We start from the raw sequence: 41,755 nt of genomic DNA on the forward strand, positions 1-41,755 counted from the left end.
TCGGTGAGCTGCCGCCGGAGGTCACGGTCGAGGTGGCCGAGGACGTCTCCCGGCTCCCCTCGGAGACTGCCGGCGTCCGGTTCTGGGTGCCGCCCGCCCCGCCGGCGCGGGTGGTGGCGGCGGGACCTCACCGCCACCCGCCGTGGGCGGTCAGTGCCGCGGGATGTGGGCCACCCCGATGCGCTTGCGGAACACCCAGTACGTCCAGCCCTGGTAGGCCAGCACGATCGGGGTGAACACCACCGCCACCCAGGTCATGATCTTCAGGGTGTAGGGGGTGGAGGCGGCGTTGGTGGCGGTCAGCGTCCCGGCCGCGTCGAGCGTGGAGGGCAGCACGTTCGGGAAGAGCGCCGCGAAGAGCGTCGCCACGGCCAGGGCGATGGCCACGGCGGTGCCGGTGAACGCCCAGCCCTCCCGGCGGGCGCGGGCGGCGGTGAGGCCGCCGAGCAGGGCGAGGGCCGCGCCGACGGCGAACACGACGGCGGCGGTGCTGGAGCGGATGTTCAGCGTCCAGGTCAGGAACGCCACCGCGAGCACGGCGGCGGCCACGCCCACGCGTACCGCGAGGGCGGCGGCGCGCTCGCGGACCTCGCCGACGGTCTTCAGGGCGATGAACACGGCGCCGTGGGTGAGGAACAGCGCCGCGGTGGTCGCGCCGCCGAGCAGGGCGTACGGGTTGAGCAGGTCGAGCAGGCCGCCGACGTACTCGTGGTCGGCGTCGAGCGGCACGCCGCGCAGGATGTTGGCGAACGCCACGCCCCACAGGATCGCCGGCACCACCGAGCCGACGAAGATGGCGGTGTCCCAGCGGCGTTTCCAGGACGCCTCGGGGCGCTTGTGGCGGTACTCGAAGGCGACGCCGCGGATGATCAGGGCGAGCAGGATCAGCAGCAGCGGCAGGTAGAAGCCGGAGAACAGGGTGGCGTACCACTCGGGGAACGCGGCGAACATGGCGCCGCCGGCGGTGATGAGCCAGACCTCGTTGCCGTCCCAGACGGGGCCGATGGTGTTGATCAGGACGCGGCGTTCCCGGTCGTCGCGACCGAGTACGGGCAGCAGCATGCCGACGCCGAAGTCGAAGCCCTCGAGGATGAAGTACCCGGTGAACAGGACCGCGACGAGCAGGAACCAGATGGTGGTGAGTTCCACGGTTGTCTCCGGTGATCAGTAGGCGAACGCGAGCGGGCGCTCGGCGTCGTCGTGGGTGTCGTCGATGTCGGGGTCGGGGGTGAGGTCGGGTACGCCGGCCTTGGCGTAGCGCAGCAGCAGTTTGACCTCGACGACGGCGAGGATGGCGTAGATGAGGGTGAAGGCGGTGAAGGAGGTGAGCACCTCGGTGAGCGAGACGCTGCGGGAGACGCCGTCGCGGGTGAGCATCTCGCCGAAGACGATCCACGGCTGGCGGCCCATCTCGGTGAAGATCCAGCCGAAGGAGTTCGCCGCGAGGGGCAGCAGGGGCATGACCAGGCCGGCGCGCAGCAGCCACTTGCTGGTGGGGGTGCGGCCCTTGCGTTGGCTCCAGAGCACCAGCAGGGCGATGGCGGCGGCGGCCATCCCGAAGCCGATCATGAAGCGGAAGCTCCAGTAGGTGACCGGGATGATCGGGGTGTAGCTGCCGGCGCCGTACTGGGCGGCGTACTGGGCCTGCAGGTCGTTGATGCCCTGCACGGTGCCGTTGGGGTCGCCGGTGCCCAGCCAGGACAGCAGGTGCGGGATCTTGAGGGCGAACAGTTCGCGGCTGCCGTCGAGGCTGCCGACGGTGAGTACGGAGAACGAGGCGGGGCTCTCGGTGGTGTAGAGGCCCTCGGCGGCGGCCATCTTCATCGGCTGCACCTGGGTCATGATCTTGCCTTGGATGTCGCCGGTGATGGCGACGGCGGCGGCGGAGACCAGGGTGACCCAGGAGCCGAACTTCGCGGCGAAGCGGTAGGCGGGGGTGTCGGCGGAGTCGCGGTTGCGCACCAGGTGCCACATGGCGACGGCGACCAGCAGCGAGCCGGCCACCAGGAACGCGCCGGCGATGGTGTGCGGGAAGGTGATCATGGCGACCTTGTTGGTCAGCACGGCGACGAAGTCGGTGAGTTCGGCGCGGCCGGTGTCGGGGTTGATCCGGTAGCCGACCGGGTTCTGCATGAACGAGTTCGCCGCGAGGATGAAGTACGCGCTGAGGTTGCTGCCGATCGCGGCGGCCCAGATGCTGGCCAGGTGCAGCCGCCTGGGCAGCCGGTCCCAGCCGAAGATCCACAGGCCGATGAAGGTGGACTCCAGGAAGAACGCGACAAGCGCCTCGATCGCCAGGGGGGCGCCGAAGATGTCGCCGACGAAGCGGGAGTAGTCGCTCCAGTTCATGCCGAACTGGAACTCCTGCACGATGCCGGTCACCACGCCCATCGCGAAGTTGATCAGGAAGAGCTTGCCGTAGAACTTGGTGAGCTTCAGGTACTTCTCGTCGCCGGTGCGGTGCCACATCGTCTGGAGGATCGCCACCAGCACGGACAGGCCGATGGTCAGCGGCACGAAGAGAAAGTGGTAGACGGTGGTGACACCGAACTGCCAGCGGGCGACGTCCAACGCGTCCACCAGTAACCCCCAGGCTGTGCATACTACGAGACGTAGTAAATACTACTGCTCGTCGTAGAAGAATCGGCAGGGGCGGGGGTCCCGAAGCGACCCGGGACCAATGACCCTGATCACCTCTGCCGGACGGCCCCGCCACCACGCGGGGTGGCCCGCGCGTGCGACCATGCGCGCTGATGGACACCACCCGCCCGACCTGGCAGCCACCGCTGATCTGGCGTGCCGCGCAACTGCTCGCCCGCGTCGTCGTCGTGCTCCTGGCCCGCCTGGAGGTCAGCGGCGACGTGCCCGAGGCGCTGCGCCGGGGCCCGCTGATCCTGGCCGCCAACCACATCAGCCCGTTCGACCCCGTCGTGCTCGCCGCCGCCTGCCGCGCCCGGGGCGTCGCCCCCCGGATCATGGCCACCGGCGGGCTGTTCCGCACCCCCGTCATCGGCGCCCTGATGCGCCACGCCGGGCACCTGCGGGTCGACCGGGGCACCGCCGCCGTCAGCCGCGCCCTCGACGACGCCGCCGCGGCGGTCGCCGCCGGCTCGGTGATCCTGGTCTACCCGGAGGGCCGCATCGGCCTCGACCCCGGCTTGTGGCCCGAACGCGGCAAGACCGGCACCGCCCGCCTCGCCCTCGCCTGCGGCGCCCCGGTCGTCCCGGTCGCCCAGTGGGGCTGCCACGAGGTGGTGCCCTACCGCGCCCCGAAGGGGCTGCTGCGCGGCATCGCCCGTTCCCTGGTGCGCCGCCCTGTGGTGCGGGTGCACTTCGGCGACCCGGTGGACCTCGCCGACCTGACGCCGGCAACCCCGGGCGCCGCCCTGCGCGCCACCGACCGGATCATCGACGCCATCACCGATTCGCTGGTGCCGTTGCGGCCCGACGAGCCCGACAGGCCCCGCCACGTCGACCCGAGTCGCCCGATCGACACCAGCCGCTCCCAGCGCTCCGGAAGGACCTGATCCCCGGCGTGGGCACAATGGCGCGGTGACCCGCCTGCGCCTGCCGCTGCTCGTCGTCGCCCTGCTCGTCCTCGTCTGCGCAGGCGGGTATGCCGTCCTGCGCTCGGCGTACCACGACGAGAAGGACCGCCGGGACCTCAGCGACCTGACCCGCTCCTCCCCCTGGCCTGCCGAGGACCTGCTGGTCCCCGACGACCTGCCCCGCTCCGGCACCCTCGGCTGGCTGGACCGGCTCGGTCTCGACATCGCCTACGGCCTGCGCACCCGCGACGGCCGTACGGTGCCGGTGGTGTGGCAGCAGCACCACCCGGCCCCCGACGGGTCCCTGGCCGACGGGGTCGACTGCGACGTCCGGACGATCCACGTCTGCACCGACGCCGGCGACGGTCTCACCCTCGTCGTGACCCGGGACACCGACAACAGCGACCCCGCCACCGCGCTGTACCTCTTCGCCCGCGACCAGGTGCTCAGCGTCAGCGTGCAGGGTCCGGATCCGGTGACCGCCGACGACCTGCGTGGTGCGCTCACCCGCACCCACCACCCCTCCGACGGCGAGCTGCTCGCCCTGCTGCGCGGACCCGGCTACCAGACGGACTGGAGCTGACCCGCTCCGGCCGCCGGCCGGTCACCCGCCGGCCACCGCGCCCCGGCATACTCCCCGCGTGACCCACGCCTACCTCGACGGCCCCGCACCGCTGGCCTTCGCCCACCGGGGCGGCGCCGCCGAGGGCGACGAGAACACCGCCGCCGCGTTCGCCCGGGCGATCGGGCTCGGCTACCGGTACGTCGAGACCGACGTGCACGGCACCGCCGACGGCGTCGCGGTGGTCTTCCACGACGCCACGCTGACCCGCGTCACGGGCGAGCCGGGGCGCATCGCCGACCTGCGTTGGGCCGACCTGGCCTCGGTACGCGTCGGCGGCGCCGCCGTGGTCCCCCGCCTCGACGAGGTTCTCGACGCCTGGCCGCAGGTGCGGTTCAACATCGACGTCAAGGCCGACGGCGGCGTCGAGCCGACAGTGGCCACCGTCGCGCGCGTCGGGGCCGGCGACCGGGTGCTGCTGGCCTCGTTCAGCGACGCCCGGCTGGCCCGGCTGCGCGCCCTGACGCAGGGGCGCGTCGCCAGCAGCCTCGGCATGCGCGGGGTGGCCCGGCTGCGGATGGCGTCGCTGACCGGGCGGGCGCTTCGACTGCCCCCGTCGGTGGTCGCCGCGCAGGTGCCGGTGCGCTACGGGCGGGTGCCCGTGGTGGACCGCCGGTTCCTGCGCCACGCCCACCGACTCGGACTGCACGTGCATGTCTGGACGATCGACGAACCTGCCGAGATGCACGAGTTACTCGACCTCGGAGTGGATGGCATCATGACCGATCACGTCGGCGTGCTGCGCGACGTGTATCACAGCCGCGGTCACTGGGCCGCCTGAACCGTTCGAAGGACCCCGATGGCCGAGACCGTCACCCCCGCCGTGGGCGACACCCCCGCCCCGGCGAGCACCCGCCGCGAACGCAGCGGATGGTACTTCTACGACTGGGCGATGTCCGCCTTCTCCACCACCGTCATCACCGTCTTCCTCGGCCCGTTCCTGACCACCGTCACCGAACTCGCCGCCGGCTGCGAACTCGGCGCCGACACCTGCGGCGGCTACGTGTACCCGCTGGGCATCAAGGTCGCCGCCGGCTCGTACTTCCCGTACCTGGTGTCACTGTCGGTGTTCCTCACCGTGTTCGCGCTGCCGATCGTCGGCGCGATCGCCGACCGCTCGGCGCACAAGAAGCGGCTGCTCGCCGCCGCCGCCTTCATCGGCGCCGGCGCGACCGTCGGCATGCTCTTCGTCACCGGCGACCGGTACCTGCTCGGCGGGGCGCTGTTCATGGTCGCCAACATCGCCTTCGGCGCCGGTGTCGTGGTCTACAACTCGTTCCTGCCGCAGCTCGGCGGCCCCGACGACCGCGACGGCATCTCCAGCCGCGGCTGGGCGCTGGGCTACCTGGGCGGCGGCCTGCTGCTGGCGCTCAACCTCGTCGCGGTCAGCATGCTCGGCGAGGAGGGCAACCACCAGCGCACCCTCGACCTGGCCCGCTGGTCGATCGTGTCCGCCGGCGTGTGGTGGGCGGTGTTCACCCTGATCCCGCTGCGCTGGCTGCGCGAGCACCCCACGGCCGCCGCGCGGGCCGGCGGCAACCCGGTCAGCGACGGGTTCCGGCAGCTCGGCCGCACCCTGCGCGAGATCAAGGCGTACCCGCTGACGCTGTTCTTCCTGCTGGCGTTCCTGGTCTACAACGACGGCATCCAGACCGTCATCGCCCTGGCCAGCCAGTACGGCACCGAGGAGCTGAAGCTCGGGCAGAGCACCCTGATCGTCACCATCCTGCTGGTGCAGTTCCTCGCCTTCGGCGGCGCGCTGCTGCTCGGCGCCCTCGCCAAGCGCATCGGCGCCTGGAAGACCGTGCTGATCAGCCTGGTGCTGTGGACCGGGGTGATCCTCGGCGCGTTCCGGCTGCCCGCCGAGGCACCGGTGCCGTTCATGATCCTCGGCGCCGCCATCGGCCTGGTGCTCGGCGGCAGCCAGGCCCTGAGCCGGTCGCTGTTCAGCCAGCTCATCCCCGCCGGCAAGGAGGGCGAGTACTACGGCTTCTACGAGATCAGCGACAAGGGCACCAGCTGGCTCGGCCCGCTCGCCTTCGGCATCGTGTTCCAGCTCACCAACTCCTACCGGGTGGGCCTGGTCTCCCTGCTGATCTTCTTCGTCGTCGGGTTCCTGCTGCTGCTGGCCGTGCCGATCCGCCGGGCGATCGTCGCCGCCGGCAACACCCCGCCCCGGGTGCTCTAGGAAACGCGGGCCCGTCCCGCACCGGCCGGATCAGCGGGCGTCGATCGGCTAGGCTGCCCGACCGTGACCGACCACGCCACCGCCCCGACCTGCCTGGCGCGCCCGCCGCTGGGCCCCGACGACTCCCCCGCCGGGTGCGCCGCGGCGCGGGGCGTGGACGGGCGTCCGCTGCACGCGGCGGCGTTGAAGTTCTTCTGGGGGCCGATGGACTGCGGCAAGTCCACGATGGCGTTGCAGATGAACTACAACCACTCCCGGCAGGGCCGCCGCGGCCTCGTCACCACCCGCATCGACCGCTCGCTCGGCCCGCAGGTCACCACGCGCATCGGCCTGGCGCACGAGGCCGTCGAGGTCACCGACGAGCTGGACCTGCGCACCCTGGTGCGCGACACCTGGGCCGAGGGCGTACGCGTCGACTACCTGATCTGCGACGAGGCGTCGTTCTACAACCTGGAGCACGTCGAGCAGATGGCGGAGCTGGTCGACAGCTACGACGTCGACGTGTACGCGTTCGGGCTGGCCACCGACTTCCGCTCGTGCCTGTTCCCGGCCGCGCAGCGGCTGTTCGAACTGGCCGACGAGGTGGCCCGCATCCAGGTCGAGGTGCTCTGCTGGTGCGGCCGGGAAGGGCTGCTCAACGCCCGGGTCGTCGACGGCCGGGTGGTCCGCGAGGGCCTGCAGGTGGTCATCGGGGACACCGTGGACAGCGCCGAGGTGCGCTACCAGGTGCTCTGCCGCCGGCACTACCGCGCGGGCGAGCTCGGCCCCCGCCGCTGAGGCGTCAGTACGGGTCGCCGCACACCCGCCAGCCGCCGTCCTCGCGCACCACCGACAGCTTCCGCTCCTCGGTGAGGCCGCTGTCGCGGGTCAGCCGCACCGCCACCGTGCCGCGCGGGCTGCCACCCCGGGTCGCCACCGACACGTCGACGATCTCGTAGCCGTTGACCAACGGCGGGGTGCGCAGCCAGCTCGTGAACCCGATCGGGCTCCACCGGCTGCGCGCGTCGGCGCAGAGCCGGTCGTACGCGCCGTCGGTGTCGCCCGCCGCCACCGACCGCAGGAACCCGTCCGCGGTCTCCCGCACCGGGCCGCTGGCCTGCGTGACCACCTGCACGTTCCAGGCGCCCAGCCCGGCGACCCCGATGCAGCACAGCAGCACGGTCACGCCCGCGAACACCAACCCGGTACGCACCGGGCGGCTCCGACGGGCCGGCCGGCTCCACGGCTGCTCAGCGCCCACCCGTCGACCGTAGAGAACCGGTGGGCCCGCCCGCAGGAAAGTCGGCCCTGTCGCCCCCGTACCGGCCGGTCGGGTCGCGGTCGCCGCCGGCACTGAGCACCGCCCGGACCGGCCTGCCGAACGCCGCCCGGGCCGGTCCCGCCGCGCGCGGTCATGGCTCGATGAGCCCGGCCCGGATGGCGTAGCGGGTCAGTTCCAGCCGGTCCCGGAGGCCCAGCTTCTGCAGCAGGTTGGCCCGGTGCCGCTCGACGGTCTTGACGCTGATGAACAGCAGGCGGGCGATCTCCTTGGAGGAGTGGCCCTCGGCGACGAGCTTGAGGATCTCCTCCTCGCGTTCGGTGATGGCCCTGGCCGGCACGCTCTCGCCCCGCGCGCTGCGTTCCAGGTAGGTACGGATGAGGGCGTTGATGGCACCCGGATAGAGGAACGGTTCGTCGCGTACGGCGGCGCGGCAGGCCTCCACCAGGTCGCGGTCGGCGACGGACTTGAGCACGTAGCCGTTGGCGCCGACCTTGAGGGCCTCGAAGAAGTACTGCTCGTTGTCGTACATGGTCAGGATGAGGATGCGCAGGCCCGGCTGCTGCCGGGACAGCTCCCGGGCCGCCTGCAGGCCGGTCAGTCGCGGCATGGCGATGTCGAGAATGGCCAGGTCGGGACGCTCGGTCTGGGCCAGGGCGATGGCCTCCGCGCCGTCGCCGGCCTCCGCCACGACGGTCAGGTCCGGTTCGCTGTCGAGGATGAGGCGCACGCCACGGCGGACGAGGGCGTGGTCGTCGGCGAGCAGGATGCGGGTGGTCACGGCCGGCCATCCCGGTCGCCGAGCGGCACCCGCAGCCGCACCTCGGTGCCGCCGCCCGGGCCGGGACCCACGCTGAGCTGGGCGCCGATGAGCAGGGCCCGCTCCCGCATGCCGCGTACGCCGGCGCCCTCGGCGGCGTCGCCGATGCCCCGGCCGTCGTCGCGGATCCGCAGCTGCACGTGGCCCGGTCGACGGGTCAGCGACAGCTCGACGGTGGCGGCCCGCGCGTGCCGGACGGTGTTGGTGAGGGCCTCCTGCGCCACCCGGTAGATCACCAGTTCGGCCTCGCCGTCGAGGGTGGGCAGGTCGGCGTCGAGGTGCTGGCGCACGGACAGGTCCGTGTGCCCGGTGACCTCCGTGACGAGCGCCTTGAGGGCGCTGGTCAGGCCGAGCTCCTCCAGTACGCCGGGGCGCAGCCGGCGCGCGATGCGGCGGATCTCGTCGAGGCTGTCGCGGGTGGTCTCCTGCACCTGGGCGAGTTGGGCGCGGACCGGTTCAGGCGCGTGCCGGGCGACCTGCTTGAGTTCGAGCAGGACCGCGGTCAGGGTCTGGCCGACCTCGTCGTGCAGTTCCTGGGCGACGCGCCGGCGCTCGGCCTCCTGGGCGGACAGGGCGCTGGCCGCGCTGGTGGCCCGCTCCGCCTCCAGCCGGTCGATCATGGCGTTGAAGGCGCGGATCAGGTCCGCGATGCCGGCCTGCCCGGCCGGGACCGGGCGGGGCTCGGGCTGCAGCAGGTCGATGGTGGTCATGGCCCGGGTCAGCCGGTGCAGCGGCGCGAGGCCGACGCGCAGCAGCGCGGCGTTGGCGACCAGCATCGCCGCGAGGCCCACGGTCAGCACGAGGGCCTCGGTGAGCAGCACGGGGGTGGACACCGTGACCGGGCCGAGCAGCAGCAGCGTGGCGGCGACGAGTACGGCGGCGTTGAGCAGGAAGATCCGCCAGAACAGCGACACGACGGCACCTCCCCTCCCGCTCCGGTTCCGACGCCCTGCGGCTCCCGCGCTCGTCCGCGCTTCGTGACGCGGCGGGCCGGCCCGCGCCGCAGCGGTGATCACCCTCGTCATGGCCAGCCTGTCGGCCGTGGCGCGTGCTGTAAATGCGTGCCGGCACCCATTATCGCCGCAGGTCCGCCGGGCCGCCGACAGGCCGGGCACCGGGCCGACGGCAAATGGGTGTCAGCCCCGATGTCGACCCGCAGCGGACCGATGACCATGAACGCGAGCCCGGGGCCGGGAGCCGCTCCGGGCTCCGATCCCTCGTGCGCGGCTCCCTCTGTCGCCGCCCGTGCGGGCGTTCCCCGCCGCGCCGCGCCGAACCCGGGAGGACCCTGTGAACCGTCATCCGATGGTGACCGAACCCGCGCCACCGGAAGTTGAGGCGGTCACCTGCGCGCAGCGGCGCGCCGGGGTGGAGCACGGTCCGCCGGGCAGGTGCCCGTGAGCGCGTGGCCCGCCCTCGCCGCGATCGTCATCTTCACGGTCGCCTTCGTCTTCATCGCCACCGAGAAGATCAACCGGGTCGCGGTGGTGCTGGGCGCCGCCGGCCTGATGGCCGCGCTCGGGCTGGTGCCCGGCTCGGACGTGTTCTACGCCCACCACGCCGGCATCGACTGGGACGTCATCTTCCTGCTCCTCGGCATGATGATCATCGTCGGGGTGATCAAGCAGACCGGCGTGTTCGAGTTCATGGCGATCTGGGCCGCCCAGCGCTCGCAGGGGCGGCCGTACCGGCTGATGGTGCTGCTCGTCGCGATCACCGGCATCGCCTCGCCGGTCCTGGACAACGTCACGACGGTCATGCTGGTCGCCCCGATCACCATCTCCGTGTGCCGCCGGCTGGGCATGCCCGCCGCGCCGTTCCTGATCGCCGAGGTGCTCGCCGCCAACATCGGCGGCGCGGCCACCCTGATCGGCGACCCGCCCAACATCATCATCGGCAGCCGGGCCGGGCTGAGCTTCAACGACTTCCTCTGGCACATGGCCCCGGTCACGGTGCTGATGTTCCTGGCGTTCCTGGTGCTGGCGCGGGTCATGTTCCGCCGGGCGTTCGTGCACCGCCCCGAGCGGTTCGAGGCGGTACGCGACATGGACGCCCGCGCCGCCATCACCGACCCGAGGTTGCTGATCCGCTGCCTGGTCGTGCTCGGCCTGGTGATCGTCGCGTTCACGCTCCACACGGTGATCCACATCGACGTGGCCGTCGTCGCGCTGCTCGGCGCCGGGCTGATGGTCCTGGTGTCCAGGACGGACAAGTCGGCCTATCTGGGCGAGGTGGAGTGGCCGACGCTTGTGTTCTTCACCGGCCTGTTCGTGATGGTCGCCGGCCTGACCGAGACCGGGGTGATCAGCTGGATCGGCGAACGGGCCAGCGACGCCGTCGGCGACAACTACTTCGCGGCGGCGACGGGCCTGGTCTTCGGCTCGGCGGTGCTCGGTGCGTTCTTCGACAACATCCCCTACGCGGCGACCATGGCGCCGATCGTGGAGGGCCTCGTCGCGGGGGCCCCGGATCCGGGTACCGGGCAGGCGCTGTGGTGGTCCTTCGCCCTGGGCGCCGACCTGAGCGGCAACGGCACGGCCGTGGCGGCCAGCGCCAACATCGTCGTGCTGGGCATCGCCGCCCGCGCCAAGGAACCGATCAGCTTCTGGCAGTTCACCCGCTACGGCATCGTCACCACGATCATGACCACGGTGATCGCCTGGGTGTACGTGTGGCTGCGCTACTTCGTGGCGTAGGCCGGTCCGCTGTGCAACACGACAGGAGGCAATGATGCAGATAGAACGCATGCCGCTGCCCGGCATCGGGGTCGGCTACACCCTGCACACCGGGGAGGGACAGGTGATCGGGGTCGTCTGCCATCGCGGCGGCCGGCGGGACGTCGTCGTCTACGCCCCCGGCGACCCGGACACGGTGGAACGGTCCGTGACCCTCAGCCCGACGGAGGCGCAGGAGGTGGCCGAGCTGCTGCACCCCATCGCCACCATCGACCACGTCACGCACCTGGAACGCCACCGGGAGGCGATCAGCGTCGTCGAGCTGCCGGTGACGGCCGCGTCGCCCTACGACGGCCGGACCCTGGCCGAGGCCGTCGCGCGCGTCAACGGGGTGAGCGTCGTCGCCGTCGTCCGCGACGGGCGGACGGTCACCGCACCGGGGCTGGGACACGTCCTCGCCCACGGCGACGTCCTGATCGTCGCCGGGGGCCAGCAGAGCATCGAGGCGCTGAGCCGGGCGCTGATCCACACGGACCCGTAGGCCGCTCCACACGGACCTGCGGGCCGCGAGCTCCGGGCGGTGGATGCCACCCACGCGCGGCATCCACCGGCCACCGGCACCTCAGCCGCGGCGGCGGGCCCGGGCCGCCCAGATCGCGTACGCGGGATCGCGGTCGAGGTTGTGCCGGTCCCGGTCGTAGCGGCGGGTGGTGCGCGGATCGGCGTGACCCATCGCGTCCTGCACGTCCTCCAGGGGCACGCCCTCGGCGCGGGCGGTGGTGGCGAACGCGTGCCGCAACGAGTGCGGTGACAGCCTCGCCCACGCCGGGATGCCGGCCGTACGGGCCAGCCGGCGCACCAGCCGGAACATCGCGTGCCGATCCAGCCGGGCCCCGCTGGCGGTGACCAGCAGCGGACCGGTCAGCTCGTGCACCGCCACGCCCTGGGCGGCGGCCCGCTGGGCCAGGTACGCGTCGAGGGCGTACGCGGTGCCGGGGGTCAGGGCGCGGCGGCGGGGCCTGCCGCCCTTGCCGACGAACCGCACGCTGCGGTGGCCCCGCTCGGCGCCGAGGTCGGCCAGGTCGAGCGAGACCAGCTCCCCCACGCGCAGTCCGAGGTCGGCCAGCAACGCGATCGCGGCCCGGTTGCGGGCGGCGGTCGGCCCGGTGTCGGCCTCGGCGGCGGCGAGCAGCGCGTCGACCTCCTCGGGGGCGAGCCCGACGGTCGCGGAGTGGTCCCGGTCGATGCGGGGGCGGTCGGCGCCGGCGACCGGGTTGGCCTCGACCGCGCGCAGCTTGACCAGGAAGTCGTACCAGCTGGACAGGGCGGAGAGCCGGCGGGCGACGGTGGCGGGGGTCAGCGGCTTGCCGGTGCGCGCGCCGAGTGTGGCCTCCAGCGCCCGGCCGTACTCGTTGACGTGCAGGAAGTTCGCCTGCAACGGGTCCAGTTCGCGGGCCGCGCACCAGGCGAGCCAGCCGGCGACGTCCCGCCGGTACGCGTCGCGGGTGTGCTCGGACAGCCGCCGGTTGCGCAGCCACGCCTCGGTGAAGTCGACGGGCCCCCCGGGCAGGGCCAGCGGGGTGGGCCGGCTTGGCCGCGCCGGAGCGTTCGGGGAGAGCATGTGAAAAAGGTTCTCAGCTTCGGGTCGAGAACGGGAGGAGGCGCGCCCTACGCGCGCCCGCTCAGATTGGTCAACGGCGCACCCGGTATCGCAGGTGCAGCACCCGGTTGCCCTGGATCGTCACGTCAGGATCCTCCAGCAGGTGCTGTGCGTGGACCGACCCGAAGTAGCGCTTGCCGGACCCGAACACGACGGGTACGACGTCCATGCGCACCTCGTCGACCAGGCCCGCGGCAAGCACCTGGCCACCGACGTCGCCGGCGGCGACCTCGACCATGCGGTCTCCCGCAAGCTCCTGGGCCCTGGCCACGGCTGCCTCGACGCCGTCGACGAAGTGGAACGGCGCCTCGGGGTCCCAGCCCTCGGGCTCCGGCTGGTGCGTCACGACGACCACGTGGTCGACCCCGCCCGGAGGCTTGCCGTCCCAGCCGTCCGTCAGGTCGAAGACGTGGCGGCCGACGATTGTCGCCCCGATCTGGTCCCAGTACGCCCGGGTGTAGTCGTAGGACGTCTGCGACACCTTCAGCTCGCCGCTGGAGTCCAACGGCACGTCACCGCTGGACAACCAGTCGAACAGCGGCCCGGGCTGGTCGTTGTCGTCCGCGACGAAGCCGTCCACCGACACCGAGCTGTACATGACCACCTTGCCCATGGGGCGCTCCTCTGCTGGGGGATGCCCCCATGTTGACGTGTCGTGAGCTGTCGCTCTTGTAAGAAATCAATCGGTTGGCAGTGGCCAGCTGTCCAGCACGTGGCCGGGATGCTCGCGCAGGAACTGCCGCCGGACTTCCACGTACCGGGTCGGCGTGAGCCCGGTGAACGCCCGGAACTCGTGGCCGAAGTGGGCCTGGTCGAAGTAGCCCGCGCGACCGGCGAGGTCGCCCCAGTCGACCGGTTCGGCGGGGTCGATCGAGAACACGGTGGCGGCGAAGCGGTAGGTGCGGGCCAGCCGCTTCGGCGTGACGCCGATGAGCTCCTTGAACCGCTGTGCCAGATGAGTGCTGCTGACGCCGGCTGCCACCCTCAGGTCGCCGATCGCCACCGCCCCGCTGGCCGCCGCGATGACGCTGCTCGTACGGCGGACCAGTCCCAGGCCGGCCATCTCGCACAGCCGTCGCGTCAGCTCCTCCTCGAGCAGCGTCAGCATCTCGTGCGGTCCGTCCGCCGTGGCCAGCCGGTCCCGCAGCTCAGCAGTGGCGGGCCGGCCCCACACCTGCTCCACCGTCACCGGCCGGTCGCACAGCTCGGCCGCGGGCATCGGCAGGAACGGCGCCAGCCCCCACGGCTTGAAGTGCACGCCGACGGACCGGGTCCGCAGTGGGTAGCCGAACTCGAAGGCGCGGGTGGGCATGGTGACCACGCAGCCGTCGGCGTACCCGGCCGGCTCGATGTCGGTGCCGGCGCGGATGCGGAACGGCGCCCCGAGGTTGACGATGAGCAACGCCGCCGGCATCGGCGGCAGCGTCAGCCGGGCGTACGGCGACGTCCCCTCCAGGTAGTAGAGGTCGTCGATCAGCCCGTCCAGCGGCGGTCGCGGCACTCTGGACACGTACTCCACGCCCACAGCATCGCCGACGCCCCGCCGGTATCGCGCGCCGACACGGGTCTCACCGGCACCCCGGGAAAAGCGAGGGGCGGGGCGGCCGCACCGGCCGCCCCGCCCCTCGCCCGCCGGGATCAGGCGTTGATCTCCTTGCGGCCGTTGGCGGTGGCCGTGACGGTGACCCGGCGGGGCTTGGCCCGCTCCGCGACGGGGATCCGCAGGGTCAGCACGCCGTTGTCGTAGCCGGCCTCGAGCTTGTCGGTGTCGAGGGTGTCGCCGAGGAAGAGCCGCCGGGTGAAGGTGCCCATCGGGCGTTCGGCGGCGACGAGCTCGACGTTCTCGCCGGCGGGCCGGCGGCGCTCGGCGCGCACGGTCAGCACGTTGCGCTCGACGGTGCAGTCGATGCTGTCCGGGTCGACGCCCGGCAGGTCGAACGCCGCGTAGAACCAGTCGCCGTCGCGGTAGGCGTCCAGGGGCATGACCGCGGGGCGCGCGGCGGTGCCGAAGAACTGCTCGGTGATCCGGTCGATCTCACGGAAGGGGTCGGTGCGCATCAACATGGCCTGCCTCCTCGGTTCTCCTGGCCGAAGGTCCTTGAGTTGAGCCGATGGGACTCAACTTCCTGTTCTTTATTTAGCGCGTTCCGGCCGCGACGTCAACTCAGGACCTTCTCGAACCAGTGCTGGGCGTAGGCACCGTCGTTGTACGCCGGGATCTCCCGGTAGCCGTGCCGGGCGTACAGGGCGCGGGCCCCCACGAGGTCGCCGCGGGTGTCCAGCCGGATCCGGTCGGCCCCGGCGGCCCGGGCCCGCTGCGCCACGGCGGCGAGCAGGGCCGCCCCGCCGCCGTGGCCGCGGTGCGCGGGGCGCACGTACACCCGGGTCAGCTCCGCCCAGCCCGGCCGCCACCGCAGGCCGGCGCAGCCGGCCGGACGAGCGTCGCGGTACGCGAGCAAAAGGACCCCGGTGGGCGCGGCCAGGTCGTCGCTCGGGTCGTCGGCCATCGCCGCCGCGACCTCACCCGGCCGGACCGGGCGAGCGTGGTAGCGGCGGACCATCTCCTCGAAGTACTCCTCGAGCAGGATCGTCGCCTCGGGCCGGTCGGGACGGGTCGGCACCGTCGTCCAGTCTGTCTCGCTCACCAGTCGATCCTCGCCCTCGGGTCAACGGGAAATCCGCCGGCCGCGACGAGGGTGGCGCTCAGTCGCCGACGCGCCAGTAGACGCCCTGCTCCCGGGCCAGCAACTGCTCGTCGACCAGGTACCGGCGCAGCGCCACGTGGTCGGAGCCGCCGTCCTCGCACCAGCGCCGCAACACCTCGTCGACCGCCCGCTCCGGATAGCGCACCCCCGGCTCGAAGGACTTCGCCACGTGCGCCAGCACCAGCCGCCGCCGGCCGCGCTGCGCCGGCAGGCCGGTCAGCCTGTCGTCGCGCACGAAGGTGCGCAGCACGCGGTCCGTGGAGTCGCCGGCCGGCCGGGGCGCCGCCGGCGTACGGGCCGCCTCCCGCAGCCGCTCGGCGTCGACCCGCAGGTCATCGTCGCCGCCGGTCACCAGGCCCGCGTCGACGAGCCGGCGGATCGCGGTGAGCACCTGCCGCGCCGACAGGCCCGTCCGGTCGGCCACCGCCGGGGCGTCGGCGCCGCCCAGCACGATCGCCGCGAAGACCTGCCGCCGTACGTCGTCGGCGAGTGCCCCCGCCAGAGCCTGCGCTGTCATGCCGGCCACCCTGCCAGCAGGCGTACGCGCACCGCACGTCAATTCCGCCCGCGCGGCCCGGTCACCGACGGATCAGCCCACGGGCCCGGGCGACGGCGACGGCGGCGGTACGCGAGTCGACGTCGAGCTTGCCGTAGACGTGCACCAGGTGCGTCTTGACCGTGGCCTGGCTCAGGTGCAGCCGCAGGCTGATCTGCTGGTTGGACAGGCCGTCGGCGACGAGCTGCAGGACCTCCGTCTCGCGGCGACTCAACGCGGTGCCCGGGGCACGCACCCGACCCATGAGGCGACGGGCGACGGCCGGGGCGAGGGCGGAACGGCCGGCGGCGGCGGCGCGCACGGCCGCCGCGAGTTCCTCGGGCGGGGCGTCCTTGAGCAGGTAACCGATCGCACCGGCCTCCACGGCGGCGAGGATGTCGGCATCGGTGTCGTAGGTGGTCAGCACCAGCACGGCGGGGCCGCCGGGGCGGGCGGTGATGGCGGCGGTCGCCTCGGCGCCGTCCATCCCCGCGCCGAAGCGCAGATCCATGAGCACCACGTCGACCCGCTCCCCCTCGGCGAGCGCGACGGCCCGCTGCGCGGTCGCGGCCTCGGCGACCACCTCGAAGTCCGGCTCGGTGGCCAGGACGGCGCGCAGCCCGGCCCGTACGACCGGATGGTCGTCGGCCAGCAACAGTCGGATCGGACCGTTCACGCGCCCGCCTCCCCGGTGCCCGGGCGCGCGAAGCCGACGGCCAGCCGGGCGCCGCACCCGGGCGCCGACTCCACGATCAGGTTGCCGCCCAGCTCCTCGGCCCGGGCCCGCATGGCGGCCAGCCCGAACCCGCCGTCGCCGTCCGGCCGGTCGCCGGCCGCGCCCACGTCGAAGCCACACCCGTCGTCGACCACGTCGAGGACGACGTCGCGCGCGCCGTACCGCAGCGTCACGTCGGCGCGCCTCGCCCCGGCATGGCGCACGGTGTTGGCCAACGCGGACTGCGCGATCCGCAGCAGCGCCACCTCGTGGCGGGTCGGCAGACGCACCGCCGTCCCGTCTACCCGCAGGCGTACGGTCAGCCCGGACGCGGCGGCGGTCGCGTCACACAGCCGCCGCAGCGCCGCCGGCAGCGAAGCGCCGTCGAGGCCCGGCGGTGTCAGGGCGCGTACGAACCGGCGCGCCTCGACGAGGTTGTCCTGCGCGGTGCGGCGGGCCTGCTCGACGTGGCCCGCCGCCACGTCGAGCCGGTCGGGGAACGCACGCTGGGCGGCACGCAGCAGCAGTTGGATGCTCGACAACCCCTGGGCGAGGGTGTCGTGGATCTCGCGGGCCAGGCGTTCCCGCTCGGCGAGGACCCCGGCGGCGTGCTCGGCGGCGGCCAGTTCGGCGCGGGTTGCGGTCAGCTGCTCGATCAACCGCCGGCGGCGCTCGCTCTCCCGGTACAGAGCCTGGTAGCCGAGGACCGTGCCCACCGACACCGCGGCGCCGATGGCGGGACCGATCACCGCGCCCGGCGTGAGCGCCCCCTGGTGGCCGGCGACACCGGCGACCGCCGCCACGGTCGTCGCCGCCACCGCCACGATCCCCCAGCGCACGGGCAGCAGGTGCAGATGCAGCAGGAACAGCGGAAACGCGAACCACACCCCGTCCGGGGTCAGGGCCAGCAGCACCAGCCACCCGCCGGTCAGCACCGCCAGCCAGGCCAGCGCGGCAGGTCGGTGCCGGCGCACCAGCGGCAGCGCCGCCCCGACGGCGTAGACGACGGCCAGCGCCACGGCCGCGGCGAGCACGGCGGCACGCCGCGGGCCCGGCCCGGTGACGGCACGCATGGCGGCCACCGCGAGGAGGAGCCCGACCAGCAGGTGCAGGCAGCCGCGCAGCACCCGCAGCGGACGAGCGAGCGATTCCGCGTTCACGATGCCTCCAGGCTAGGACGCCGACGGCCGCCGCCATCAACCAAAAGGTTGATCCCGACGTACGCAGTGCGACGCCCCGAGACCGATCGGCGGCGCGATGGCACCGGCCGCCATCCGGACGACGGTTGGTGCCGGGCCGCCACCGCGGCTTCAGGCACCTACCGGAAGGCTGATGCGATCGTGTTCGTCGCGTGGAGAGATCTACGGTTCGCCAAGGGCCGCTTCGCCCTGATGGGAACGGTCGTGACGCTGATGACGCTGCTGGTGGTCCTGCTGTCCGGGCTGACCGCCGGACTGGGACGCGGCAGCACCTCGGCGATCAGCGACCTGCCCGCCGACCACCTCGTGTTCTCCGCCCCGGCCGACGGGCAGAAGCTCTCGTTCACCGAATCCACCGTCAGCCGCGAGCAGTGGCTGCGCTGGCAGGACGTGCCGGGGGTGAGCGCCGCCGCGCCGCTGGGAATCGCCACCGCCCGCGTCGACGCGGGCGAGCGCAGCGCCGCGCTGTCCGTGTTCGGCGTCCCGCCCGGCTCGGGCCTGGCACCCGCCACCCTCGCCACCGGACGGGCCGTGCTGTCGCGGGGCGCGGCCGACGCGCTGCACGCCCGGCCCGGACAGACCGTGTCCGTCGGCACACACCGCCTCACCGTCGACGTGGTGGCCGGCGACGCCTCCCACAGCCACACCCCGGTGATCTGGACCGACCTGCACGACTGGCAGGTCCTGGCCCCCGGCGCCGACGGCGACGCCGCGACGGTCGTCGCGCTGCGCACCACCCGCGACGCCGACCTGGCCGCCGCCGACCGACACCTGCACACCAGTACGGTCACCCGCACGCAGGCGCTGTCCGCGATCGGCTCCTACACCGCCGAGAACGGGTCGCTGCAACTGATGCGCGGGATGCTGTTCGGGATCTCCGCCCTGGTCGTCGGCGCGTTCTTCACCGTGTGGACCATCCAACGCGCCCCCGACGTCGCCGTGCTGAAGGCGCTCGGCGCCACCACCGGCCACCTGCTGCGCGACGCTCTCGGGCAGGCCCTGGTGCTGCTGCTCGCCGGCACCGCCGCCGGCACCGCGCTCGCGGTCGCGCTCGGCGCCGCGGCGGCCGGCACGGTGCCGTTCGCGCTCACCGCCGAATCGGTGCTGTTCCCGGCCGCCGTGACGATCGCGCTCGGTGCGACCGGCGCCGCCCTGTCCATCCGCCGCATCACCTCCGTCGACCCGCTGATCGCCCTGGGGAGCGCCCGATGAGCCTCGCACTCGCCGACGTCACGCTGACCTACCCCGACGGCGACGCCCGGCTGACCGCGCTCGACCGGGTCAGCCTGCGCGTGCCGGCGGGCAGCACCACCGCCGTCATCGGCCCCTCCGGCTCCGGCAAGTCGAGTCTGCTGGCGGTGGCCGCCACCCTGATCACCCCCGACTCGGGAACGGTGCTCGTCGCCGGCACCGACACCGCGGGGCTCGGCCGCGCGGGCACGGCCGCGCTGCGGCGGGAGAAGATCGGAATCGTCTTCCAGCAACCCAACCTCATCGCCTCGCTGACCGCCGCCGAACAGCTGCAGGTGATCGCCCACCTCGCCGGCGGTTCCCGCCGCGCCGGCCGCGCCCGCGCCGCCGAACTGCTGGCGGCGGTGGGGCTCACCGGCCAGGCCGCCCGTCGCCCGCACCAGCTCTCCGGCGGGCAGCGCCAGCGGGTCAACATCGCCCGCGCCCTCATGAACGATCCCGCGGTGCTGCTGGTCGACGAACCCACCAGCGCGCTGGACCACGAGCGCGGCTCGGCGATCGTCGAGCTGGTCACCGACCTCACCCGCCAGCGCGGCACCGCCACCGTCCTGGTCACCCACGACCGGGAGCACCTGCACCGCGTCGACGCGGTCGCCGAGATGATCGACGGCCGGTTGCGCCTGCCGGCCCCGGCCTGAGCGCCCGCTGCGCAGGTCCGGCGCTGCGCGGCGGCCCCCGGTGCGGCAGAGTGGCACCGTTGGCCGGCGAGCGAGGAAGGGCGGTTACGCGTGGAGGGTCCCACCGGGGTGGTGTTCCCGAAGACCGACGCGGGACGCAGTACGTCCACGCTCGGGCGGGCGGTCGTCGCCGACGCCCTGCGCGCCGTCGATCCGGTCGGCGCGCGCTCGGCGGAACACGAGACCAACTGGCGCCACGGCTACCTCGGGCACTTCCGGCGGCTCGTCGAGGCCGGACTGCTCTCCCGCGAGGCCGCGGTGACGATCGCCCGCGACGGGCTCGCCTCGCTGCACCGCCGGATGGCCGTGGTGAGCGCCGACGGCACCGAGACCGGCCTCGGCGAGGTGTTCGACGCGCCCAGCGGGGTCGCGCCGCTGCGCACGGCGGCGGTCGCCGGCACCGGCGAGGTCGACCGCGAGTTCTCCCTGCCGTACCGGGGCCGGCGGCTGCGCGGCGACGAGCTGCGCCGCCGGCTCGACGCGTGGGTGACCGCCGGCGTCGTCGAGCCCTCCTGCGCCGAGGCGGTACGCGCCGTCATGGCCAACCCGGACTGGCTCGACCTGCGCGACCAGCGCATCGTGGTGCTCGGCGCGGGCGCGGAGATGGGCCCGCTGCCGTCCGTGCTGCGCTGGGGCGGCGACGTCGTCGCGGTCGACCTGCCGCGCCCGGAGATCTGGCGGCGCCTGCTGGACACGACGCGCCGCAGCGGCGGCCGGCTGCACCTGCCCGTCCCCGCCGGCACCGACCCCGACGACGGCGCGTTGGCGGCCCGGGCCGGCGCCGACCTGCTGCACAACCTTCCGCAGGTGGCCGACTGGCTGCTCGGCGTCGACGGCCGGCTCGTGCTGGGCAACTACGTCTACGCCGACGGCGCGACAAACGTCCGGGTCGCCACGGCGGTCGACGCGCTCACCCTCCGGTTGCAGGACCGCCGCGACGACGTGGCGCTCGCGTTCCTGGCCACCCCCACCGACGTCTTCGCCGTCCCCGGCGACGCGGTGCGCCACGCCGAACGCGGCTACGCGGCGCGCGGCGTCGTCCGCCGGTCGTTGCGGGTCGCCTCCGGCGGCAGGCTCCTGCACCGCAACTACCCGCCGGGCGTCGACCCGGGCGTCAACGACAGCCTCGTCCCCCAGCAGGGCCCCAACTACGCGCTGGCGAAGCGCCTGCAACGGTGGCGGGCGACGGTGGCCCGCGACGGCGGGGCGACCGTGTCGTTCACCGTCGCCCCGCCCACCCGTACCCGCTCGGTGCTGCGCAACCGGGCGCTGGCCGCCGCGTACGCCGGTGCGCACCGCTTCGGCATCGAGGTGTTCGACCCGGCCACCAGCAACACGCTGATGGCCGCGCTCCTGGTGCACCACCTGCGTGCGGGCGCTCCGGCGCTGCCGCACCCGTGGCAGGACGAGGCGTACGGCGCCGCGCACGGCGGACTGTGGCGGGTGCCGTACGCCCCGCGCAGCGCCCTGGGCCTCGCCGTCCTGCTCGGACTCGGCGGCGCGCGGACCTGACCTGCCCCGGGGCGGCCGCTCAGCTCAGCTGGAGACGGTCGGCCAGGTCGGCCCGGGTGAACGCGGCGACCACGTCGTCGCGCCCCTCGGTGAAGTGGGCCCAACTGTCCACGTGCACCGGCACGACCCGCCGCGCGCCCAGGATGCGGGCGGCCTCGACGGCCTGGGCGCTGTCGAGGGTGAGCAGCGCGCCGTCGAACATGGGGGTACGCACGGCCCCGGCGAACAGCACGGCCGTGTCGACCGGCCCGAATCGCTCGGCGATCTGCCGCACCAGGTCCAGCGAGGCGTTGTCGCCGCTGACGTAGACCGTGGGCAGGTCGGCGGCGGTCAGGACGAACCCGACGACCTCGCCGGTGAGCGGCTCGCAGCCCTCCGGGCCGTGCCGGGCGGGCACGCCCGTCACGGTCACGGTGCCACCGCCGGGGCGCTCCAGCTCGACGGACTCCCACGCCGCCAGGCCCCGGGCGGTGCCGCCGAGGCGACCCGCGCCGCTGGGAGTCGTCACGGTCAGGGCGACGTCGGCCAGCAGGGCTCGACCGGCGTGGTCGAGGTTGTCGGGGTGCTGGTCGTGGGAGAGCAGCACCGCGTCGACGGGGCCGAGGTCGGCCGCGCCGGCGGCGGCGGGGGCCGTCTTGGTCAGGACCATGCCGGGGCCCAGCGGGTAGTCGCCGGGGGCGTCGAAGGTCGGGTCGGTCAGGAACCTGAGGCCACCGTACTCGATGAGGGCGGTCGGGCCGCCGAAGACGCGGACGGGGACGGTCGTCGTGCTGGTGTCGGTCACCACGGTTCCTCACGGTCGGGGGATGGCTCTGCCGTGAGGAACCGTAATCGACTGTTCATCCCAGGGTGAGCGGGGTGGCAGCCGGTTGATCGACTGCCGGGTCGTGATCCGGACCAGGTAGGCGGACGAAGGTCTCGGTCGCCGCGTCGGTGCCGTGGTCGCTCAGGTCCCCCCTGCGCTCCTTCGCGGCCGGCCCCCGGTGGTCGAGGGCTCTCATGACGGCCGGGCCGCCCGTGCGGTCGCCTCGACGCGCCCGGACCGCAGCAACTGCTGGCGCGTGTCGTCCTTGATCCGCACGGCGAGCGAACCGGGTCTGCGTGCCTCGTACGCCAACTGCCAGATGATGCTCCTGCACACGAGTTCCTTGAGCTTCGCGGCCGGGCGGCCGCCGAGGTGCAGTCGCACCGCGGTGTCGTTCCTGCGGGCGAACTGGAACAGGCCGGCGCGACGCCCCAGGCTGACGCACTGGCCGGCGAAGCCCACGTGGACCGGCGCGGGCTGCTCACCCGCGAGCCGGCTGAGCACCGTCTCGGCGGCCTGCGGCCCGAGCTGCATCGCGGCCTGGCAACTCATCCGGAACGGCAGGTCCGACGGCGCCGCCGAGTCCCCGGCCGCGACGATGCGCGCGTCGTCCACGCTCGTCAGCGTCTCGTCCGTGAGCAGCCGGCCCGACGCGTCGGTGCTCAGCCCGCTGCGGCGGGCCAGGTCCGGCACGCCGAATCCGGCGGTCCAGATGGTCACCGCGCTCGGCACCCGGCGACCGCCACCGAGCCGCACGGCATCGCCGGCGACGGCCGTCACCGTCGCGTCGGGGCCGTCGAGCACGGTCACCCCGAGCCGGGCGAGCCTCGCGGCCACCGAGCGCCGAACCCGCGGATGCAGGTACGGACCGAGCACCGCACCGCAGACCAGGGTCACGGCGCGTCCCGCCTCCGCCAACTCGGCGGCGGTCTCGATGCCGGTCGGGCCCCCGCCGACCACCGTCACCGGGGCCGTGGTGGGGGCGGCGGCGAGGACGGGCCGCAACCGCTGGGCCTCCTCCAGGCTCGCCACCGGGTAGGCGAACTCGGCCGCCCCGGGCACGTCCGGGGCGGCGCTGCCGCTGCCCACCGCGTAGACCAGGTAGTCGTAGCCGACCGTGCCGCCCGTCGCCAGCGTCACGCGTCGATCCGCAGCGTCGATCCGGGTCACGCTGTCGACGACCAGCCGCACGCGCCCGGCCAGGACGTCCCGGTAGTCGACGACCGCGTCGTCGGTCCCACCCACCAACTGGTGCAGGCGGATCCGCTCGACGAAGGTCGACCGCGGGTTGATCAGGGTCACTGTCACGTCGTCGCGCCGGGTCAGGCGATTGGCCGCCATGACGCCCGCGTACCCGCCGCCGATCACGACGACATCGGTGTTCCCGTTCATGGTGTCTCCTCCGTTTCCTGGGCCTTCGGTCTCAAGACACCGCGTGAGCGACCGTTGTGACAGGCGTGGGCCAGGTCACTGCCCGGGCCTCGGCGCGAAATGGAAGGCGGCACGCCGGGATGTCGCCTAGCCTCGCGAGGACACCCACCCGACACGAAGCGGAGATCGATCATGAGGACGTCCGGCGGTTTCCCCGGTTCCCTGTCCGTCTCCGCCGCCGGAAAGGCACTTCGTGTTCGGTCTGTTCGAAAACCCTGTTGATCCCTTCCCGACCGGCGACGACCGCACCCCGGCCGCCGGCGCCCGGCGGTTCCTCCTGGAGGAGTTGCGACCGCTACGACCGGTCGTGACGGCGGCCGTCGCCACCACCGTCCTGGCCGCCGCGATCGAGGTGTGGCTCATCGGGTACGCCGGACGCCTCGTCGACACGCTCGCCGCCGCGAGCCCGGACCGGCTCTGGGCCGACCACGGCACCGGGTTGCTCACCGTCGCCGTGTTCGTGCTGCTGGTCAGGCCGCTGATCCACCTCATCGGCGAGGCGCTGGACGACATCGCGTTCCGCGCCAACGCCCGCCCGCTCGCCCGCTGGCGGGCACACCGGCACGTGTCCCGGCAGTCCGTCGGCTGGTTCCGCACCGACCTCGCCGGACGCATCGCCACCCTGGTACGCGACGGCGGCGACGCCGCCAGCACCGCCGCGTACTCGGTCGTGCACACGCTGGTGTTCGTGATCGCCTACATCGCCGGCTCGGTGTGGCTGATGTCCACGATCGACGTGCGCCTGCTGCTCCCGCTGGGGGCCTGGATTGTGGCGTACGCGCTGCTCATGCGGTGGATCCTGCCGCGCTACCGGCGCGCGTCGGAGCGCCTGCAGGACGCGGAGTCCGCGCTGACCGGCCTGCTCGTCGACTCGTACGGCAACGTCGACACGCTCGCGTTGCTCGGCGGCCAGGAGACCCGCACCGCGCACGACCGCCGGGTGTTCGCGCGGTCCCGGCGCGCACACCTGGACCTGCAGCGGGTCGAGGTGACAATCAACGGCACCATGATGGCGCTCAGCAGCGCGCTGCTCGTCGGACTGGTCGGATACGGAATCGCGCTCTGGCGTACCGATGCCGCGCCCCTGGGTCTCGTCGCGGCCGCGCTGGCGCTCAGCTTCCGGATCACCGCGATGGCGGAGTGGCTCCTGGACGCCGTGTCGTCGCTGTTCGGGTCGGTCGGCGCGCTCCGGCGGGCCCTGCGGACCGTCGCGCAGCCGCTCGCGGTCGCGGACAAACCCCAGGCGACCCAGCTGCGGGTACGGGGTGGGGCCATCACCTTCGCGCAGGTCAGCCACCACTACGGCCGCGGCGGGGGCGGGCTCGACCGGCTCAGCCTCGACGTCGCCGCCGGTGAGCGCGTCGGCATCGTCGGCAGGTCGGGTGCGGGGAAGTCCACGCTGGTCGGGCTGCTGCTGCGGTTCCACGACGCGGAGTCCGGCACGATCATGATCGACGGCACCGACATCACGGACGTGACGCAGGAGAGCCTGCGCGGCCAGATCGCCATGGTCGCCCAGGAGGCCACCCTGCTGCACCGCTCGGTCCGGGAGAACATCGCCGGCCCCGACGCCGACGACGCACGGGTCGAGGCAGCGTTACGCCGGGCGTGCGCCGACCGGTTCGTCGCCACGCTGACAGACGCGGACGGTCGGACCGGCCTGGACGCGCATGTCGGCGAACGGGGCGTACGCCTGTCCGGTGGCCAGCGGCAGCGGATCGCGCTGGCCCGCGCGTTCTACCGCAACGCGCCGATCCTGGTGCTGGACGAGGCCACGTCCGCGCTCGACTCCGAGGCGGAGGCCGCCATCCACGACACGCTCAGCGAGGTGATGACCGCCCGTACGGTGATCGCGATCGCCCACCGGCTCTCCACCATCGCCCGGATGGACCGGATCGTGGTCCTCGACGCCGGCCGCATCGCCGAGCAGGGCACCCACGCCGAGCTGCTGGCACGCGGCGGGCTCTACGCGGAGCTGTGGTCGCGGCAGTCCGGCGGCTTCCTCGGCACAGCCGCGGTCAGTGCCGCAGCGGTCCCGTGACCTCGATCGGCTCCACGTGCCCGGTGAGCGGCGCGCGACGGTGCAACGCGAGCCCGACGTCGATGACGACGGACCGCTCCAGGTCAACCTCGATCACCCTCGCGCCAGATCACGCTTCTGTCGCAGGTCTCGATTGCGGCACGAGCGGTGCGTCCTCCCGTGCCAGGAGGTAGCGGGCGGCCGCCATCAGCGCCTCGGGCGAGTCCTGGAACGCGCCGAGGCCGATATTGCACTCACCGCAGAGCAGGCCGCGCACCTGCCGGGAGTTGTGGCAGTGGTCCACGACGAGGCGGAACGGCTCGGAGTTCGGTGTCCCGTCAAGCCGTGGCCGGCCTCTGGACCTGACCTTCAGTTCGCTCTCATGGCGACCGCAGATGGCGCACCGGTAGTCCTGAGCCGCACGCCGCGCGTCGTACTCCTGCGGCCTGATCCGGTAGAAGGACCAGAGGTTGTCGGCTCGGATCTTGTCCGGATTGGCTCTGCGGTTCTTGTGGTTGTTGGCGCGGGCGTACTCGCGGCACGAGGCGCACGAGACCAACTCTCGGCCGGCCTTCATGAAGCTCTCGAGCGGTCGGGTCTTCTCGCACCGATTGCACACCTTGGACACGCCACAACGATACTCCATATTGTTGTTACCCAAGAACAGTGATTATGATGCGCGGCCGATTTGCCCGTTTCGCGACGAGTCTTTGTTGGTTTATCGTTACTGGTAATCCGATAATCCACAGAGAGGGTGGCCCGTCCCGTCTCGCGAGCTGAGGCTGGGAGCTCAGACGGGTCGGCTCAACGCAGCGCAACTGGAACCGAGCGCCCGGACCGCCGTCAAACCCCGCTGACGGGTGTCATGAGTCATCCCCCGCAGCGAGGATGCTCTGACAGACTCCGCACCTGACCGACACGAGCGCCACCTTCTGGAACCGGCCAGCGACGTGGAAGGCGTTCCTGCTGGTCGGGGCCTACCTCGTCTTCTTCCTCGCCGTCGGACAGCTGGTCGGTGTGCTGGCCGGTGACGACATCGACAAGGACAACGTGCTCGCCGACCCGGCCAGCATCTTCCTCGCCCTGGTGCTGCCCATCGCGATCGGCGCGGCCGCCCTCATCGTCTTCGCCTGGCGGGTGGGCTGGCTCCGGGCCATCTTCGGACCTCAACCGGTCCGCGGCCGTGGCTGGATGTGGGTCGGGCCGGTGCTGGCGCTCCTCGCGGTCGCCGGCCATGTCGGGGCCACCAACTGGAGCAACTGGCCCTGGGCCAACCAGATCACCGCCGCTTTCACCCGGATCGCGGCGATCCCCGCCCCCGGCTGACCAGCTCAGCCCTGCCCCGACGACCGGAGGACCCAAGGAGACCACGCCCACCGCCGCGACAGACGGCCCGCCACCATGCCCCAGACCCGGCCCCATCGACAAAGGACGATCACGGACGCGGGCCCGGAACGCCCGACATCAGCCGTGAACGATCGAGGCTAGGATTACGCGTGCTTGCTCAGGCCGGAATTACGAGCAGCCTGAGCGCCAAGGCCTCGGCCGGGAAATGCCCCAGACGCCGGGCTAGCCGCGTGGGAAGGTGCAGCAACGTCACAGCCACCTTCATCTGGAAATCCGCTCCAACCTCCCGGCCCGAACTCGCGACGAGTTCACTTTCACCCAATACTGCCTCGATCTCACGAAACATGCCCTCAGTCCACCGACTTTCGATAATCACCAGCGATTCCCCGAACAGCGGAGCGAGGGCTGCACGGACCTTTGCGACATCCGTGGCGAGCGCAATGTGCCGTTCATCGCCAGTCCCTCGATCGGCCGTCCACAGGTCCAGCAGGTGACCGTCCTCCAAGAGAGAACGCTCGACAGGCGGCCTACGCTGAAGCTGTTTGTGAAGTGCCTGACCGGTGAAGGACGACGAGGCATCTCTGCGGGCAACGGCGGCGGCCTCGGGTCTCACAGTGAGGCTGCTCGCGTCATCGATCGCCAGTGTGCGGTCCGTCCAGGCACCTTGAGCCACAACTGCCTGGTTTTCTAGGCGATCAAGGTAAATCGATGAGTCAACCACACGTAGTTCCACCGGCGTCGACGTAGCGACGATTTGGCTGTCGGCCGTGACCACCGTTCCGCCGTCTGGGATAAGGAGCGCCGCACGGCCGAGCCGGATCAGAAGTCCCTCTGCACGGGCTAGCTGCCCCTCGTCAACGACGAGGGGCAGCCACGAGCTACTCACCGAGCATCCCAGATGTCATTCATTTGCTAACCACACTCAACAAACTCCGACCCAGTTCTTGTTCTATCAGCGATGTGAGGTGCGGGAGCGCGATCTGCATCTACCTCGAGTATCCAATACGTGCAGGGGGGCAAGCCCTCCTGCACGCACCTGAGGGACGACAGGGGGATTTGGTATGTCTGGCTAATGTACTGCTATCGTGCTAGGCATTTGGCCTGCGTCGTCATGTGGAAGCGGTCCCAAGGGACCCAGGTGACTAGCGGCGCTACCGCAGAGGCCCTCAACTGGTAGCTAGCTTGTAAGGCAGAAGCAGCGGAAGCCGGCGTGGCCGCGCTGCCGCTCGCGATCACTGGGGTGGCCGGCGCAAAGATGAGCGCCGCACTTGCAAGTCCTGCGAGAAGCAGTGATCCAGATCGACGTCTGAGCATTGTCTACCTCTTTCCCCGTAGTGCTTCTACTGGGACCAAACCTATCAACGCTCCTAGATGCATGTCGATGTCTGGCGGTGCAAACCACCTGCCCGAACCGGTGGGCATCGTCTCATTCGTTCGGCTCCCGATGCATGTAGTTCACGAAAGTGGAGTGTGGGGCGTGGGGCGCGGATAGTGCTCTGGCCACGAACGTGAGGGTCGGAGGTTAGGCTGCGTGGGTGGCGGATTGGCCCCACCGGTGTTGTCGTTCGCCCACCCGCACCCGGCGAGCGGCATGCACGCGCAGCGGATCGGCCTGCACGAGACGGGCGATCGCCGGCACCGTGTTTCTGCCAGCCGAGGCGAGCACGACCATCGCTCGTCGTAACCGGATCGGTGAGCCGGTACCTCTACGAGTGATCGGGGGCACCACTGGGCCGATTGGCCATAGTCGGCCCCGCGCTTGGGTAGCTGTCCCAGCACCACAAATACTTGATCTTGGTTGGGTGAGTCAGCGTGGATGTTGGGTCGCCTGGAGTCGGTCGCGCTGCGCCTCGTTGACGGCCTGGAGCACTCGGCCCGGGCGGGGGCGGACGATGCCGGCCGGTGGGTCGGTACGGCTCAGCGCGGCGTACTCGGTGTTGGCCTGTTCGACGGCTTCGGGGTAGGCCAGGGTCTTGGCGTGCTCGGCGAGCGCCCGGTAGATGCTGGCGAGGCTCGGCGGGTGTCCCTTGCGTTTGCCGGTGGGGATGATCAGGTCTGGCTGGATGGCCTCGACGGTCTCGCCGGCGGCTTTGCGGCGCAGGACGGTGTGCAGCATGTCGGTGGTGATGACGGCGGGCCGGCCGCCGTGCTTGCCCTTGCGGGCGGCGGTATCGAGCCCTTCCAGGGTGGCCTCGCGAATGTTCTCGCGTTCGGTCTCGGCCATCGCGGCGAAGAACCCGAACAGGATCCGGCCCGGCCCGGTCGGGTCGTAGATCCCGGGCAGGGGCCCGGCGAGCATCTCCAGGACCAGGCCGTGTGCGGTCAGGTGATCGGCGAGGGCGGTGAGCTCGGCGGCGTCGCGGCCGAGGCGCTTCATCTCGTACACGGTCAGGATGACCCGGCAGTGCGGAGCGTGGGCCTTGATCTGCCGGGCAAGCGCCAGGGCTGCCTCGAACTGCGGCCGCACCCGGACCCGGGTGCTGATCTTCTCGGAGAACACCTTGTCCCGTTCGATGCCGTGGGCAGCGAGCGCGTCGAGTTGCGACTGGAGTTCCTGCGTCAGGGTGCTGCATCGGGCGTACCCGATCCGGATGTCGGCGGTGGCGGTGTCCGGGGCGAGTGGCGCCGGGGGCGGGGTGCCGGGCCGCCAGGGCTGGCCGGGGCCCCGGTCGGCCGGAGTGGGTACCCGCAGCTCCTTGCTGAGCCGGCCGACCTTGGTGAACCGTCCGGTGTGATACGTCCCGGTGACCGCCCCGGCGCGGGAGCGGCACGGCGATCCGGGTTGGGCTTGGCAGCGGGGGCATGGATGGCGTTCGACGTCGTCGGCGTCGCGGTTCTGGGGGTCGGTCACGCTCGGATGCTCTCACAAACATTTATCAGAACCGGTGTGCCGCACTGATTGCGTGAGAACGAGTTGTGAGAGCGAATCCGGCCCGGTTCGGGCCTGGTCGGCCCTTCGACGGCCCGACTCTGGGAATGGACCGTTTATGAGAACTCGAAGCGTGGGCGGCCGGGCCCGCGCCGAGCCCATGCGCCGGGCCTAGCGTGACTTTTCGTTCCGATGCTTCCCGAGGGCCGGAGCGGCCAGGAGATCGCGCTGATCGCTCTGCTCGGTCTGTGCGTCGGCGTCGCGGAAGAGCTGGCCACCCGCGGACTCGCCGTCAAGATGTTGCGCGACGCCGGACACGGCGAACGCTTCGTCGCGATCGTGTCGTCTCTGCTGTTCGCCCTCATGCACTCGGTCAATCTGCTCTCCGGCATGCGGGTCTCGACCGTCGCGAGCACGATCGTCTACACCTTCTGCTTCGGCATCTGCATGTACCTGGTCATGCGCGTGACCGGCACGATCTGGGCCGCCATCATCCTGCACGGCATCACCGACCCGACGACGATCCTGTCCAGCGGTGGCATCGACCGGGCCGTCAACGCCGGCGGAACGGACGGCTGGTCGGCGCTCACGAGCCTCGCCACGATCGGGTTCATGCTGTTCGCCGTCGTCGCCATGTTCCTCATCCGCGGCAACGCGACCGTCAAGCCGACGATCAACGCCTGAACAGGCACCACGCGGTGTGGGACGCCGCCCCTGAAGCACGCCGCCACGCCTGGTCGACGTACCGCCTGGCTACCATGCGGCCATGATCGACGAACTGGTCCGGGCGGCCGGAGCCGGCGACGACGCCGCGCTCGAGGAACTGAACGAGATCGCCGCCGCCGAGCCGGCACGCCTCACCGGACACCTGAGCCTGCTGCTCGACGCGGGCGTGCTGTGGCCGCCGACCTTGTACCGCGGCGCGACCGGAGACGTGGTCCGCCGGCTCATCGACGACGTCGACGCCGGCCAGTCCCCTCTCCGGCTCAACCATCTGTTGCGGATCCTCGCGCACACCTCCGACCCCCGCGCCGAGCAGGCCCTGCGGCGGTGGCAGGAGCAGCCGCCGGCCGGCGCGGACAAACTGCACGTGGGACCGCTGGCCTATGCCCGCGACGCCGGTTGGACGGTCGCCACCGACGGCAGCCGCCGGGATCTGTGCGCCGCTTCGGCGTACCGAATGGTGATGAACGAGGTGCCACGGCCCGCCGGCGACCCCACCTGTCCGTGGTGCGCCTCCCCGCTGTGGACCATCGCCGACCTCGACACCGACGTCGCCGAGGTGGGTGAGGTCCTGGCCCACACCGGCTGGGCCGGCCGGCTGAGGATCGTGACCTGCCACCTCTGCGCCTGCTACACCACGCTGTACTGCCAGGTCACGCCCGACGGCGACGCCGTCTGGTGGGAGGGCAACAGCCGCCCGGACTACGCGCCGGCCACCACGCAGCCGGAGGACCCGCCGGCCGTGCTTCCGGCCGTCGGCCCACGCCGGGCCACGCCGTTCGAGGCCAGCGCGTGGAACGAGGGCGGCTCCGCCCTGGGCGGCCATCCCGACTGGATCCAGGACGCCGAACACGTCGACTGCCCCGCCTGCCGGCAGCCGATGGACTATCTCGGCCTGATCGGCGGAGCCGACGTGGACTTCGGTGAGGGCGCCTACTACCTGCACCTGCACGCGCCCTGCGGCGTCGCGGCGGTCAACTACCAGCAGAGCTGACCACCGCGCGCTCGCGTGCCCCCTGCGGCCCGGCCGGCGTCGGTACGGTGAGGCGATGACGACGCGACCCACGGTGCTGATCTTGGCCGACATGGAGGGAATCTCGGGGATCGTCCACCCGACGGAGACCAACCCGGGTGGCTACACTACGAGCGCTCTCGCAGGCTGATGACGGCCGAGGTGAACGCGGCCATCCTTGGCGTGCTCGACGCGGAGCCGGACACGGACGTGCTGGTGGCGGACGCGCACGGGCCCTTCCGCAACCTCCTGCCCGAGGAACTCGACCGCCGGGCGCGACTCGTCCGCGGCAAGCCCCGCCCCCTGAGCATGGTCGCCGGGCTCGAGATGGGCGCCGACGCGCTGCTGCTCGTCGGGTACCACGCGCGCGCCGGTGCGGGGCCGGCGGTGCTGGCCCACACCATGAGCGACGCGGTGCTCGACGTACGCCTCGACGGGCGGCCGACGGGCGAGATCGGCATCAACGCCGCCGTGGCGGGGCACTTCGGCGTGCCCGTGGTGCTGCTCAGCGGTGACGACGTCGCGTGCGCCGAGCTGCGCGACCTGGTTCCCGACGCGGTGACCGTCGAGGTCAAGCGCGCGCTGGGCCAGGCGGCGGCGGTGACGCTGCACCCCGCGGAGGCACAGGAGCGCCTTCGACGGGCAGCCGCCACGGCGGTGGGCCGACGCGCCGAGGTGGCGCCGCTGACCCTCGCCGGGCCCGTCGGCGTCGAGGTCGACCTGTACAGCCCGACGACCGTGGACCAGGCGACGCTGGTGCCTGGCTTCACCCGCGCGCCCGGCGCGCGTACGGTGACGTTCACCGGCCGGGACATGGTCGAGGTCTACCGGGGGGTGCAGCTGCTCGTGCAGCTCGGCCAGGTCAAGCCCGGCTGACCCCTTCGCCCGTCAGCGGTGGTCGTTCTCCTTCAGCTCGATGACCCACGCGCGGCGCTCGGCGATCTTGCCGTCGCGCATGACGAACACCTCCGCCATCGACATGCGCATCTCCTCGCCGGTGTCGCGCCGCACCGAGCCGACCAGCTCCGCCATCACGGTGTCGCCCTGCTCCACCATGCGGACGACCTCCAACCGGGGCGGCGGCACGAAGCCCGGCCCCTCGATCGCGGCGTCGTAGGCCTCCTTGCCCTTCAGGTGGAAGGCGCCGAACACGGTCCACTCGATGTCGTCGGTGAGGCAGGACAGGATCTGCGCGTGGTCGTTCTTCCGGAAGCCGTCCAGGTAGGTCTCGACGGTCTGCGTGTTACGCGACATCGCGCGGTGTCCCCTCGTCTCGGCGAGCCTGCCCGACGGCAGACCTGCCGAAAGTAACCCCGGGGTGTGACGGCCGGTGCGTGGGACGCGCCGGCCACCACGAATCTCAGGACGAGCCCCGCCGGGACCGGTGGTTGGCGTGCTTGCGGGCCGCGAAGTCGTACGCCTCGGCCAGCAGCTGCCGCACCGTGTCCACGCTCGCCTCGCCGGGGTTCACGACACACACCCAGTGCTGCGGGGCGTAGACCGGATGCGGCAGCACGGTGTCCGGCACGGTGTGGTCGACGTGCGGCCCGTGCCCCTGCGGAAACAGCGCCCCGTACGCCGAGCGGGTCAGCCCGACGTTGAGCCGCCACGCACCCGGCCTGCCCAGGTCGGAGGCGTCGTCGTAGTGGTCGCCGGTCACGATCGTCGCGAAGGGCAGCTGTCGCTCGGCGGGCAGGTCCCGGCCGGGGTCGTAGATGTAGAAGGTGTCCCCGTTCGCCTCCAGGGCGTGCACCCCGTCGAAGGTCTCGCGGATGTACCGCTTCATGTCACCAACGTCCATGCCTCAAGTTTTTCATTGGAATGCTTGTTGAGGCTTACACCGGTTTTCGGCCGCCCGTAGGCGGTGAACCCTCAAATCCGGGCACAACCCCGGTCCTACGCACCCACGACGAGCGGAGCGGACTCCGCCCCGCGACCGGGGCCGGCCGCGGGGCGGAGTCGCCTGCCGTCAGCCGGGGCCGTCGAGGACGGGAATGAGCTGCTCCTCCTCGTACGTCAGATGGGCCTCCAGCTCGGTGCTGAGACGCTCGACCTCCCGGCGGGCCTCGTCGGGGTCGGCGTCGGGGTCGCCGACGACCTGCTGGAGGCGTGCGACGAGGGCCGCGATGCGACCGTGCTCCTCGCGCAGCCGTGCCAGCGCCGGGGCGAGGTCCGGCCGTTGCCCCTCCAGGCCGGCGAACATGCCGTCGTCCTCGTTGCGGTGGTGGTGGTGCAGGCCGTGGCAGAAGGTCAGGCAGTTCACCCGCAGCTGCGCGCCCAGGCCCGGGCCGGAGCGGGCGACCTCGTCGCGGATCAGCGCCAGCTCCCGACGGAACGCGTCGTGGACGAGTTTGAGCGCCGCGCCCCAGGACGCCGCCTCCGGCGGCCCGCCCGCCACCTGGTGCAACGCCACCACGGGAATGACCCGTGCCGTCTTCGCCTGGTACGCGGCCCAACCGGGGTCGGCCTCCACGGCCCGGGCGAAGATCTCGTCGCGTTCGGCGCCGGCCAGCACGACCGCGCGGGCCTGGTAGGTGAAGACCCCGTCCTCCACGGTGGCGAGCGGGTCGGCGAGGAGGTTGTGGTACCAGTCCGGGTGCCTCGGGCCGCCCCCGGCCGAGGCGATGACGAGGATGCGTTCGGTGTCGGGCAGGTAGCCGACAGGGGTGGTGTGCGGGGCGCCGGAACGGGCCCCGGTGGTGGTGAGCAGGATCAGCCGGGCCCCGTCGAAGGGACCCCCGACCCGGCCGTGGTTGGCGCGGAACTCGTCGATGATCTGCTGGTTGAAGTCGTTGGGCAATGCTCTGCTCTCTGCTCGGGCAGGGATGTGCGGCCACGATGGATCGCCCGCCCGGCGACCGGTGGCGGCGAGGATGCGGATACGCCGGCGGACGACCCGGCGTGGGCGGTGGGAAGCGCGCTGCGGTGGACGTGGCGTCGACACCGGCAATCGCGGGGACGGCGGGCCACGGGCCCGCCCCCGGCTCACCTGACGGCCGGGTGCCCTGTCCGCTCGTGGCCCATGGCCGACCCGGCAGTCACGGATCCGACCGTAGTGCGGGTGACGACGGCTGGCAAGCGTCATCCGGTTGCGGCAGCGAGGGCGCGGTGGCACGGTCGGCAGATGCCCGAGCTGACCGGCGTCGACGTGGACCGCGCCGTGACCGAGATGACCGCCGTCCTCGGCCCGCACACCGGGCGGGACTGGGGCGTGCCGGCCGGCGGGCTGGCCTGGAGCTGCTGGACCACCGCCGCGCACGTCGCGCACGACCTGCTGGCGTACGCCGGCCAGGTCAGCGGGCGACCCGACGACGGCTACCTGCCGTTCGACCTGGCCGTCTCCCCCGCCGCCGGCCCGGCCGAGGTGCTACGGGTCGTCGTCGCCTGCGGCGGCCTGCTGCGGGCGGCCGTCGACGCCGCCCCGCCGGAGGCGCGGGCCTGGCACTACGGGCCCTGCGATCCGGCGGGCTTCGCGGCGATGGGGGTGGCGGAGACGCTGCTGCACACCGACGACATCGCCCGCGGCCTCGGGGTGTCCTGGCAGCCGCCGCAACCACTGAGCGCCGCCGTGCTGCGGCGGCTCTTCCCGGACGCGCCCGCCGGGCCCGCGCCGCAGGTGCTGCGGTGGCTGACCGGCCGTGGTGAACTGCCCGGCCGCCCCCGGCGCACGTCCTGGTCGTGGCGGGCGGCGGTGGACTGAGCGGGGGCTACGCCACCCGGCGGCGCCAGGGCGGTCGCCAGCCCCGCCGGCGCGGCGCGGCCGCCGGTGGCGGGGCCGGGGTCGCGGCGGTGCGGGCCTTCCGCTCGGCCCGCCAGCGGCGGACCACCTCGTCGGCGTTGACCGGGCGCACCGCGACCCGGGGCCCGGTGGGCGTACGCAGCCAGGAGAGGATCTGGGCGTTGAGGTCGGCGACGAACGCGCGCACGGACTCCTCGGTCGGCAGGTCCCGCACCTCGTCGGGCACCTGTTCGATGCGGCGGCGCAGTTGCAGCGGCGTCGGCAGCAGCAGGTCGGTGGGGAGCTTCTCCCGCTCCAGGAAGCTCTTGATCCACCACGACTCGTCGTACGGCTGGCCGCGACCGGGGATCGGCTTGCCCATGCCCGGCAGGTCGTCGAACTCCCCCTGCTCCTGCGCCGCGCGGATGCGCGCCTCGACCGTCGCTTCCCAGCTGTCCACCTGCCGACACCTCCCCCGGACCCCACGGTAACGCGGCCGCCGCGTCGGGGCCGACGGAAGACGTCAGCGCCCCGCCCCGGCCGGGCATTCCCGGTCCGACCGGGCCCAGCGGGCGTGCCGGTGGCCGTCGCGGGGGAACGGCGGGCGGGCCGGCAGCACCTCCTGGAACACGTAGCCGGCCTTCTCCGCGACGCGACAGGACGCGGGGTTGTCGATCTGGTGCAACAGGTCCAACCGCCGCAGGCCGGCGAACCGGGCGAACGCCCAGTCGGTGACCGCGCTCAGGGCGTGCGGGGCGACGCCCCTGCCCCGCGCGGGCGCGGCGGTCCAGTAGCCGACCTCGGCGTCCTCGCCGCCTTCGGTGACGTTCTTGAGGACCACCTGCGCCACCAGGGTCTCGCCGACCGGGCGCGGCTCCAGCACGGCGAAGCAGAAGCGGTGGCCGTCGTCCCAGTCCCGGTGTGCCGCGGCCAGGAACCGGCGCGCCTCGGCGGTCGTGGTCACCGGCGCCCGGGTCCAGCGCAGCAGCACCGGGTCGCGGTACGCGGCGATCAGGGCGTCGGCGTCGTCGTCGCGCCAGGGACGCAGCAGGAGCTCCGGCAGGGTCGGGGTGGCGGGGGCGTGCAGCATCGGCCCAGTGTGCCGGTCGCCGTGTCGAGCGTGGGGGCGCGCGGCACGCCGGCACGGGTCGGTGGCGCGGCGGCGTACGGCGTAGGGTCGGCGCGAGCATCGGCAACGGGGGGAACCATGGTCGGTACGGGTGCACTGGTGGGCATCGCGCTGGTGGCGCTGGGGATGGTGTTGACCCCCGGGCCGAACATGGTCTATCTGGTGTCCCGGTCGGTGACGCAGGGCCGGCGGGCGGGGCTGGTGTCGCTGCTGGGCGTCGCCGCCGGTTTCGGCATCTACCTGGCCGCTGCGGTCGCCGGCATCGCCACGGTGTTCGTGCTGGTGCCCGCCCTGTACACGGCGGTCAAGCTGGCCGGCGCGGCGTACCTGCTGTGGCTGGCCTGGCAGGCGCTGCGGCCGGGCGGGCAGTCGCCGTTCGCCCCGGCGCCGCTGCCGCCGGACCCGGCCCGGCGGCTGTTCACCATGGGCCTGGTCACCAACCTGCTGAACCCCAAGATCGCGATCCTCTACGTGTCGCTGCTGCCGCAGTTCATCGACCCGGCCCGTGGCCACGTGGCGGCGCAGAGCCTGCTGCTGGGGCTGACCCAGATCGCGGTGGCGCTGACGGTGAACGCGCTGATCGTGCTCAGCGCCGGCGCGCTCGCCGGGTTCTTCGCCCGCCGGCCGCTGTGGCTGCGGGTGCAGCGACTCGTGATGGGCACGGTGCTGGCGGGGCTGGCGGTGCGGATCGCCGCCGACCGGTCCCGCGCCGCCGTCGCCATGCCCTGACCCCGAAACCCAACCCCTGGCCAGCGAGCCCACCCCGACAGAGCGCTACGCCGGGCGGACGGCGGCGGCGGTCTCCCGGAGCACGGCCGCGCCCCCGGCGGGCAGGTGCACCTCCGTGGCGGCCGTCGCGCCGGTGAGCAGGTCGACCCCGGCCGCCGGCACCCGCTGCGGCCGGTCGGTGTGGTTGAGCAGGAACAGCCAGCTCGCCCCGGCGGCGCGTCGGCGGACCGCCTCGACCCCGGCCGGCGCCGCCGGGCAGACGGGTGTCGCGCCGGCCGCCCGCGCGGCCCCCGTCACCAGTCGACGGTAGGTGGCGTCGTCGGGTCGGGTGGACACGTACCAGGCCGTGCCGGCGCCGCTGCGGTGGCGGGTGACCGCCGGCAGCCCCGCGAGCGGGCCACCCGCGTACGAGGCCACCGGCTCCGCGCCGGCGAGGCGGACCGTCTCGGCCCAGAGGCGACCGGTCCCGGCGTCGGACAGGGGCACCGTCTGGCCGTCGGCGAGGGGATGCAACTCCTCGACCCGTACGCCCAGCACGTCGCGCAACGCCCCGGGGTGACCGCCGAGCCGGACGCGGGCGTGCTCGTCGGCGACCCCGCTGAGCCACGTCACCAGCAGGTGACCGCCGCCGTCGACGTACCCGCCCACCCAGTCGGCGGTGGCGTCGGAGGCCAGGTAGAGGGCGGGCAGCACCAGCAACCGGTACCCGTCGAGCCGGTCGCCGGGCAGCACGATGTCGGTGCCGAAGCCGGCGCCCCACAGCGCCCGGTGCGCCGCCGACACCTCGTCGCGGTGGTTCAGCCGCGGCGACGGCATTCCCGGGTGGCCCAGGGCCCAGCCGCTGGCGGCGTCCCAGGCGATCGCGACGGTGGCGTCGACGGTGCCGTCGTCGACCTCCGAGATTCGCTCCAGGGCCGCGCCGAGGTCGACGGCCTCCCGGAACACGCGGGTGTCGGGGCCGGCGTGCGGCACCAGCGCGGAGTGGAAGCGTTCCGCCCCGCCGGCCGGGGCCCGCCACTGGAAGAACATCGCCCCCCGTGAGCCGCGCGCGACGTGGGAGAGGCTGTGCCGGGCCATCCGGCCGGGCTCCTTGGCGTGCATCCGCCCGCCGCTGTGGATCTGGTTGGGGGCGCTCTCCATCAGCAGCCACCGCGCCGGGCGGCCGACGTCGCCGGTGCGCCGACCGGCGCCGTGCCGCGCCCAGCCCCGGGCCAGGTCGGCGGCGAAGGCGGTCTGCTCCTCGGCGCCGCCGTCGGTGGCGTCCGGGTAGTGGTCGATCGCCACCAGGTCCACCTCGGCGGCCCAGCGGGCGTGGTCGACGGGCACCCAGTCGCCGAGGACGAAGTTGGTGGTGACGGGGATCGCCGGGTTGGCGGCGCGCAGCAGGTCGCGCTGCTCGGCGTACGCGGCGAGCAGGGTGTCCGACCAGAAGCGGCGGAAGTCCAGCAGGTGCCCCGGGTTGGCCAGGTACTGCGTGGCGCGGGGCGTGTCGACCTGCGCCCAGTCGGTGTAGTGCTGGCTCCAGAAGCTGGTGGCCCAGGCGGCGTTGAGCGCGTCGAGGTCGCCGTGCCGGTCGGCCAGCCAGCGCCGGAACGCCCGGGCGGTGTGCGCGCAGTGGCAGGTGGTGCCGTACTCGTTGTGCACGTGCCACAGCGCGAGGGCCGGGTGGTGGGCGTAGCGGTCGGCGAGGGCGGCGGCGATGCGCCGGGCGGCGGCCCGGTAGGCGGGCGCGGCGGCGCAGTAGGTGTCCCGGCTGCCGTGGTGCAGGCGTACGCCGTCGGCGGTCACCGGCAGGGCGTCGGGGTGGGCCAGCGAGAACCAGGGCGGGGGCGACGCGGTCGGGGTGGCCAGGGCGACGGAGATGCCGTTGTCGTGCAGCAGGGCCAGCACCTGGTCCAGCCAGTCGAAGGTGTACCGGCCGGGCTCCGGTTCGAGTCGCGACCAGGCGAACACGCCGACGGTGACCAGGTTGACCCGGGCGCGGCGCATGAGGGCGACGTCCTCGCGCCACACCTCGGCCGGCCACTGTTCGGGGTTGTAGTCGCCGCCGTAGCGCAGCCCCGCACCGTCACCCCACATCGCCCACCGCCAATTTTGTTGGGGAGGCGTCCAAAATATTGACGGGGTTTGCGCCTGTCAACGCCGATGATCCGCCGATCCGGTGCAGGTTGACGTTGACAGTTAGTTGAGAAGCCAAAGAAACTGGCGGGACCGCCGGAACCATCCTGGAGGAGACGCCGATGCCCTACCGACCGCCGTTGGTCCCGTACGAGACCTTCGTGGCCGACCCACCCGACCTGCCGGTGCGCGGCCCCGGCGAGGACGCGGCCGCCGTCGTCGGTCGGGCCGAGGTCGTCGCGACCGACGCGCACGGGGTGACGTTCAAGGCCGCCCTCTCCGACGGCGCGAGCATGGTGGTGCGCGTCGACGCCGCCGGTGAGGGGGTGATCCGGGTACGCCTGTCCGACGATCCGCAGGCCCGCAGCCGCTCCGCGCGGGCGCTGTCGCTGGTGCACCCTGGCAGCCACCCGGCCACCGTCACCGTCGACGAGGCCCGCGTCCGGGTCGACGCCGGCGCCGTGGTCGCCGAGATCCGGCTGGACCCGTGGCACCTGCGCTTCCTCGGCCCGAACGGTCGGCTGCTGCTGGAGCAGGACCCGGGAACCCGCGACATCAGCGGCCGGCGGCGCACCCTGCCGTTCGGCCGCTCCACCGTCGACGGCGCGCCCGTCGCCTGGCACGAGAGCTTCGTGGCGCCCGGCGACGAACGCTTCGTCGGCTTCGGCGAGAAGTTCACCCCGCTGGACAAGCGGGGCCAGCGGCCGCTGATGTGGAACTTCGACGCCTTCGGCGGCGAGTCGGACCGCTCCCACAAGAACGTGCCGTTCTACCTGTCGGACCGGGGCTACGGCGTGCTGGTCGACAGCGGGCTGCCGGTGCAGTTCGACGTCTGCCAGTCCACCCACAGCAGCGTGCAGCTCCTGGTCCCCGACGACCTGCTCGACTACTACGTGCTGGCCGGCCCGACCCCGGCGCAGGTGCTCGACCGCTTCGACCGGCTCACCGGCCGTCCTTACCTGCCGCCAAAGTGGGCGTTCGGCGCCTGGGTCTCCTCCGGCTTCTTTCCCGACTCGCAGGAGCGGGTGCTCGAGCGCGCCCGCCTGCTGCGCGAGCGCGGCATCCCCTGCGACGTGCTGCACCTGGACTGCTACTGGCAGGTCGCCGGCCGCTGGTCGGACCTGCAGTGGGACACCGAGGCCTTCCCCGACCCGACGCAGATGCTGCGGACCCTCGCGGGACAAGGCTTCCGGGTCTGCCTCTGGATGAACCCGTACCTGATGACCGACAGCCCGCTCTACGCCGCGGCGGCCGAGGCCGGCTACTTCCTGCGCCGCGCCGACGGCAGCCCGTACGTCGCCGACGTCTGGCACGGCAGCCACCCGGCGAGCGCCATCGTGGACCTCACCAACCCGGCGGCCGTCGAGTGGTTCACCGGGCTGCTGCGGCCCCTGCTGGAGCAGGGCGTGGCGGTGTTCAAGACCGACTTCGCCGAGGGCGTGCCCGTCGACGCCGTCGCCCACAACGGGATGACGGGCGTCGAGCTGCACAACGTGTACGCGCTGCTGTTCAACGACGTGGTCGCGCGGGTGACCGAGGAGGTGACCGGGCACCGCACGGTGTGGGCCCGCTCGTCGTACCTGGGCGGGCAGCGGCACAGCGCCCAGTGGAGCGGCGACGTCAACGCCACCTGGCCGGGGCTGGCCAGCACCCTGCGCGGCGGGCTGTCGCACGGGCTCTCCGGCGTGCCGTTCTGGAGTCACGACACCGGCGGCTTCCACGGCACCCCGACGCCCGAGCTGTACGTCCGGTGGACCCAGTTCGGCGCGCTGTCGCCGCTGGTCCGCCTGCACGGCACCACCAGCCGGCTGCCGTGGGACTTCCCCGCCGAGACCGAACGCGACGCGGTGGCCGCCCTGCGGCTGCGCTACCGGCTGATGCCCTACCTGTGGTCGGCGGCGGTGCGCTCGGCCGCCGACGGGGCGCCGATGATGCGCGCGCTGCTGGTCGACACCCCCGACGACCCGACCGCGTGGACCACGGACCTGCAGTACCGCCTCGGCACCGACCTGCTGGTCGCCCCCGTCACGGACCCGTCCGGGCGGCGCGACGTCTACCTGCCCGTGGGCGACGACTGGGTCGACGCCGCCACCGGCGAGCGGCACGCCGGCGGGCGGCACCTGCGGGTGCACGTGCCGCCGCACCGGCTGCCGCTCTACGTCCGCCACGGCGCGCTCGTGCCGGTGGTCGCGCCGGGCGACACGGTGGGCGACGGGCCGTTCCGCGACGTGACCCTGGTGAGCTGGGGCGGGGTCGACGCCCGCACGGTGCTGCACGACGTCGACGGCGACACGGCCGTGGCGGCCGTACGCGACGGAGACACCCTGCGCGTGGACACCGACGGGCCGCTGCGGGTGACGCACGTCAGCGTCGTCGGCGCGGACCTGCCGGCCCGCCAACCGATCGCCACCGCCGCGAGGAACACGTGCAGCACCACCCGGGCCGGGCGCGGCGGCGGGCGGCGTTCGGTCGCGGGGGCGGTCCGGTCC

General features: G+C 72.9%; 41 protein-coding genes and 2 pseudogenes. 19 read left to right on the forward strand and 24 right to left on the reverse strand.

Translation table 11 applies throughout. The features are described 5' to 3' along the window. Positions 1-95: pseudogene (locus tag AB0B83_RS19360) on the forward strand (phosphoglycerate dehydrogenase); the annotation flags it as partial. A 55-nt stretch (positions 96-150) separates the two neighbouring features. On the opposite strand, the gene cydB reads toward AB0B83_RS19360, so the two are convergent. Both cydB and AB0B83_RS19370 read right to left on the reverse strand, forming a co-directional pair. After that, positions 151-1,149 (reverse strand): cytochrome d ubiquinol oxidase subunit II, encoded by a 999-nt coding sequence (gene cydB / locus AB0B83_RS19365; RefSeq protein ID WP_357579348.1) that lies wholly within the window; start codon positions 1,147-1,149, stop codon positions 151-153. Positions 1,150-1,164: 15 nt separating this feature from the next. Next, positions 1,165-2,580: a cytochrome ubiquinol oxidase subunit I gene (locus AB0B83_RS19370; protein WP_357579349.1), complete on the reverse strand. Its 1,416-nt coding sequence runs from the start codon at positions 2,578-2,580 to the stop codon at positions 1,165-1,167. A gap of 173 nt (positions 2,581-2,753) precedes the next feature. Between AB0B83_RS19370 and AB0B83_RS19375 the strand changes: the two genes are divergently transcribed. From AB0B83_RS19375 to AB0B83_RS19395, 5 genes are all read left to right on the forward strand, one after another. Then, positions 2,754-3,527, forward strand: coding sequence for a lysophospholipid acyltransferase family protein (locus AB0B83_RS19375; protein ID WP_357579350.1), 774 nt, complete (start codon positions 2,754-2,756; stop codon positions 3,525-3,527). 25 nt (positions 3,528-3,552) lie between these two features. After that, positions 3,553-4,131: a hypothetical protein gene (locus AB0B83_RS19380; protein ID WP_357579351.1), complete on the forward strand. Its 579-nt coding sequence runs from the start codon at positions 3,553-3,555 to the stop codon at positions 4,129-4,131. 58 nt (positions 4,132-4,189) lie between these two features. Further along, entirely contained in the window at positions 4,190-4,951 is a 762-nt protein-coding gene (locus AB0B83_RS19385) for a glycerophosphodiester phosphodiesterase (RefSeq protein WP_357579352.1), read from the forward strand. An 18-nt stretch (positions 4,952-4,969) separates the two neighbouring features. Continuing rightward, positions 4,970-6,358 carry an MFS transporter gene (locus AB0B83_RS19390; RefSeq protein ID WP_357579353.1) on the forward strand — a complete coding sequence of 463 codons (1,389 nt, stop codon included), beginning with the start codon at positions 4,970-4,972 and terminating at the stop codon, positions 6,356-6,358. Between the two features lie 63 nt (positions 6,359-6,421). Then, the gene (locus AB0B83_RS19395) at positions 6,422-7,135 is read left to right on the forward strand and encodes a thymidine kinase (protein ID WP_357579354.1); all 714 of its coding nucleotides are present in this window, start codon (positions 6,422-6,424) and stop codon (positions 7,133-7,135) included. 4 nt (positions 7,136-7,139) lie between these two features. Here the strand turns inward: AB0B83_RS19395 and AB0B83_RS19400 are convergent, their stop codons facing one another. The 3 genes from AB0B83_RS19400 to AB0B83_RS19410 form a co-directional block, all read right to left on the reverse strand. After that, positions 7,140-7,598, reverse strand: a complete 459-nt coding sequence (locus AB0B83_RS19400) for a hypothetical protein (RefSeq protein ID WP_151453194.1) — start codon at positions 7,596-7,598, stop codon at positions 7,140-7,142. A 151-nt stretch (positions 7,599-7,749) separates the two neighbouring features. After that, positions 7,750-8,397 carry a response regulator transcription factor gene (locus AB0B83_RS19405; protein ID WP_132237626.1) on the reverse strand — a complete coding sequence of 216 codons (648 nt, stop codon included), beginning with the start codon at positions 8,395-8,397 and terminating at the stop codon, positions 7,750-7,752. Then, complete coding sequence (locus AB0B83_RS19410; RefSeq protein ID WP_357579355.1) at positions 8,394-9,350, reverse strand: HAMP domain-containing sensor histidine kinase; 957 nt, start codon at positions 9,348-9,350, stop codon at positions 8,394-8,396. Before AB0B83_RS19410 ends, AB0B83_RS19405 begins: the two co-directional genes overlap by 4 nt. A 483-nt stretch (positions 9,351-9,833) precedes the next feature. Between AB0B83_RS19410 and AB0B83_RS19415 the strand changes: the two genes are divergently transcribed. Continuing rightward, positions 9,834-11,132: an ArsB/NhaD family transporter gene (locus AB0B83_RS19415; RefSeq protein WP_357579356.1), complete on the forward strand. Its 1,299-nt coding sequence runs from the start codon at positions 9,834-9,836 to the stop codon at positions 11,130-11,132. Positions 11,133-11,166: 34 nt separating this feature from the next. Then, positions 11,167-11,652 (forward strand): TrkA C-terminal domain-containing protein, encoded by a 486-nt coding sequence (locus AB0B83_RS19420; RefSeq protein ID WP_165947845.1) that lies wholly within the window; start codon positions 11,167-11,169, stop codon positions 11,650-11,652. Positions 11,653-11,733: 81 nt separating this feature from the next. Here the strand turns inward: AB0B83_RS19420 and AB0B83_RS19425 are convergent, their stop codons facing one another. From AB0B83_RS19425 to AB0B83_RS19460, 8 genes are all read right to left on the reverse strand, one after another. Beyond that, a complete protein-coding gene (locus AB0B83_RS19425) occupies positions 11,734-12,732 on the reverse strand; it encodes a tyrosine-type recombinase/integrase (protein WP_132237620.1) in 999 nt (332 codons plus the stop codon). Positions 12,733-12,802: 70 nt separating this feature from the next. Then, a complete protein-coding gene (locus AB0B83_RS19430; protein ID WP_357579357.1) occupies positions 12,803-13,384 on the reverse strand; it encodes a dihydrofolate reductase family protein in 582 nt (193 codons plus the stop codon). 66 nt (positions 13,385-13,450) lie between these two features. Next, positions 13,451-14,290 (reverse strand): helix-turn-helix domain-containing protein, encoded by an 840-nt coding sequence (locus tag AB0B83_RS19435; RefSeq protein WP_357579358.1) that lies wholly within the window; start codon positions 14,288-14,290, stop codon positions 13,451-13,453. A gap of 119 nt (positions 14,291-14,409) precedes the next feature. Beyond that, a complete protein-coding gene (locus tag AB0B83_RS19440; RefSeq protein ID WP_311413318.1) occupies positions 14,410-14,835 on the reverse strand; it encodes an Hsp20/alpha crystallin family protein in 426 nt (141 codons plus the stop codon). Positions 14,836-14,930: 95 nt separating this feature from the next. Further along, complete coding sequence (locus AB0B83_RS19445; RefSeq protein WP_357579359.1) at positions 14,931-15,416, reverse strand: GNAT family N-acetyltransferase; 486 nt, start codon at positions 15,414-15,416, stop codon at positions 14,931-14,933. Between the two features lie 58 nt (positions 15,417-15,474). Next, positions 15,475-15,993 (reverse strand): DUF2087 domain-containing protein, encoded by a 519-nt coding sequence (locus AB0B83_RS19450; protein ID WP_357579360.1) that lies wholly within the window; start codon positions 15,991-15,993, stop codon positions 15,475-15,477. A gap of 61 nt (positions 15,994-16,054) precedes the next feature. Beyond that, positions 16,055-16,687, reverse strand: a complete 633-nt coding sequence (locus AB0B83_RS19455; protein ID WP_357579361.1) for a response regulator transcription factor — start codon at positions 16,685-16,687, stop codon at positions 16,055-16,057. Continuing rightward, positions 16,684-17,886: a sensor histidine kinase gene (locus tag AB0B83_RS19460; RefSeq protein WP_357579362.1), complete on the reverse strand. Its 1,203-nt coding sequence runs from the start codon at positions 17,884-17,886 to the stop codon at positions 16,684-16,686. Before AB0B83_RS19460 ends, AB0B83_RS19455 begins: the two co-directional genes overlap by 4 nt. Positions 17,887-18,117: 231 nt before the next feature. Between AB0B83_RS19460 and AB0B83_RS19465 the strand changes: the two genes are divergently transcribed. From AB0B83_RS19465 to AB0B83_RS19475, 3 genes are all read left to right on the forward strand, one after another. Continuing rightward, on the forward strand, positions 18,118-19,137 hold the full coding sequence (locus AB0B83_RS19465; protein ID WP_357579363.1) for an FtsX-like permease family protein: 1,020 nt from the start codon (positions 18,118-18,120) through the stop codon (positions 19,135-19,137). Next, positions 19,134-19,814 carry an ABC transporter ATP-binding protein gene (locus tag AB0B83_RS19470; RefSeq protein ID WP_357579364.1) on the forward strand — a complete coding sequence of 227 codons (681 nt, stop codon included), beginning with the start codon at positions 19,134-19,136 and terminating at the stop codon, positions 19,812-19,814. Before AB0B83_RS19465 ends, AB0B83_RS19470 begins: the two co-directional genes overlap by 4 nt. A 90-nt stretch (positions 19,815-19,904) precedes the next feature. Next, a complete protein-coding gene (locus tag AB0B83_RS19475) occupies positions 19,905-21,365 on the forward strand; it encodes a hypothetical protein (protein WP_357579365.1) in 1,461 nt (486 codons plus the stop codon). A 19-nt stretch (positions 21,366-21,384) separates the two neighbouring features. Here AB0B83_RS19475 and AB0B83_RS19480 read toward each other — a convergent pair whose 3' ends face one another. Together AB0B83_RS19480 and AB0B83_RS19485 are read right to left on the reverse strand one after the other, a co-directional pair. Next, complete coding sequence (locus tag AB0B83_RS19480; protein ID WP_357579366.1) at positions 21,385-22,149, reverse strand: MBL fold metallo-hydrolase; 765 nt, start codon at positions 22,147-22,149, stop codon at positions 21,385-21,387. A gap of 213 nt (positions 22,150-22,362) precedes the next feature. Continuing rightward, entirely contained in the window at positions 22,363-23,562 is a 1,200-nt protein-coding gene (locus AB0B83_RS19485; RefSeq protein ID WP_357579367.1) for an FAD-dependent oxidoreductase, read from the reverse strand. A 232-nt stretch (positions 23,563-23,794) separates the two neighbouring features. Between AB0B83_RS19485 and AB0B83_RS19490 the strand changes: the two genes are divergently transcribed. After that, positions 23,795-25,642 carry an ABC transporter ATP-binding protein gene (locus AB0B83_RS19490; RefSeq protein WP_357579368.1) on the forward strand — a complete coding sequence of 616 codons (1,848 nt, stop codon included), beginning with the start codon at positions 23,795-23,797 and terminating at the stop codon, positions 25,640-25,642. A gap of 109 nt (positions 25,643-25,751) precedes the next feature. On the opposite strand, the gene AB0B83_RS19495 is transcribed toward AB0B83_RS19490, so the two are convergent. Then, a complete protein-coding gene (locus AB0B83_RS19495; protein WP_357579369.1) occupies positions 25,752-26,249 on the reverse strand; it encodes an endonuclease domain-containing protein in 498 nt (165 codons plus the stop codon). Between the two features lie 389 nt (positions 26,250-26,638). On the opposite strand from AB0B83_RS19495, the gene AB0B83_RS19500 reads away from it, so the two are divergent. Then, positions 26,639-26,947 (forward strand): hypothetical protein, encoded by a 309-nt coding sequence (locus AB0B83_RS19500; RefSeq protein ID WP_357579370.1) that lies wholly within the window; start codon positions 26,639-26,641, stop codon positions 26,945-26,947. A gap of 178 nt (positions 26,948-27,125) precedes the next feature. Here the strand turns inward: AB0B83_RS19500 and AB0B83_RS19505 are convergent, their stop codons facing one another. After that, entirely contained in the window at positions 27,126-27,854 is a 729-nt protein-coding gene (locus tag AB0B83_RS19505) for a hypothetical protein (protein ID WP_357579371.1), read from the reverse strand. A gap of 921 nt (positions 27,855-28,775) precedes the next feature. Further along, the gene (locus AB0B83_RS19510; RefSeq protein ID WP_357579372.1) at positions 28,776-29,819 is read right to left on the reverse strand and encodes a recombinase family protein; all 1,044 of its coding nucleotides are present in this window, start codon (positions 29,817-29,819) and stop codon (positions 28,776-28,778) included. 210 nt (positions 29,820-30,029) lie between these two features. Between AB0B83_RS19510 and AB0B83_RS19515 the strand changes: the two genes are divergently transcribed. From AB0B83_RS19515 to AB0B83_RS19525, 3 genes and pseudogenes are all read left to right on the forward strand, one after another. After that, positions 30,030-30,521: a CPBP family intramembrane glutamic endopeptidase gene (locus AB0B83_RS19515; protein ID WP_357579373.1), complete on the forward strand. Its 492-nt coding sequence runs from the start codon at positions 30,030-30,032 to the stop codon at positions 30,519-30,521. 82 nt (positions 30,522-30,603) lie between these two features. Next, complete coding sequence (locus AB0B83_RS19520; protein WP_357579374.1) at positions 30,604-31,554, forward strand: hypothetical protein; 951 nt, start codon at positions 30,604-30,606, stop codon at positions 31,552-31,554. A 153-nt stretch (positions 31,555-31,707) separates the two neighbouring features. Beyond that, a pseudogene (locus AB0B83_RS19525) lies at positions 31,708-32,448 on the forward strand (M55 family metallopeptidase); the annotation flags it as partial. A gap of 12 nt (positions 32,449-32,460) precedes the next feature. Here AB0B83_RS19525 and AB0B83_RS19530 read toward each other — a convergent pair. From AB0B83_RS19530 to AB0B83_RS19540, 3 genes are all read right to left on the reverse strand, one after another. Further along, a complete protein-coding gene (locus AB0B83_RS19530; RefSeq protein ID WP_357579375.1) occupies positions 32,461-32,826 on the reverse strand; it encodes a nuclear transport factor 2 family protein in 366 nt (121 codons plus the stop codon). A gap of 106 nt (positions 32,827-32,932) precedes the next feature. Then, positions 32,933-33,373: a DUF6194 family protein gene (locus tag AB0B83_RS19535; protein ID WP_357579376.1), complete on the reverse strand. Its 441-nt coding sequence runs from the start codon at positions 33,371-33,373 to the stop codon at positions 32,933-32,935. Between the two features lie 168 nt (positions 33,374-33,541). Next, positions 33,542-34,372 carry a nitroreductase/quinone reductase family protein gene (locus AB0B83_RS19540; RefSeq protein ID WP_357579377.1) on the reverse strand — a complete coding sequence of 277 codons (831 nt, stop codon included), beginning with the start codon at positions 34,370-34,372 and terminating at the stop codon, positions 33,542-33,544. Between the two features lie 324 nt (positions 34,373-34,696). Here AB0B83_RS19540 and AB0B83_RS19545 point away from each other — a divergent pair, with 324 nt between their 5' ends. Further along, positions 34,697-35,272 (forward strand): maleylpyruvate isomerase N-terminal domain-containing protein, encoded by a 576-nt coding sequence (locus AB0B83_RS19545; protein WP_357579378.1) that lies wholly within the window; start codon positions 34,697-34,699, stop codon positions 35,270-35,272. 7 nt (positions 35,273-35,279) lie between these two features. Here the strand turns inward: AB0B83_RS19545 and AB0B83_RS19550 are convergent, their stop codons facing one another. Both AB0B83_RS19550 and AB0B83_RS19555 read right to left on the reverse strand, forming a co-directional pair. After that, a complete protein-coding gene (locus tag AB0B83_RS19550; protein ID WP_357579379.1) occupies positions 35,280-35,750 on the reverse strand; it encodes a DUF1992 domain-containing protein in 471 nt (156 codons plus the stop codon). Between the two features lie 63 nt (positions 35,751-35,813). Then, positions 35,814-36,380: a GNAT family N-acetyltransferase gene (locus AB0B83_RS19555; RefSeq protein WP_357579380.1), complete on the reverse strand. Its 567-nt coding sequence runs from the start codon at positions 36,378-36,380 to the stop codon at positions 35,814-35,816. A gap of 117 nt (positions 36,381-36,497) precedes the next feature. On the opposite strand from AB0B83_RS19555, the gene AB0B83_RS19560 reads away from it, so the two are divergent. Continuing rightward, a complete protein-coding gene (locus tag AB0B83_RS19560; protein ID WP_151453162.1) occupies positions 36,498-37,148 on the forward strand; it encodes a LysE family translocator in 651 nt (216 codons plus the stop codon). 45 nt (positions 37,149-37,193) lie between these two features. Here AB0B83_RS19560 and AB0B83_RS19565 read toward each other — a convergent pair whose 3' ends face one another. Beyond that, on the reverse strand, positions 37,194-39,227 hold the full coding sequence (locus AB0B83_RS19565) for a beta-galactosidase (RefSeq protein ID WP_357579381.1): 2,034 nt from the start codon (positions 39,225-39,227) through the stop codon (positions 37,194-37,196). 161 nt (positions 39,228-39,388) lie between these two features. Here AB0B83_RS19565 and AB0B83_RS19570 point away from each other — a divergent pair. Then, positions 39,389-41,755 (forward strand): TIM-barrel domain-containing protein (locus AB0B83_RS19570; protein WP_357579382.1); only part of this gene is annotated, 2,367 nt, incomplete at its 3' end.

Origin of the sequence: Micromonospora sp. NPDC049060, assembly GCF_040649055.1 — a bacterium.
Classification (GTDB): Bacteria; Actinomycetota; Actinomycetes; order Mycobacteriales; family Micromonosporaceae; genus Micromonospora; species Micromonospora reichwaldensis.

Bases quoted from the DNA above. Each gene is read 5' to 3' on its own strand.
- AB0B83_RS19375 (WP_357579350.1), top strand. From the start codon at position 2,754: ATGGACACCACCCGCCCGACCTGGCAGCCACCGCTGATCTGGCGTGCC.
- AB0B83_RS19390 (WP_357579353.1), top strand. From the start codon at position 4,970: ATGGCCGAGACCGTCACCCCCGCCGTGGGCGACACCCCCGCCCCGGCG.
- AB0B83_RS19420 (WP_165947845.1), top strand. From the start codon at position 11,167: ATGCAGATAGAACGCATGCCGCTGCCCGGCATCGGGGTCGGCTACACC.
- AB0B83_RS19425 (WP_132237620.1), bottom strand. From the start codon at position 12,732: ATGCTCTCCCCGAACGCTCCGGCGCGGCCAAGCCGGCCCACCCCGCTG.
- AB0B83_RS19430 (WP_357579357.1), bottom strand. From the start codon at position 13,384: ATGGGCAAGGTGGTCATGTACAGCTCGGTGTCGGTGGACGGCTTCGTC.
- AB0B83_RS19440 (WP_311413318.1), bottom strand. From the start codon at position 14,835: ATGTTGATGCGCACCGACCCCTTCCGTGAGATCGACCGGATCACCGAG.
- AB0B83_RS19450 (WP_357579360.1), bottom strand. From the start codon at position 15,993: ATGACAGCGCAGGCTCTGGCGGGGGCACTCGCCGACGACGTACGGCGG.
- AB0B83_RS19465 (WP_357579363.1), top strand. From the start codon at position 18,118: ATGGGAACGGTCGTGACGCTGATGACGCTGCTGGTGGTCCTGCTGTCC.
- AB0B83_RS19470 (WP_357579364.1), top strand. From the start codon at position 19,134: ATGAGCCTCGCACTCGCCGACGTCACGCTGACCTACCCCGACGGCGAC.
- AB0B83_RS19485 (WP_357579367.1), bottom strand. From the start codon at position 23,562: ATGAACGGGAACACCGATGTCGTCGTGATCGGCGGCGGGTACGCGGGC.
- AB0B83_RS19515 (WP_357579373.1), top strand. From the start codon at position 30,030: ATGCTTCCCGAGGGCCGGAGCGGCCAGGAGATCGCGCTGATCGCTCTG.
- AB0B83_RS19520 (WP_357579374.1), top strand. From the start codon at position 30,604: ATGATCGACGAACTGGTCCGGGCGGCCGGAGCCGGCGACGACGCCGCG.
- AB0B83_RS19530 (WP_357579375.1), bottom strand. From the start codon at position 32,826: ATGTCGCGTAACACGCAGACCGTCGAGACCTACCTGGACGGCTTCCGG.
- AB0B83_RS19535 (WP_357579376.1), bottom strand. From the start codon at position 33,373: ATGGACGTTGGTGACATGAAGCGGTACATCCGCGAGACCTTCGACGGG.
- AB0B83_RS19545 (WP_357579378.1), top strand. From the start codon at position 34,697: ATGCCCGAGCTGACCGGCGTCGACGTGGACCGCGCCGTGACCGAGATG.
- AB0B83_RS19555 (WP_357579380.1), bottom strand. From the start codon at position 36,380: ATGCTGCACGCCCCCGCCACCCCGACCCTGCCGGAGCTCCTGCTGCGT.
- AB0B83_RS19560 (WP_151453162.1), top strand. From the start codon at position 36,498: ATGGTCGGTACGGGTGCACTGGTGGGCATCGCGCTGGTGGCGCTGGGG.
- AB0B83_RS19565 (WP_357579381.1), bottom strand. From the start codon at position 39,227: ATGTGGGGTGACGGTGCGGGGCTGCGCTACGGCGGCGACTACAACCCC.